Origin of the sequence: Cryobacterium sp. TMT1-3, from assembly GCF_004402315.1 — a bacterium.
Lineage (GTDB): Bacteria > Actinomycetota > Actinomycetes > Actinomycetales > Microbacteriaceae > Cryobacterium > Cryobacterium luteum.
Genome location: NZ_SOFW01000030.1, coordinates 229472 through 286131, shown reverse-complemented (window position 1 = coordinate 286131; position 56660 = coordinate 229472). Strand labels below are relative to the sequence as shown.

The 56660-nt window shown below is 64.1% G+C and carries 64 protein-coding genes and 1 pseudogene (2 of these 65 running past the window's edge); 64 read left to right on the top strand and 1 reads right to left on the bottom strand.

What is annotated here, in order from left to right; genetic code table 11:
• From E3O25_RS10390 to map, 54 genes are all read left to right on the top strand, one after another.
• Positions 1–76: the 3' portion of a hypothetical protein gene (locus E3O25_RS10390; RefSeq protein WP_134361083.1), read on the top strand. Its footprint begins 665 nt before the window's first position; only the last 76 of its 741 coding nucleotides appear in the window; its start codon lies off the left edge, out of view; its stop codon occupies positions 74–76.
• A 69-nt stretch (positions 77–145) separates the two neighbouring features.
• The gene (locus tag E3O25_RS10385) at positions 146–1804 is read left to right on the top strand and encodes a hypothetical protein (protein ID WP_134361082.1); all 1659 of its coding nucleotides are present in this window, start codon (positions 146–148) and stop codon (positions 1802–1804) included.
• A gap of 83 nt (positions 1805–1887) precedes the next feature.
• On the top strand, positions 1888–3777 hold the full coding sequence (locus tag E3O25_RS17145; RefSeq protein ID WP_194085947.1) for a hypothetical protein: 1890 nt from the start codon (positions 1888–1890) through the stop codon (positions 3775–3777).
• 206 nt (positions 3778–3983) lie between these two features.
• Entirely contained in the window at positions 3984–5654 is a 1671-nt protein-coding gene (locus E3O25_RS10375) for a GspE/PulE family protein (protein ID WP_092107181.1), read from the top strand.
• The gene (locus tag E3O25_RS10370) at positions 5641–6816 is read left to right on the top strand and encodes a type IV pilus twitching motility protein PilT (RefSeq protein ID WP_174721731.1); all 1176 of its coding nucleotides are present in this window, start codon (positions 5641–5643) and stop codon (positions 6814–6816) included. Before E3O25_RS10375 ends, E3O25_RS10370 begins: the two co-directional genes overlap by 14 nt.
• Positions 6816–8045 (top strand): type II secretion system F family protein, encoded by a 1230-nt coding sequence (locus E3O25_RS10365; protein ID WP_092107183.1) that lies wholly within the window; start codon positions 6816–6818, stop codon positions 8043–8045. Before E3O25_RS10370 ends, E3O25_RS10365 begins: the two co-directional genes overlap by 1 nt.
• A 161-nt stretch (positions 8046–8206) precedes the next feature.
• Positions 8207–8626: a prepilin-type N-terminal cleavage/methylation domain-containing protein gene (locus tag E3O25_RS10360; RefSeq protein ID WP_134361081.1), complete on the top strand. Its 420-nt coding sequence runs from the start codon at positions 8207–8209 to the stop codon at positions 8624–8626.
• Positions 8627–8671: 45 nt separating this feature from the next.
• Positions 8672–9067, top strand: coding sequence for a type II secretion system protein (locus tag E3O25_RS10355; RefSeq protein ID WP_166806011.1), 396 nt, complete (start codon positions 8672–8674; stop codon positions 9065–9067).
• A gap of 7 nt (positions 9068–9074) precedes the next feature.
• Entirely contained in the window at positions 9075–9668 is a 594-nt protein-coding gene (locus E3O25_RS10350) for a hypothetical protein (protein WP_134361079.1), read from the top strand.
• On the top strand, positions 9656–11176 hold the full coding sequence (locus tag E3O25_RS10345; RefSeq protein WP_134361078.1) for a hypothetical protein: 1521 nt from the start codon (positions 9656–9658) through the stop codon (positions 11174–11176). The genes E3O25_RS10350 and E3O25_RS10345 overlap by 13 nt, the downstream gene beginning before the upstream one ends.
• Positions 11169–11996: an A24 family peptidase gene (locus E3O25_RS10340; RefSeq protein WP_092107193.1), complete on the top strand. Its 828-nt coding sequence runs from the start codon at positions 11169–11171 to the stop codon at positions 11994–11996. The genes E3O25_RS10345 and E3O25_RS10340 overlap by 8 nt, the downstream gene beginning before the upstream one ends.
• Positions 11997–12078: 82 nt before the next feature.
• On the top strand, positions 12079–13773 hold the full coding sequence (gene pilM / locus E3O25_RS10335; RefSeq protein WP_134361077.1) for a type IV pilus assembly protein PilM: 1695 nt from the start codon (positions 12079–12081) through the stop codon (positions 13771–13773).
• 3 nt (positions 13774–13776) lie between these two features.
• On the top strand, positions 13777–14385 hold the full coding sequence (locus E3O25_RS10330) for a hypothetical protein (protein ID WP_134361076.1): 609 nt from the start codon (positions 13777–13779) through the stop codon (positions 14383–14385).
• A 153-nt stretch (positions 14386–14538) separates the two neighbouring features.
• Positions 14539–16206 carry a GspE/PulE family protein gene (locus E3O25_RS10325; protein ID WP_092107199.1) on the top strand — a complete coding sequence of 556 codons (1668 nt, stop codon included), beginning with the start codon at positions 14539–14541 and terminating at the stop codon, positions 16204–16206.
• 231 nt (positions 16207–16437) lie between these two features.
• Positions 16438–17895, top strand: a complete 1458-nt coding sequence (locus E3O25_RS10320; RefSeq protein WP_304988809.1) for a type IV pilus twitching motility protein PilT — start codon at positions 16438–16440, stop codon at positions 17893–17895.
• Positions 17895–19124 (top strand): type II secretion system F family protein, encoded by a 1230-nt coding sequence (locus E3O25_RS10315; RefSeq protein ID WP_092107201.1) that lies wholly within the window; start codon positions 17895–17897, stop codon positions 19122–19124. Before E3O25_RS10320 ends, E3O25_RS10315 begins: the two co-directional genes overlap by 1 nt.
• Positions 19125–19403: 279 nt before the next feature.
• Positions 19404–19853, top strand: a complete 450-nt coding sequence (locus E3O25_RS17765; RefSeq protein WP_092107203.1) for a type II secretion system protein — start codon at positions 19404–19406, stop codon at positions 19851–19853.
• Between the two features lie 164 nt (positions 19854–20017).
• Positions 20018–21418 carry a type II secretion system protein gene (locus E3O25_RS10305; protein WP_134361075.1) on the top strand — a complete coding sequence of 467 codons (1401 nt, stop codon included), beginning with the start codon at positions 20018–20020 and terminating at the stop codon, positions 21416–21418.
• Positions 21415–22089, top strand: a complete 675-nt coding sequence (locus tag E3O25_RS10300; protein WP_166806010.1) for a PilW family protein — start codon at positions 21415–21417, stop codon at positions 22087–22089. Before E3O25_RS10305 ends, E3O25_RS10300 begins: the two co-directional genes overlap by 4 nt.
• Positions 22086–23891: a hypothetical protein gene (locus tag E3O25_RS10295; protein ID WP_241988562.1), complete on the top strand. Its 1806-nt coding sequence runs from the start codon at positions 22086–22088 to the stop codon at positions 23889–23891. Before E3O25_RS10300 ends, E3O25_RS10295 begins: the two co-directional genes overlap by 4 nt.
• A 64-nt stretch (positions 23892–23955) precedes the next feature.
• A complete protein-coding gene (pilM, locus tag E3O25_RS10290) occupies positions 23956–25056 on the top strand; it encodes a type IV pilus assembly protein PilM (protein ID WP_134361073.1) in 1101 nt (366 codons plus the stop codon).
• Positions 25053–25739 (top strand): hypothetical protein, encoded by a 687-nt coding sequence (locus E3O25_RS10285; protein WP_174721730.1) that lies wholly within the window; start codon positions 25053–25055, stop codon positions 25737–25739. The genes pilM (E3O25_RS10290) and E3O25_RS10285 overlap by 4 nt, the downstream gene beginning before the upstream one ends.
• Positions 25736–26410 carry a hypothetical protein gene (locus E3O25_RS10280; protein ID WP_134361072.1) on the top strand — a complete coding sequence of 225 codons (675 nt, stop codon included), beginning with the start codon at positions 25736–25738 and terminating at the stop codon, positions 26408–26410. Before E3O25_RS10285 ends, E3O25_RS10280 begins: the two co-directional genes overlap by 4 nt.
• An 87-nt stretch (positions 26411–26497) precedes the next feature.
• Positions 26498–27553 carry a hypothetical protein gene (locus tag E3O25_RS10275; RefSeq protein ID WP_092107213.1) on the top strand — a complete coding sequence of 352 codons (1056 nt, stop codon included), beginning with the start codon at positions 26498–26500 and terminating at the stop codon, positions 27551–27553.
• A gap of 289 nt (positions 27554–27842) precedes the next feature.
• Entirely contained in the window at positions 27843–28334 is a 492-nt protein-coding gene (locus tag E3O25_RS10270; protein WP_092107215.1) for a DUF6121 family protein, read from the top strand.
• A 209-nt stretch (positions 28335–28543) separates the two neighbouring features.
• Positions 28544–29272 carry a hypothetical protein gene (locus E3O25_RS10265; protein WP_092107217.1) on the top strand — a complete coding sequence of 243 codons (729 nt, stop codon included), beginning with the start codon at positions 28544–28546 and terminating at the stop codon, positions 29270–29272.
• Positions 29273–29781: 509 nt separating this feature from the next.
• The gene (gene rpsL, locus E3O25_RS10260; RefSeq protein ID WP_035834602.1) at positions 29782–30156 is read left to right on the top strand and encodes a 30S ribosomal protein S12; all 375 of its coding nucleotides are present in this window, start codon (positions 29782–29784) and stop codon (positions 30154–30156) included.
• Positions 30156–30626, top strand: a complete 471-nt coding sequence (gene rpsG / locus E3O25_RS10255; RefSeq protein WP_092107221.1) for a 30S ribosomal protein S7 — start codon at positions 30156–30158, stop codon at positions 30624–30626. The genes rpsL and rpsG overlap by 1 nt, the downstream gene beginning before the upstream one ends.
• Positions 30627–30755: 129 nt before the next feature.
• Positions 30756–32870, top strand: a complete 2115-nt coding sequence (gene fusA / locus E3O25_RS10250) for an elongation factor G (RefSeq protein WP_092107223.1) — start codon at positions 30756–30758, stop codon at positions 32868–32870.
• A gap of 134 nt (positions 32871–33004) precedes the next feature.
• The gene (tuf, locus tag E3O25_RS10245; RefSeq protein WP_092107225.1) at positions 33005–34198 is read left to right on the top strand and encodes an elongation factor Tu; all 1194 of its coding nucleotides are present in this window, start codon (positions 33005–33007) and stop codon (positions 34196–34198) included.
• Between the two features lie 189 nt (positions 34199–34387).
• Entirely contained in the window at positions 34388–34831 is a 444-nt protein-coding gene (locus E3O25_RS10240) for a hypothetical protein (protein WP_092107227.1), read from the top strand.
• A 484-nt stretch (positions 34832–35315) separates the two neighbouring features.
• Positions 35316–35624 carry a 30S ribosomal protein S10 gene (rpsJ, locus tag E3O25_RS10235; RefSeq protein ID WP_035834607.1) on the top strand — a complete coding sequence of 103 codons (309 nt, stop codon included), beginning with the start codon at positions 35316–35318 and terminating at the stop codon, positions 35622–35624.
• Between the two features lie 8 nt (positions 35625–35632).
• Positions 35633–36292: a 50S ribosomal protein L3 gene (rplC, locus tag E3O25_RS10230; protein ID WP_092107229.1), complete on the top strand. Its 660-nt coding sequence runs from the start codon at positions 35633–35635 to the stop codon at positions 36290–36292.
• Between the two features lie 5 nt (positions 36293–36297).
• Entirely contained in the window at positions 36298–36948 is a 651-nt protein-coding gene (gene rplD, locus E3O25_RS10225; RefSeq protein ID WP_092107231.1) for a 50S ribosomal protein L4, read from the top strand.
• On the top strand, positions 36948–37250 hold the full coding sequence (rplW, locus tag E3O25_RS10220) for a 50S ribosomal protein L23 (protein ID WP_092107233.1): 303 nt from the start codon (positions 36948–36950) through the stop codon (positions 37248–37250). Before rplD ends, rplW begins: the two co-directional genes overlap by 1 nt.
• Before the next feature lie 22 nt (positions 37251–37272).
• A complete protein-coding gene (gene rplB / locus E3O25_RS10215) occupies positions 37273–38112 on the top strand; it encodes a 50S ribosomal protein L2 (RefSeq protein WP_092107235.1) in 840 nt (279 codons plus the stop codon).
• Positions 38113–38121: 9 nt separating this feature from the next.
• Positions 38122–38403 (top strand): 30S ribosomal protein S19, encoded by a 282-nt coding sequence (rpsS, locus tag E3O25_RS10210; RefSeq protein WP_092107237.1) that lies wholly within the window; start codon positions 38122–38124, stop codon positions 38401–38403.
• Positions 38404–38429: 26 nt separating this feature from the next.
• Entirely contained in the window at positions 38430–38795 is a 366-nt protein-coding gene (gene rplV, locus E3O25_RS10205; RefSeq protein WP_035880249.1) for a 50S ribosomal protein L22, read from the top strand.
• Positions 38795–39565, top strand: coding sequence for a 30S ribosomal protein S3 (gene rpsC / locus E3O25_RS10200; RefSeq protein WP_092107240.1), 771 nt, complete (start codon positions 38795–38797; stop codon positions 39563–39565). Before rplV ends, rpsC begins: the two co-directional genes overlap by 1 nt.
• Entirely contained in the window at positions 39565–39984 is a 420-nt protein-coding gene (rplP, locus tag E3O25_RS10195; protein WP_035880247.1) for a 50S ribosomal protein L16, read from the top strand. Before rpsC ends, rplP begins: the two co-directional genes overlap by 1 nt.
• Positions 39984–40328, top strand: coding sequence for a 50S ribosomal protein L29 (gene rpmC, locus E3O25_RS17760; protein ID WP_092107242.1), 345 nt, complete (start codon positions 39984–39986; stop codon positions 40326–40328). Before rplP ends, rpmC begins: the two co-directional genes overlap by 1 nt.
• A gap of 2 nt (positions 40329–40330) precedes the next feature.
• On the top strand, positions 40331–40630 hold the full coding sequence (rpsQ, locus tag E3O25_RS10185) for a 30S ribosomal protein S17 (RefSeq protein ID WP_035834619.1): 300 nt from the start codon (positions 40331–40333) through the stop codon (positions 40628–40630).
• Positions 40631–40664: 34 nt separating this feature from the next.
• A complete protein-coding gene (gene rplN, locus E3O25_RS10180) occupies positions 40665–41033 on the top strand; it encodes a 50S ribosomal protein L14 (RefSeq protein ID WP_035834620.1) in 369 nt (122 codons plus the stop codon).
• 2 nt (positions 41034–41035) lie between these two features.
• The gene (gene rplX, locus E3O25_RS10175) at positions 41036–41395 is read left to right on the top strand and encodes a 50S ribosomal protein L24 (protein WP_134361071.1); all 360 of its coding nucleotides are present in this window, start codon (positions 41036–41038) and stop codon (positions 41393–41395) included.
• Positions 41395–42003: a 50S ribosomal protein L5 gene (gene rplE, locus E3O25_RS10170; protein WP_092107246.1), complete on the top strand. Its 609-nt coding sequence runs from the start codon at positions 41395–41397 to the stop codon at positions 42001–42003. Before rplX ends, rplE begins: the two co-directional genes overlap by 1 nt.
• Before the next feature lie 205 nt (positions 42004–42208).
• A complete protein-coding gene (gene rpsH / locus E3O25_RS10165) occupies positions 42209–42607 on the top strand; it encodes a 30S ribosomal protein S8 (protein WP_092107248.1) in 399 nt (132 codons plus the stop codon).
• 6 nt (positions 42608–42613) lie between these two features.
• Positions 42614–43150 carry a 50S ribosomal protein L6 gene (gene rplF / locus E3O25_RS10160; protein WP_092107250.1) on the top strand — a complete coding sequence of 179 codons (537 nt, stop codon included), beginning with the start codon at positions 42614–42616 and terminating at the stop codon, positions 43148–43150.
• Between the two features lie 2 nt (positions 43151–43152).
• Complete coding sequence (rplR, locus tag E3O25_RS10155; RefSeq protein ID WP_092107252.1) at positions 43153–43524, top strand: 50S ribosomal protein L18; 372 nt, start codon at positions 43153–43155, stop codon at positions 43522–43524.
• Positions 43521–44228, top strand: coding sequence for a ribosomal protein S5 (gene rpsE / locus E3O25_RS10150; RefSeq protein WP_369827303.1), 708 nt, complete (start codon positions 43521–43523; stop codon positions 44226–44228). The genes rplR and rpsE overlap by 4 nt, the downstream gene beginning before the upstream one ends.
• Positions 44228–44410 carry a 50S ribosomal protein L30 gene (gene rpmD / locus E3O25_RS10145; RefSeq protein WP_066597599.1) on the top strand — a complete coding sequence of 61 codons (183 nt, stop codon included), beginning with the start codon at positions 44228–44230 and terminating at the stop codon, positions 44408–44410. Before rpsE ends, rpmD begins: the two co-directional genes overlap by 1 nt.
• Positions 44410–44988: a 50S ribosomal protein L15 gene (gene rplO / locus E3O25_RS10140; RefSeq protein WP_092107254.1), complete on the top strand. Its 579-nt coding sequence runs from the start codon at positions 44410–44412 to the stop codon at positions 44986–44988. The genes rpmD and rplO overlap by 1 nt, the downstream gene beginning before the upstream one ends.
• 126 nt (positions 44989–45114) lie before the next feature.
• Positions 45115–46437 (top strand): preprotein translocase subunit SecY, encoded by a 1323-nt coding sequence (secY, locus tag E3O25_RS10135; RefSeq protein ID WP_092107607.1) that lies wholly within the window; start codon positions 45115–45117, stop codon positions 46435–46437.
• Positions 46434–47030 (top strand): adenylate kinase, encoded by a 597-nt coding sequence (locus E3O25_RS10130; RefSeq protein ID WP_092107256.1) that lies wholly within the window; start codon positions 46434–46436, stop codon positions 47028–47030. The genes secY and E3O25_RS10130 overlap by 4 nt, the downstream gene beginning before the upstream one ends.
• 150 nt (positions 47031–47180) lie before the next feature.
• A complete protein-coding gene (map, locus tag E3O25_RS10125; protein WP_092107609.1) occupies positions 47181–47963 on the top strand; it encodes a type I methionyl aminopeptidase in 783 nt (260 codons plus the stop codon).
• 66 nt (positions 47964–48029) lie between these two features.
• On the opposite strand, the pseudogene E3O25_RS10120 reads toward map, so the two are convergent.
• Positions 48030–49880, bottom strand: a pseudogene (locus E3O25_RS10120) (transcription antiterminator); the annotation flags it as partial.
• A 163-nt stretch (positions 49881–50043) separates the two neighbouring features.
• Between E3O25_RS10120 and E3O25_RS10115 the strand changes: the two are divergent.
• From E3O25_RS10115 to rplQ, 10 genes are all read left to right on the top strand, one after another.
• The gene (locus E3O25_RS10115) at positions 50044–50412 is read left to right on the top strand and encodes a PTS sugar transporter subunit IIB (RefSeq protein ID WP_092107260.1); all 369 of its coding nucleotides are present in this window, start codon (positions 50044–50046) and stop codon (positions 50410–50412) included.
• Complete coding sequence (locus tag E3O25_RS10110) at positions 50409–51980, top strand: PTS mannitol transporter subunit IICB (protein ID WP_092107262.1); 1572 nt, start codon at positions 50409–50411, stop codon at positions 51978–51980. Before E3O25_RS10115 ends, E3O25_RS10110 begins: the two co-directional genes overlap by 4 nt.
• Positions 51977–52417, top strand: coding sequence for a PTS sugar transporter subunit IIA (locus tag E3O25_RS10105; protein WP_092107264.1), 441 nt, complete (start codon positions 51977–51979; stop codon positions 52415–52417). Before E3O25_RS10110 ends, E3O25_RS10105 begins: the two co-directional genes overlap by 4 nt.
• Positions 52414–53568, top strand: coding sequence for a mannitol-1-phosphate 5-dehydrogenase (locus tag E3O25_RS10100; RefSeq protein ID WP_134361070.1), 1155 nt, complete (start codon positions 52414–52416; stop codon positions 53566–53568). Before E3O25_RS10105 ends, E3O25_RS10100 begins: the two co-directional genes overlap by 4 nt.
• A gap of 215 nt (positions 53569–53783) precedes the next feature.
• Positions 53784–54005, top strand: coding sequence for a translation initiation factor IF-1 (infA, locus tag E3O25_RS10095; protein ID WP_035834638.1), 222 nt, complete (start codon positions 53784–53786; stop codon positions 54003–54005).
• Between the two features lie 66 nt (positions 54006–54071).
• The gene (gene rpmJ / locus E3O25_RS10090; RefSeq protein WP_035834639.1) at positions 54072–54185 is read left to right on the top strand and encodes a 50S ribosomal protein L36; all 114 of its coding nucleotides are present in this window, start codon (positions 54072–54074) and stop codon (positions 54183–54185) included.
• Positions 54186–54366: 181 nt separating this feature from the next.
• Complete coding sequence (rpsM, locus tag E3O25_RS10085; RefSeq protein ID WP_092107268.1) at positions 54367–54741, top strand: 30S ribosomal protein S13; 375 nt, start codon at positions 54367–54369, stop codon at positions 54739–54741.
• Between the two features lie 46 nt (positions 54742–54787).
• Positions 54788–55186: a 30S ribosomal protein S11 gene (gene rpsK / locus E3O25_RS10080; protein WP_092107270.1), complete on the top strand. Its 399-nt coding sequence runs from the start codon at positions 54788–54790 to the stop codon at positions 55184–55186.
• Between the two features lie 127 nt (positions 55187–55313).
• Complete coding sequence (locus E3O25_RS10075) at positions 55314–56303, top strand: DNA-directed RNA polymerase subunit alpha (protein WP_092107272.1); 990 nt, start codon at positions 55314–55316, stop codon at positions 56301–56303.
• Positions 56304–56353: 50 nt separating this feature from the next.
• Positions 56354–56660: the 5' portion of a 50S ribosomal protein L17 gene (rplQ, locus tag E3O25_RS10070; RefSeq protein WP_092107274.1), read on the top strand. The gene runs 221 nt beyond the window's last position; 307 of the gene's 528 nt are visible here — the first part of the coding sequence; it begins with the start codon at positions 56354–56356; its stop codon lies beyond the right edge, outside the window.

The window sequence follows — 56660 nt, the reverse complement described above, 5'->3', positions numbered from 1 at the left end:
CGCGATCATCTCGACCACAGGTGTGGTGGTACTCGCCGCCGCCGCGTATACCGTCTTCACCGTTCTCACCTGGTGACGCCGAACCGCGCCGCCCCAGACTTCTGCACCCTTCCGCCAGCACCGAGAACCTAGGAGCTCCCCTCTCGTGACAGATTCCACCTCCCCCCTCTTTCGGGAAGCCGCCGACCCGGCCACCCCGCAGGCCCGGCTCGCCGAGATCGCCGCAGCCCATCACGATCTGCACCTTGTCATTGCGGCGAACCCGTCCTGCTATCCGGCCCTGATCGAGTGGATGCTCCAGCTCGGCACCATCGCGCCCGTCGCGCCCGCAACGCCCGTCATCCCGGAGCCGGTGCTCACCGAAGAGGCCGCCGCTGTGCCCGCCGCTGCCGTACCCGCCGCCGTTGGTCAGGCCGCCGCGTCGCCGACCGGTCTGCCGACTGAGCCGGCGGCATCCGCTGTGCCGAATCCCTTCGCACCGTCGGCCTCCGCCGCGGCGCCGAGGTCGACGCCAGCCCCGGGCCAGGATGCACGCGGCCAGTCCGCGCGGCGTCCGCGCAAGAAACTGCTGATCTGGAGCTCGATCGGTGTCGTCGTGCTGCTGATCGCCGGTGGAGGCGTGTGGGCGTACGGAGCCATCTTCTCCAAACTCGGCGGCGCATCCTCGCCGACGGCAGCGGTGCAGAAACTGCTCGAGGGCACCGCCGATATGGACCTGGTCAGCCTGTACGGTTCGTTGTCTCCCGCCGAGATCGAGTCGTTCAAGGCGCCGATCGACCAGCTCGGCACCATGGCCATGGACGACGAAAACGGCGACCCGGTCGACATGCCCGCGCTCATCAACACGGTCGTCGACAGTCTGAACATCACCCTGACCGGGCTGGAACTCGAGTCCGAAGACATCGAAGACGGCGTTGCGGTGGTCACCATCACCGCGGGCGAAATGACCATGAACGGCGATGCCGAAACGATCACCGACGCCTACCTCGAGGTCGTGGCTCCGCAGCTGCGGCTGCAGCAGCAATCCTTCGGCTATGACGACAGCGACACCGATGCGATGATCGCAGACCTGCGCGAATCCTCGATCGACGAGCTGAACGACATGCTGCCGTTCACGCAGTCGGCCGCCGACCTGGCCGAGGAGCTTGGCCACGACGCCGCCGTCGTCACCGTGCGTGAGGGCGGCTCCTGGTACGTCAGCCCGCTGCTCACCGCCGGCGAGAACCTACTGCAGGGCGGATCGCAAACCCGCGGCAGCCTGGTCGCCGCCGACGACGTGGCCGCCTTCGACACCGGTGACGCTGCCGCCGAGGGCTTCGCAGAGGCCGTCATCGCGTTCGGCGAGAACGGCGACTACGGCGACCTCGCCGCCGTACTGCCCGAATCCGAACGCCGCTTTCTCAGCCTCTACGGTGACGCGCTCATGCCCACCGATGGCGGCGGCGACTACGACAACCTGACGATCACCGATTTCGCCGTGACCCCGCAGGTCGAGGGCACGACGGCACGCCTCGACATCGACAGCATCGTGATCGAGGGCGACGGCTATGACTGGCCGTACCGCACCGAATTCTCCGGGGTGTGCGTCACCACCGATTCGGGGTACTCCTCGTTCGACGGATGCCTCGACGACGTTCCCGCGATGAAGGAACTCGGCGCGGGCAGCTGGCGGGTTCTCGCCGTGCAGGAGCAGGGCGGATGGTTCGTCAGCCCCCTGCGCACCATCGCCGACGTGACCGGAATCGCCGTGGAAAAGCTCGTGAAGCTCAGCCAGGACGGCGAGCTCGACCGGCTCTATCAGTAACACCGTCGCAGCACAGCATCCACTCGACACGCAGCCACTCGACACGCAGCCACACGACGCCAGACCGAAGACAGAGGACCCAGATGACCTTCGACCCCACCCAGCAGCCGCCGGCTGCTGCGCACTACGTCGCGCCGGCTGCGCCCGCTGCGCCCCAGTACGCAGCGCCCGTCGCCCCGCAATACGCCGCCCCGCAGTTCGCCGCACCCCAGTACGCTGCCCCCCAGTACACGCAGCCGCCCGCCCGCCCGAACCCGTTCGCCGGCATCCCGGCGTCTGACTGGGCGCGCGACGGCGGTGCGCTGCTGTTGCTGCTGATCTCCCTGGCCCTGCCATGGATGTTCAGTACCGAGACTTACAGCATGAGCGAATCGATCGGCGCGACCGGCCGCATCGAGGTTATTTTGATCACGCTGCTGTCACTGTTCTCGCTCAGCTTCACCTACCTGCTGCGGGCCGGCGTGTTCGGTGCCGGGGTCGGGCTCGCCCAGATCTGGTTGATTCGACTGCTCGTCAACGTGCCCTATGCGCTCCTCGTGCTGGGCTTCATGCTCGTCGACATCTTCACGACCGATCAAACGACCGGCGTCGGGTACGCAGCCGCCTTCGGACTGGCCGGCGCCTTCCTCGCCGCCCAACCGCGTGCAGCAGAACTCGTCGGAATCGTCGGCGCGCACCCGATCGTTCGACTCTGGTACCGCATCGTGATCGGCTACGGCGTGGTCGTGGCGCTGACCGTGCTGGGCGGGATCGGTTTCGGAATCGTGGCGACGACATCCGCTGAGGTCACCGGCCTGGTGCTGCTCACCGCCATCGTCGCCGTGCTCGCCGGTGCGGCCGCCGCGCTGCTGCCGATCTACGGCATCGTGCGCGGCAGTGCGACCTGGCTCACCATCGCCCGCGCGCTGGGCGCGACCGCCATCGGCGTCATCACCATCGACGCCTTCACCGACCATCTGCTGTCGGTCAGCGGCATCGAATCGCTCAGCTACGGCGGCTACCCGCTCCTTCTGCTCGCCGGCCTGTTCGGCCTGGCCTGCTCGCCGGCCCTCCGCCTCGCGATGGCTCCGACCGCACCGATCAGCACATGGTTCGGGGTTGCCTCGCTCACACTCGTGCTCATCGTCGGCACCGCCGGCCTGAGCCTGCTGCTGGTCATCGCAACCCTCATCGGAAGCGGCGCCGATTCCGGCTCGACCGGTCTGAACATCGGCGCCACCATCGTGCTGTCGATCATCATCGTCGTGGCCATCATCGCCCGCACAACGCTGCGCTCAAACCCGGCCGCCTGCCAGTGGCTCGTGCTCGGCCTCACCGGTCTGATCACCGTTCTCGGCATCGTCTTCGTCGTGCTGCGCGGGCAGAGCATCGCCGACGAGAACCTCGGGCAGCTCTATTCCTGGCTCTTCGAGGGCACGACGTACACTTCGTTCTCGCTGATCATCCTCACCACCGCGGCCACACTGAGCCTGGCCCTGGCCTTCGCGCTGCCCGCACTGGTCTTCTACGCGCTGACCGCTCCGGCCGCCGTGCGCGGCTACTTCGCCCAGTACGGCCCCGTGCGGGCGCAGGCTCCCGCCGCCTTCACCGGCTATGCGGCTGCTGGTCTGCCCGCCCCGGCAGCTGCTGCACCGACCGTGCAAACGGATGCCGCGGCGCCGGCCACACCCGCTGCGGCAGCGCCTGCGTCAGGCGCCCCGGCAGCGGCCACGGCCACGGCCGCGGCGCCGGCTGTTCCGCCGGCATCGCTTGAACCGACGTCCGAACTGCCGATCGAAGCACCGAGCGCTGCCAGCCTGACCGCGTCCGACCCGGCCTCCTCGGCCGCTGAGCTCTACGAGCTCGCTCAGAAGTACCCCGAGGTGTGGCCGCAACTCGCGGGCAACCCGAGCACCTATCCCGACCTGCTCACCTGGTTGGCGCAGTCGCCCGACCCGCTCGTGCAGCAGGCCCTGCGCGCCCGCGCACTTTAGCCGGTTGCGTGCGACGCCCGTCGCGCGCAACCGCAGCAGAACTGCTGCCAATTTTGCTGATCACCCCCCGATTGTGGGTCTGGCCGAGCATTGTCCTCGTCGGATACGTTGAAGTGTCACCCACACACCTCGGGCATCATCACTTGGCGCAGCTGCCTGAGCCAGAGCGATAACCGCAGCAGCGTCACACCTTGGGGGCACGTTTCGTGTCGAGCCTGACAGAGATTTTGATTTCGCACGGCCTGTTGCCGGCCGAACAATCCGACACGCTCTCGGCCGGTGATACCGCCGACGAGACCGCAGTGCGGGCCTTGCTCGCCAGCGGGGTGATTTCCGAGCTGCAGTTCGCTCGGGCCCGCGCCGAGCAGACCAACCTGCCGTTCGTTGAGCTGCTCGACTATCCCGTTGATGAGCTGGCACTGACCAAGGTTCCGGTAGCCATCTGCCACCGCGACGAGGTGCTGCCGATCGGGTTCGACGGCAAACGGCTGATTCTGGCCATGGTCGACCCGGGCAACGTGTTCGCCCTCGACGATGTGCGTGAAACCGCCCGCATGCGCGTGACTCCGGTCGTCGTGGAGCGTTCCGACCTCATGGCCGCGATCTCGCGCTATCACCGCGCCGACGACGAGCTCAACGACCTCACCAACACCTTCGAAGAAGAGCAGGCGGCGCCCGACGACGACTCGCTCAGCGACGCCGAGGCCGCCGAAGACGCCGCGCCCATCGTGCGTTTCGTCAACCTGCTGGTCTCCCAGGCCATCCAGGACAAAGCCTCCGACATTCACATTGAACCGGCCGAACTCAGCCTGCGCATCCGCTATCGCATCGACGGTGTGCTGCACGAAATGCCGTCAGCACCGAAGAACATTCAAAGCGGCGTCATCTCCCGCATCAAGATCATGAGCGAGATCGACATTGCCGAGCGGCGCAAACCGCAGGACGGCCGCATGTCGGTCTCCCACAATGGGCGCAAAATCGACCTGCGTGTTGCCATTCTGCCCACGGTCTGGGGTGAAAAGGTGGTCCTGCGCATTCTCGACAACGCCACCTCGCGCATGAGCATGAACGACCTGAACATGCTCGTGGAGAACCGCGATGAATACAAGATGGCGTACACCAAGCCCAACGGAATGATTCTGGTGACCGGGCCGACCGGGTCGGGCAAGTCCACCACGCTGTACACGACCCTGAGCGCCATCTCCAAACCCGAGATCAACGTGATCACCGTGGAAGACCCGGTGGAATACCGCATGCCGGGAATCAACCAGGTGCAGGTGAACCGCAAGGCGGGCCTCACCTTTGCCGTGGCGCTGCGTTCCATTCTGCGCTCCGACCCCGACGTGGTGCTGCTCGGTGAGATTCGCGACCAGGAGACCGCGAAGATCGCCATCGAGGCTTCGCTCACCGGCCACCTCGTGCTCTCCACCCTGCACACCAACGATGCGCCGAGCGCCATGACTCGCCTGGTCGAGATGGGGATCGAGCCGTTTCTGGTGGGCTCGGCGATCACCTGTGTGGTGGCCCAGCGCCTGGCCCGGCGGCTCTGTGAACGCTGCAAGGTCGTCGATCGTCGCGACCAGCACGAACTCGCCGGCCTCGGTTTCGGCCACAACCACACCGACACCCCGCCGACCATCTACGTGCCGAGCGGATGCACCGCCTGCTCGCACACGGGATACCGCGGCCGGGTCGCGGTGCACGAAGTGATGACGGTCTCCCCCGAAGTGGAACGCCTCACCATCGCGCGTGCCTCCAGCGGGGAGATCGCCGCCGCCGCCCGCAAACAGGGCATGATCACCCTGCTCGACGACGGCTGGGCCAAGGTACGCCTCGGCCTGACCTCGATTGACGAGGTGTTGCGTGTCGTCGCCTGACCCCGACCTGCTGGCCGCGCTGCACGAGGTTCTCGAACGCGGGGCCTCGGATCTGCACGTCACCGTCGGAGCCGCTCCGCGCATCCGGATCGACGGCACCCTGTGTGCCATCGAGGGAGACCAGGAATGGCCGGTTGAAAAGGTCTCCTCGGCCCTGTACAGCCTGCTGACCCCGCAGGAACGCGCCACCTTCGACCGTGACCTCGAACTCGACTTCGCCTACACGGCCGGCGGGGCCCGCTTTCGGGTCAACTACTACCTGCAGCGTAATTCGGTGGGCGGGGCCTTTCGACTGATTCCGCGTGAGATCAAATCGCTGGCCCAGCTCGGGGTGCCCGAGACGGTCGCCCGGTTCGCTCACCTTCCGCGCGGCCTCGTTCTGGTGACCGGTCCCACCGGTTCGGGTAAGTCCACGACCCTGGCCGCGCTCATCGACGTGGTCAACCGCACCAGGGCCGACCATATCGTCACCGTCGAAGACCCGATCGAGTTCATGCACAAGCACCGTATGTCGCTCGTGAACCAACGCGAGGTGGGCCATGACACGCACAGCTTTGCTGACGCGCTCAAACACGTGCTGCGGCAAGACCCGGATGTCATTCTGATCGGCGAATTGCGCGACCTCGAAACCATTTCGGTGGCCCTGACCGCCGCCGAAACCGGGCACCTCGTGTTCGCCACCCTGCACACGCAGGATGCCGCCCAGACCATCGACCGCCTGATCGATGTGTTTCCGCCGCACCAGCAGGCGCAGGTGCGCACGCAGCTCGCCATCACCCTGATGGGCGTGGTCTGCCAGACGCTCGTGAAGAAGATCGGCGGCGGCCGGGTGGTGGCCACCGAGGTGCTCGTCACCACGCCGGCGGTCTCCAACCTCATTCGGGAAGGCAAGATCCACCAGCTGAGCACGGCGATGCAGTCCGGGCGCGCGCTCGGCATGCACACCATGGATCAGCACCTGGCCGACCTCGTCAATAACGGCGTCATCACCCGCGAGGTGGCCGAGGAACAGGCGCAAGACACCATCGGCCTCGACCAGCTCATCCACCGGGTCGGTGCACCCGCCGGCGCCGATCACCGCAGCGCCAACATCGATTTCGGCACCGGCGCCCGCGCCGCGAACATCGACTTTCACGATGCCTACTCCGACGGAGGCTTGTAATGGACAGCACGCTGTCCTGGGCCTACCGCGGGCGGGACTCGACCGACAAGGTCGTCAAGGGGCGGCTCACGGCCAAGACCGAAGGCGCCGCGATTCTGCGCCTGCGCTCGCTCGGCCTGTCGCCCATCTCCATCGTGGAGGTGGCGGCCAAGACCGGGCTGAACCGCGACATTCGTATTCCCGGCATCAGCCGTGGTGTGAGCCTGAAAGACCTCGCCGTGATGAGCCGCCAGATGGCCACCATGACCTCGGCGGGGCTCACCCTGCTGCGCACCCTGTACATCCTGGCCGAGCAGACCACGCAGACGCAGCTGGCCGCGGTGCTCACGACCATTCGCACCGACGTCGAGACCGGGCTGTCACTCTCCGACGCCATGGTGCGACACAAAACGGTGTTTCCGCCCATCATGATCAACCTCGTGAAGGCCGGCGAAACCGGCGGGTTTCTCGAAGACTCCCTCAACTCCATCGCCGAGAACTTCGAGGCCGAGGTGAAACTGCGCGACACGATCAAATCGGCTCTCGCCTACCCGGTTATCGTGCTGATCATGGCCGTCGTGGCGGTGATCGGCATGCTCATCTTCATCGTGCCGGTGTTCGAGGGCATGTTCGCCGACCTCGGTGGTGCGCTGCCGCTGCCCACCCAAATTCTGGTGGTGCTGTCGGGCCTCATGGTCTGGCTGACTCCGGTGCTGATCGTGCTCGGCGTGGTGTTCGCGTTCTGGTGGCGCAAGAACAAACACACCGACCGCGTGCGCCGCATCATCGACCCGGTCAAGCTCAAGCTTCCCGTGTTCGGCGACCTGCTCACCAAGCTCGCCGTGGCACGGTTCAGTCGCAACTTCGCCACCATGATCGGGGCCGGCGTGCCCATTCTGCAGTCGCTCGCCATTGTGGGGGAGACCTCGGGCAACTGGGTGGTGGAGAACGCACTGCGCAAGGTGCAGAGCTCGGTGAGCCTCGGTCGCTCCATCGCCGGGCCGCTGTCGCTCGAGCCGGTGTTTCCCGCCATGGTCACGCAGATGATCGCCGTGGGAGAAGACGCGGGAGCCCTGGAACAGATGCTCACCAAGATCGCGGACTTCTACGACCAGGAGGTGCAGGCCACCACCGAGCAGCTCACCGCGCTCATTGAACCGCTCATGATCGCCTTTATCGGCATCGTCATTGGCGGCATGGTCGTAGCGCTGTACCTGCCCATGTTCACCATCTTCGACTACGTGAAATAACGTCAATCACCCGCGTTGAAGACTGGCCGATTTGTAGCCCTTTTTGGGGTATCGAGGGGCAGGTTTTTCGCTGATGGGGGTGCATTTAAGACGTAGCCTTTTGGGTATAGGGGCTTATGGGCTTCCTGCTAAAAACGTTCATCAACGCAAAGGATTCACGCATGATTCGCACACTGACTTCGGGTCTCGCGCGTAGGCGCGCCACCCTCGGCACCAAGGACAAAGGCTTCACCCTCATCGAGCTGCTCGTCGTGGTGCTCATCCTCGGCGTGCTCTCCGCCGTCGCCATCCCGATCTTCATCGGCCAGCAGGACAAGGCAAAAGATAGCGCCGTAGCGGCACAGATCACCGGTGCCAAGGTCGCCGTCGTTGCCTTCTACACCGAAAAGGGCGTTCTTCCGACCGCAGCTCAGTTCACCACCGGACTAGACGGCTACTCGACCTCGCCGGATATCGCTGTTACGTATTCCCCTATAGCTACTTCCACATTTTCAATCGTTGGCACTTACGGCAAGGGTGGGACGGGAACCTCCAATTCGCACACGATAACCGCGACAACTTCGGCTACGAAGACGCCGTAATCGTTAGGGGAGTCACTTCCGGGTGCGTTTAGAAAGATCATTAGTGTGTCGAAATCAGTCATCTGCGATGAATATCGGACCTGTGAGCGCGGGTTCGGCATTATCGAGATTGTCGTCTCGATGCTTCTGCTCGGGCTGCTGGCCATCGGCTTTCTCCCGCTGTTGATGCAGTCGATGCGGGTGTCGGCAACAAATGCCACACTCGCAACGGCCACGCAGCTGGTCGAGATGCAGATGGAACAGATTCGGGACCTTGACCCGACCTGCCAGACGTTGAAAACCTTCAAGCCGACGCCACCCACTGACATTCGGCTGACCGCCACGGTTGACGTCGTCTGTCCGGCTGTGGGTGAAGTGCAAACGGCGAGGGTTGTGGTTTCGGTCTCTGATGCCACCGGGGTCGTATCGCAGGCCGTGACATTGATCTATGTACTGAGCTAGGCAGGCAATGTTCAAACCGCGCACGGCACCGATCACCGAGCAGGGCTTCACCCTCGTGGAGCTGCTGGTCTACTCGGCCTTTTCCGTGATCATACTTTCCCTGGTCGGCGGCATGCTCATTTCCTCCCTCGCCGCACAGAAAACAATTGTGTCCCGGGCAGAAGCGTCAACCACCGGCCAGCTCCTCTCCCAGTCCATCCATGGCGGCGTGCGCAACGCCTCCGCGATGCAGGTCATCGAGGATGGCCAAATGCTCGTTGTCGCCACGGCAAAAGACGGCAAGGAGGAGGCCGGGGAATTCTGCCAGGCGTGGGTCTACATTGAGGCCGACAACGCCGTGTACTACCAGCGAGCCGCGGCTGGTAAGGCCAACTACATCACCACTCCGATCGCGGGAGACCTCGAAGGGTGGCTGATGCTCGGCGACGGCATCACCCCGAACGATTCTGCCAAGCCGTTCTTCGTCAGCCTCGGTACTCCCCCCAACGAAGTTGCCGTTTCTTTTCTGGTCGATACTGGCAGTGACAATTCACCCGTCCTATTCGAATCGACCACCATCGCCCGCCAACCTGAAACGGGGTCATCCGCGTGCTTCGACTGAAAAGGCTCAACTCACCTGAACCAGAGCGGGGGAGCAGCCTGCTCGCGGTCATCGGAGTGATGGCCGTCTTCGCCATCATCTCCGTCACCATTGTCGGCTCGACCATGTCGGCGATCCGCGTCAGCAGCTCAACGCAGGCCGGCGTACAGGCGCAGGCCGCTGCCGAGGCTGGCATCGACGCCACTGCGGCTCTATTGTCTACGGCCCCCTGCACGAGTGCACTCATTCAGTCAATCGGCGTTCCGAAATACTCGGTGACTTTGTCTTATCAGGTCGGCTCGGACGAGTGGAAGGAGGGCTGCGCACCGGCGAACGCTTCGCTGATTCGAGTCGTCTCGACGGGCACAGCCGAAGCCACAGGAAGCGTAGTCGATCCGTCAGACACGCGTATGGTTGAAGCCATTTACTCCGTGAAGACGTCGGGATCCGCCAAGACCGGCGGCATCGCCATTTACGCCGATCTGGGCTTCTCCGTCATCGAGTCTGTGACGATTCACGCCAAAGATTCCACAATTTACGTTCATGAGGGAAACGCAAGTTGCATCAGCTCGGGCGCGAACAATGTGGACATCATCGTCAAGGCGGGCGACGTAACTCTCGGAGAATCCTGCGGCATATTCGGCGACGTGTGGGCTTCCGGCGCAGTCAAAGTCGAAGGTTCGTCAATCATTCACGAGAGCTTGATTGCTGCGAAACTAAACACACTGTCCACGGCGCAGGTGATCGGCAATGTTTGGGTTTCAGGAAAAGCAACCATTGGACTTGGCACGAAGATCGGGGGCACTCTCACGGCTGGTTCTGTAGCAGGCCTTCTTGGTTCGATTCTCAGCGTCCTAACGGCGTCGGGAAGCCAGCCTCCTCCTGTATCCAACGTCGCGGATCCTGGGTGGTTCGAACTCAACTACAAGTACAGCAACAACCCGAACAAGATCAGGGTACAAAGTCCGAAAGATCAGGCGCACTGGAAATCCTTTGAGAGCGTGTATCGAATTGAAGGTGTGTGCGGCTTGCCGGAATTGCAGGCGGCCGCCGACAGCCTCGCCGGCCGTCCGGGTATCATCGAATGCGCGGCCGGAGTTGACGTGGCAAGCGCTGGCGTACTCACGCTAGGCAGCGACATCGCGGTTATCGCCGAGAGTTTCAAATTTCGTGAGAGCGCGCAGATCAATTCCGCTGCGAAACATAAACTCTGGTTGGTCACTCCGGACGGATCACCCAACAACAAGCCGACCTGCAACGCGAAGGACGGTCCTTTCGTAGTCAGCCAGTCCTTCAAGGTGAACCCCAATGTTGATGTGATGGTCTATTCGCCCTGCGCCGTAGACATCTCCACGTCAACTCAGTGGCGTGGCCAGATCTGGGGCGGCACCGTGCACCTGGGCACATCCGGCGTCTACACCTACGCTGAAGTAGGGTTTCCGGGTGCGCCTTCGACCGGTGGTGCGGGAACCCCCTCGGGAACGGTTACCCTGGGCCCGCGAGACTCGATTCGGGATGTGAATGGCTAGCGTATTCGTCGTCATCGTGGGGTTCTTCGGCGCGCTCATCGGGTCGTTCCTCAACGTCGTGATCTACCGGGTGCCGGCCAAGAAGTCCATCGTGTCGCCGCCGAGCGCCTGCGGCAGCTGCGGAGCGCGCATCCGGCCGTGGGACAACATTCCGGTCGTGTCGTGGTTCATTCTGCGCGGCCGCTGCCGCGACTGCGGCGCGCACATCTCGGCGCGCTACCCGGCGGTCGAGCTCGGCACGGCGCTGTTCTTCGCGGCGGTGGCCTGGTGGGTCGCCGCAACCGTCACTCTGCCGCTCCAGACGCCCGACCTGCTCGCGCTGATCCTCCTGGCCGTCGCCTTCCTCTACCTCGCGAGCATCAGCGTGGCCCTCGCGCTGATCGACCTCGACACCCATACCCTGCCCAATGCCATCGTGCTGCCGGCCTATCTCGTGGGGGGAGCGTTGCTCGCCGCATCCGCTCTGCTGGCGGGCGAGCCGGGCCGCCTGCTTAGCGCGGCTATCGGCGGCGGCGGCCTGTTCGCGCTGTACCTCGCGCTGGCGCTCGTGCGGCCCGGCGGCATGGGCCTCGGCGATGTGAAACTGGCCGGTGTGCTCGGCCTCTACCTCGGCTGGCTCGGCTGGGGCGCACTCTTCGTCGGAGCATTCGGTGCGTTTCTGCTCGGCGGGGTGTTCGGCCTGCTGCTGATGGCCTCACGCAAGGCCGGCCGCAAGAGCAGCATTCCCTTCGGCCCGTGGATGCTGCTCGGCGCCTGGCTCGGCATCTTCGCCGGCGACCAGCTCGCCACCGGCTATCTCGCACTCTTCGGGTTGGCCTGAGCGGATGCCCGGCGCCACCCAGCACGCAGCACCCGTTTTCCAGACACCACGAACCCCTGAAACCCTGTAGGAGGCAGACGCAATGAGATCTCGCGTCGTCGGAATCGACATCGGCACCTCAACCGTTCGCGCTGTTGAACTGAGCGGGGCCGACACAGACACCCCCACCCTGCTGCACTATTTCGAAGAACCGTTGCCGGTGGGCGCCGTGTTCCGCGGCGAGGTCATCGACGTTGAGATCGTCGCGGCGGCGCTCAAACGCATGTGGGGTGCCGACAAATTCTCCAGCCGCGATGTGGTGGTCGGCATGGGAAACAGCCGGGTGGTCGCGCGCAATCTCAGCGTTCCCAGCATGTCGATGCGGCGTATTCGGGAATCTCTGCCGTTTCAGGTGCAGGACCTGCTGTCGTTTCCGGTGAAAGACGCCCTGCTCGACTTCTACCCCATTTCGGAGACTGCCGGCGAGGGTGATAGCGGGCCGCAGATCAAGGGCCTGTTGATTGCCGCAGCCAAAGACGTGGTCGCGGCCAACCTCAAGGTGGCCAAGGTGGCCAAGCTGTCGGCGATCGCGGTGGATCTCATGCCGTTCGCCCTGAGCCGTGCCATCACCCACGGCACAAACACCGACCGCGTGATCGCGCAGATCGACGTGGGCTCGGGCAAGACCAGCGTCGTCATCACCGACGGTGGTATTCCGCAGTTCGTGCGGTTGCTGCCGGCCGGTGGCAACGACCTCACCAAGGCCCTCAAGACCCAGCTGGGCATCGATGAAGAGGCCGCCGAAAGCCTCAAACGCACCGTCGGCCTGACCCGGTCGCCCGAGCCACACCAGGAGGAGGCCGCGTCGATCATTCGGGAGGTCACCTATGACCTGCTCGAGGGCCTGCGCAACACCCTGAGCTATTTCAGCAACAGCCGCCTCGATCTCACCGTGACGCAGATCGTGCTCACCGGCGGCGGTACCCACCTGCTCGGTTTCGATGCGGCGCTGAGTGAGCTGGCCAAGCTGCCCATTGTCTTCGCTGACCCCACCGGAATCGGCGTGGGGAGCGAACTCGACCCGGTGGCGCTGCGGGCCACCCAGAGCACCTTCCTGGTGGCCGTCGGTCTGGCGCTCGGCAGTCGGGTGGGTGTCAGCCTCGAGACGAAGATCGGTGGTGAACCCCGCGCCGACCTGATGCCGCCCGAGGTTGCGGCAGGTCGGCACGCCAAGGGTCTGCGGCGCCGCCTGGCCGTCGCAGTGGGCGTTGTGCTTGCAGCGGTGCTCGTGGGGATGTTGTTCGTCGCGAGTCTGGCCGGTACCGGTACCGCCGACCTAAAAATCGCCCAACATCGCACGGCCCTTCTGCACGGTGAAGAGAACCAATTCTACGAACTGAACAAAGTAGAAAATGACCTTGCCAAGTCGAATGCCGCCCACGAAATTGCGGTAGCCGAGCAGATCGATTGGCAAGAACAGCTCGGTGCGGTGACTGATGCCCTGCCGGCCGGGGTCACGATCGACTCGGTCACGGTGAGCACGGCCACAGCGGACGCCGGTATTGAAACGGACGTGGTGGTTCCAACGGATGCGGTGGCGACGGTCGAAATGAACTTGACCAGTCCAACCCTTCCGAGTATTCCCGCGTGGCTGGATGCGATGAACGGGCTGGTCGGCTTCGTCGACGCCAGTCCGGGCGCCATGTCACGGTCGGAGACCGGTACCTACAGTGCCACCCTCACGCTGCACCTGAATGACGCCATCTATGTGAGCAATGCTGAAGAAAGCGAGAAATAGCCGATGACGCTCAACAAGGCCATCTCCTATGCTGCTGCCTTCGTGATCGCACTCGTCGTTCTTCTGGGTGGGGTGCTCGTCGTCGTGCCGCAGCTTGAAGCGCTACATGTCGCGCGCACTGCGGTAGACACCATTCAAACTTCCAACCTTGACACGCAGGCGCGCATCGACGACCTCGTGCTGAGGTCGAGCACTATCGGTGGTATCCGAGACGATCTGGCTGCGTTGCAGGCATCGATCCCCGCAAACGTGAACGCATCTGCATTCATCATGCAGCTCGCCACGAGCGCCACGCCGCTCGGTGTCACACTCGAAGAAATCTCGTTGGGGGATCCGCAACCCCCCGCCGTCCCAGTCGCTGCGACCACCACTTCCGATACCGCGCCGGCCACCGTGACCGCACCTTCGGCCCCTTTCCTCGTCATTCCCGTTTCCCTGTCGGTCGGCGGCAGCTATGACGGCGTTCTCGACTTCATCGACGCGCTGCGGCACGGCGAACGCCTCGTCTCGGTCACCGCGTTCGACACCGCTTTCACCGGCGAAGCGGATGCCGTTACGGGAACGATCACCGCCCAAATCTACGTGCTGCCCACGGACGCCGCCACCGACTAGGGTCGAAGACCCCCAGATCGCGGGACTACCCCGCGCTGACGAGCGCCGCTAGCGTAGCGCCACACGCACAACTGGACGGCACCGAACCACCCATTCGGAGCGCCCCGTCTCACTGTTGTGCACCCACAATCCCTACCCGAGGGAGCCTTCAGCGTGACCACCCTGACCGAAATTCTTATTCTGCACGGCGAATTGCCCATTGAAGAACTCGATTCACTGCGCGCCGGCAACCCCGCCGACGACCGAGCCGTGCGCGCCCTGGTGGATCAGGGCATCATCTCGGAGGTGCAGTTTGCGCGCGCGCGGGCCGAGCAGCTCGGTCTGCCCTTCGTTCAGCTGATCGACTTTGCGGTGGAACGGGCAGCGGTGACCCTCGTCACCGCTGCCCTGTGCTCCCGCCACGACGTGCTGCCGCTGAGTGTCAGCGACGGCCACCTCACCCTCGCCATGGTCGATCCCGGCAATGTGTTCGCCCTCGACGACGTGCGCGAGGCGGCGCACTTGCCGGTGCGGCCGGTTGTGGTCGAGCGGGCTGACCTGCGCGCCGCCATCATCCGCTATTACCGGGTCGACGACGAACTGACCGACCTGTCGACGTCGCTCGAGCAGGAACAAGCGCCGGTGACGCCCGTCGAGTTCGGTGCCGCCGATTCGCTTGATGAGGCGCCCATTGTGCGCTTCGTCAATGTGATCGTGAGCCAGGCCATTGCCGATCGGGCCTCCGATATTCACATTGAGCCTGGCGAGCACCACGTGGATGTGCGCTATCGCATCGACGGGGTGCTGCACGAAATGCACAGCGCCCCCAAGAGCACCCAGAACGGTGTGATCTCTCGGCTGAAGATCATGGCCGACATCGATATCGCCGAGCGGCGCAAACCGCAGGATGGCCGCATGTCCGTCACCCATGACGGGCGCAAAATCGACCTGCGGGTGGCGACGCTGCCCACGGTGTGGGGCGAGAAGATCGTCATGCGCATTCTCGACAACTCAACGACCAGTCTGAGCCTGGGCGACCTCAACCTGCTGGAAACCAATCAGGCGGCCTACGAGAAGTCCTATAGCAAGCCCTACGGAATGATTCTTGTGACCGGACCGACCGGATCGGGAAAATCTACCACCCTGTACACGACCGTGAACACTATTGCGCGGCCGCAGATCAACGTGATCACGGTCGAAGACCCGGTGGAATACCGCATGCCGGGCATCAACCAGATTCAGGTGAATATCAAGGCCGGCCTCACTTTTGCCAGCGCCCTGCGCGCCATTCTGCGCTGCGATCCCGACGTGGTTCTGGTCGGTGAGATTCGCGACCGCGAGACCGCCCAGATCGCCATTGAAGCGTCACTGACCGGCCACCTCGTGCTGTCGACCCTGCACACCAACGATGCCCCGAGCGCGATCACCCGGCTGACCGAGATGGGAATCGAACCCTTTCTGGTGGGCAGTGCCCTCGACTGTGTCGTGGCCCAGCGGCTGGCCAGAAGGCTCTGCGATCGGTGCAAGAAGCCGGCCGAACACGACGCCGCTTATCTGGCGAGTGTCAACTTCGTTCTCGAACGCACGCTGCCGGTTGCGACACTGTTTCAGGCAAACGGATGCCAGCACTGTTCGAACACGGGCTACCGCGGTCGCATCGCCATTCATGAGGTCATGATCGTCTCGGAAGAGATTGAGCGGCTCGCCGTGGCGCGCGCGTCGAGCGCTGAAATCGGCCGGGTCGCCCGCACCGAGGGCATGATCTCCCTGCGCCAGGACGGCTGGCAGAAAGTGCAGCTCGGCCTGACCACGATCGAAGAAATTCTGCGCGTCGTGGCCTGACAACACCCGCACGCACCCCCAGATTGCGGGACTACCGCCGAGGGAGCCGCGTCCCTAGCGTTACGCCTTACGCAGACCTTCGCGAGCAAGACTTACCCTCTGGCTTTACTCTCGCAACGGTCTGCACCGGCCGGTCGTCGTCCCTCGACGACCGGCCGCGCACCACCCGCACGGCCGTACCTGTTTTGCGGCAATACGTACCCGACGCTTGCTTTCGAAAAGGATTCGCTCATGGACGACCCGAAAACGTCAGCCCTGTTCACCAGCACCCCCTGGCCTGCGGGCCTGACCGACTTCACTCCGGTCTCTGCCAGTGCCACCGTCAACGCCACGCACGAGGGCGAAGTGCACGTGCTCCCGTCGAAGCGCCGGCGCACTCGAATGGCGCTCCGCAGCATTCCCGAGGATCGCAGACCGTTCGGCGGCCCGACGATGCCCGGCCTGCCCGCGCTGCCCGACGTGCTCGGTGAACCCGACGCCGACCTGATCGAGGCGCTCAACGAGGTCGTGCTGGGACAGGCTTCCGACCTGCACGTTGCCGTCGGCGCCCCGCCGACCATTCGTCGTGACGGTGAGCTGGGTGCCGTGGGCATTTCGCCGGCCTGGTCGAGCGAGAAGATGAGCCTGGCCATCCGCAGCATCCTCACCCGCGCTCAACAGCAGATCTTCGATCGTGACCACGAACTCGACTTCGCGTACACGCTGCGCGCTGCCAACCCGAACGACACTGCCACCAGCCGGTTTCGAGTGAATGTACACCAGCAGCGCGGCGCGCTCGGCGCGGTTTTTCGGCTCATCCCGAGTGAGCTCAAAGACCTCAAAGCGCTCGGCATTCCCGAGTCCGTGGCGGCGTTCTCCGCCCTGCCCCGCGGCCTCGTGCTCGTGGCCGGCCCCACCGGCTCTGGAAAGTCCACCACCCTGGCCGCCCTCGTCGACCTCGTGAACAGCACCCGCTCCGATCACATCGTCACCGTGGAAGACCCGATCGAATTTCTGCACGCGCACAAGAAGTCGCTGGTAACCCAACGCGAGGTGGGGCACGATACGGCGAGTTTCGCATCCGCTCTGAAACACGTACTGCGGCAGGACCCCGATGTGATTCTCATCGGAGAGCTGCGTGACCTCGAGACCATTCAGGTGGCGCTGACCGCCGCCGAGACGGGGCACCTCGTGTTCGCGACGCTGCACACGCAGAGCGCGGCGCAGACCATCGACCGCATCATCGACGTGTTTCCGCCACACCAGCAGAACCAGGTGCGGGCGCAGCTCGCCCAGACTCTGCAGGGCGTGGTCTGCCAGACCCTGGTGAAGTGGGCCAACGGCTCCGGCCGGGTGGCTGCAACGGAGGTACTCGTGACCACGCCGGCCATTGCGAACCTTATTCGCGAGGGCAATACGCACCAGATCGAGTCGATGATGCAGACCGGGCGCGAACGCGGCATGCACACCATGGACCAGCATCTCGCCGAACTCGTGAACACCGGGCAGATCACTCGCAAGGCCGCGCTCGCGAAAGCGCACGATGCCGACGGGCTCGATCTGCTCGTGCATCGCACCGACCCGGTCGCCGGCGGCGGCGGATTCGTCTTCGCCGGCGCGAGTGCCGGGTACAGCGCCCCCGCCAGCGCCGGTTATGCCACCGGCCGCGAGGCCGACTACAACGCCGGGTTCGCCCGGGCAGTGATCTGATGCCGGCGCCCGTCGCCTTCAGCTACACCGGCCGCGACACCACCGGCAAGAACGTGAAGGGCCGCATCGACGGGGTCACCCCGGGGCAGGTGGCGACGCGACTGAACGCGCAGGGCATCGCGCCCGTCTCGATCGCGCCGGCCGCGCCGGCCACCGGCCTGGCGCGGTCCGTCTCGCTGCCGGGCTTCTCCCGCGGCGTTCGCCTGAAAGACCTCGCCATTCTGAGCCGACAGTTCGCCACCATGATCTCGGCCGGACTGTCGCTGCTGCGGGCGCTCCGCATTCTCACGGAGCAGACCGAGAGCAAACCGCTCGCGGCGGTGCTCGCTCTGGTGCGGGACGACGTCGAAGCCGGGCAGTCGATCTCGGAGGCGCTCGCGAAGCATCCGCTCGCCTTCCCGCCGATCATGGTGAACATGGTGCGGGCCGGCGAGACCGGTGGTTTTCTCGACCGGGCGCTCAACTCGATCGCCGAGAACTTCGAGAAGGAGGTCAAGCTGCGCGGCACCATCAAGTCGGCCATGACCTACCCGGTGATCGTGCTCGCCATGTCACTCGCGGCCGTGATGATCATGCTGATCTTCATCGTGCCCATCTTTCAGGACATGTTCGCCGGTCTGGGCGGGGCCCTGCCGCTGCCCACGCAACTGCTCGTGACGATGTCGCAGAGCATGATCTATGTGGTGCCGATCGGTCTCGTGGTGGGCGTCGCGTTTGCCCTGTGGTGGCGCAAGAACAAGCACACGGACCGGGTGCGGCAAACGCTCGACCCCCTGCGGCTGAAACTGCCGGTGTTCGGACCGCTGCAGAAAAAAATCTCTGTGGCCAGGTTCAGCCGCAACTTCGCCAACATGCTCGGCGCCGGCGTGCCCATTCTGCAGGCGCTCAAGATCGTGGGGGAGACCAGCGGCAACTGGGCCATCGAACACGCCCTCACCGAGGTGGCCGAGGGCGTGCGTCGCGGTCAGTCGGTCTCCGAGCCGCTGCAGGAGCATTCGATCTTTCCCGCCATGGTCACCCAGATGATCGCGGTCGGCGAAGACGCGGGCACGCTGCAGCTGATGCTCGACAAGATCGCCGACTTCTACGACCAGGAGGTGCACGCGGCTACCGAACAGCTCACCGCCATGATCGAGCCCCTGTTGATCGCGTTTCTCGGTGTCGTCATCGGCGGCATGGTTATTGCCCTGTACCTGCCCATCTTCAGCATTGCGAGCATGATCAAGTAGGCGGTGATTGCCTTCTGACCCCCGCTCCGGCGGGGGCGTTTGGCGTGCCCGCAGCCGGTTTGATCTGCCCCGTTCGGGTGGCGTTCGTTATGGGGGTGGGTAATACCCAAATCACCCGCAAATGTGGGTCGTGCTCGAGAAATTCTCGCCCCTAATCTGAAGCTCCGATCGCACCCTCGATCGGAAGAATCACCCAGCACCACTTCACAGCTCACAGCATCACGAGTCCTTACCCGGCTCGCTTTCGCACCACCCACTCCAACCCGAATGGATACCCCCATGCTCACTCGCCTGCTCGCTTCCCTCAACCTGCGCCGCGCACGCTTCACCGAGAACCAGAGAGGGTTCACGTTGATCGAGCTGCTCGTCGTCGTGATCATCATCGGAATCCTCGCGGCCATCGCCATCCCGGTCTACCTGGGAGTGCAGAACAACGCCAAGGACGCGAGCGTCAAGAGCGACCTCGCCAACGCCAAGACCGCCATCATCGCGCTGCAGACCGAGACCGGTGCTATGCCGGCCACCGCCCTGTTCACGGCGATGCCGACCATCGCGAGCTACGGCTATACCAAGGGCCCGAACACGACCACGATCACCTACAAGAACCTCTCTACGTCGACCTTCTGCATCGGCGCCACGAGCTCGACTTCGGTCAAGTACTACGTGACCCAGTCCCTCGGCATCACCAACAACACCACCACCCCTGCGCCCACCGGCTGCACCTTCTAAGCCACGCGAGCGGATGCGCCGGCCCGGCCGCCGCATCCGCTGGCCGCAGCGCTCATTGCTCTGCACAGCTTCACTTCTCATATCGGCGTGAGCCGGGGTGGGCCTTCGGGTCGCCCCGGCCGCGCGGTCTCACCCTCATCCCAAACCTCGCGAAGGAGGCTCACGTGAAAGCTCTGCTCCGTCACCTGGGCCGCCGCCTCGCCCGAAAAGCCAGCGGCAACAACAGCAACGACGCCGGCATCAGTCTCATTGAAGTCCTTGTGGCCATGATGATTTTCGCGATCATCGCCGTCGGCGTTGGCTACGGCATCGTCACCTCGCTCTACCTCAGCAACGACGCCCGGTCGCGCGAAGCCGCCACCAACCTCGCAGCGCAGGAGATCGATCTGGCCCGATCGGCGGGCGACGTGTTCAGCGTGCTCGACCGCACCACCACCGTCGTGCAGAACGGCACGACCTTCAGCGTGCACCGCTCCACCGACTGGGAAACCACCACCGGTGCCGACGGCAACTGCGGATCCGGCGGCGGCCAGCTGCGCTACCGCCGCGTCAACGTCTCCGTCACCTGGGACAGCATGCGCGCAACGACCCCGGTCGTGCGCGCCGACAGCGCCCTCGCCCCTGGCAGCCGCATCAACGATCCCGGCCTCGGCACCATCCTCGTCTCGGTGCTGACCGCTTCCGGCAGCGGCGCCGCCGGTGTGGCCATCTCCGCCGTGCCTGGCGTCGTGCCCAATGCTGCTGCAACCTTGACCGAGACCCCAACGGCAACGGATGCGCAGGGTTGCAGCTATCTGCTCAAGGTCAAACCCGGCACGTACGACGTGAGCGCGTCCCGACCGAACTTCGTCGACAAGAACCAGGCGAGCTCGTCGACGATGACCGTCGGCGTTGCGGCCGGGGGAGCAGCATCCGTTGCCTTCGCCTATGACCTGGCCGGCACGATTACGGCCAGCTACGGCACGAACGTGACCTCGGGAACCACCCTGCTCCCGAACGACCTGCACACAACCTGGCGCAGCACCTATGCCGCCTATACGCCCCTGAATGCTAATACCGCCACCACTCAAGCGGTTCGGCTGCATCCATTCGCGTCAGGCTATCAGGTGTTCGCGGGCAGCTACGTGGCACCCACGCCCACCACGAACGGCTGCGTCGCGGTCGATCCGGCGGCCTGGACGACGCCGGCCCCCGACGGCGCGATCGGCACGGCGGCGGCCCAGGTCGCCACGCTGCCCGGTGGCGGCGCGAGCGTGGACGTACCGCTCGGCGTGCTGACCGTGTCCGGCCTGGCCGGGCAGTACCTGCTGGCCGTCTCACAGCCGGCCGGAGTTGCGGCCGGAGACCCCGGCTGCGCTCTCGAGACCACCTTCAGCTTCGGGCCGCTGCCCGCCGGCCCCTCGGCCCAACTCGGCCTCCCGTTCGGTTCATTCGCACTGTTCTCTGGTGCCTCCAGCGCCACGACAATCGCACCGGTCCCGGCGGCGAACCTGGTCCTACTCACTCGCGGCAGCATTGCCGGGTCCGTCGTCACGCTGGACCCGCGCCTGGTCGTGGCCCCGTGACGCGCTGGCAGCTGCTGCGGGCAGGCAACCGGGAGAGCGGGCTCTCCCTCGTTGAACTGCTCGTCTCGATGGTGCTGCTCGGCGTGCTTCTGACCATGATCTCCGGACTGTACATCTCTGCGACCCGGTCGCTCGATCAGGCCAAGTCGCTCGGCAGTAATACCCGACAGGTGTCCAACGGTATGAACGAGGTGGCTCGGGTCATCCGCGCGGCCACGGCGAACCCCGTGGCGGGGCATCCGCTCTCCGACCCGGCCGTCGAGGAGGCGACCGCGGAAGCGCTCACCCTGTACGCCTACGTCAACCTCGGCATGTCGGCGCAGCGGCCGGTGAAAATTCAGCTGGCGGTCGACGCCGACCGGCGCCTAATCGAGACCCGCTGGGCGTCGATCGCGCTCGCCGGCGGATTCTTCTCCTTCGAAACGTCGCCCCAGTCGTCGCGCATCGTCGCCGAGAGCGTCGCGCCGGGCGGCACCGCACTGTTTCGCTACCTGGACAGCGCGGGGGTGCCCGTGGCCAGCGCCGGTGCCTTCACGGCCACCGAGCTGCGCAGCATCGCCGCCATTTCGGTGAATCTCACCGTGCAGGCCAGCCCGACAGATGCGCGCAGCGCGGTCACCCTGCAGAATACGGTCGGTATGCCCAACGTGGCTCTGGCGGCCCGGTCATGAGCGCCCGGTCGAACGCGCGCGGCTCCGCCTTCGTGCGCGCAGCTCGCGCGCGCCTCGGGCGCGGGCCGAATGAACCGGACGCCGTTTCCGAACGCGGCGCGGCGCTCGTCGTCGTGATCGGCCTCGGGCTGCTGCTGCTCACGCTCGTCGCCACCGCTATGACGTTCTCGGTCAGCGGCAGCCTCAAGGCCACGAGTGATCAAAACTGGAACGGCGCAATGGCCGCCGCCTATGCCGGGGTCGCCGACTACGAAAGCCGCCTCGCCAACGACAACACCTACTTTCATTATGGCAACTCGGCCGCCGCCTTCAGCGTCGGAAGCGCTCTGACGCCTCCCTCTGTGCCCAATCCCGCGTTCGACGTGGGAGCCGCGGGCGGCTGGGGCAGCGTCGCCGGCAGCGGCGGCACGGCCAGCTACCGATACGAGGTCGACAACTCCGTCTATTCCGCCTCGGGCGTTCTGCGCATCCGCTCCACCGGCCGGGTGGGCACCTCCACCCGTAGCATCGTTGCCAACCTGCGCCAGGACGGGTTCATTGACTACCTCTATTTCACGATCTATGAGATCCAGGATCCGGAACAGAGCGGCCTGACCGCCTGCGCCGACACCTATGCCTGGGCGGGCCGCTCAGTACCGTGTAGCGATATCGCCTTCGGCGGCGGCGACGTCATCAACGGTCCGGCGCACTCCAACGACACCATCCGCATCTGTGATGCCACGTTCAACGGGCTGATCACCACCGGAAGCCCGGGGCCGACCGGGTCGAATTACCTCAAACAGAATTCGAACGGCGGCGCCTGCTCCGGTCAAGTATTCAACGGCGGCCAGCCGACGACCAGCCCGGTCATCGCGATGCCGGCTACCAACATGCAGCTCAAGCAGGAAACCCGGACCGACGCCGGTATCGACGCTCCGGGTTGCCTCTACACCGGCCCGACCAGCATCGTACTGAATAGCTCGGGCACCATGACCATCCGTTCGCCCTGGACCAAGAAGACCCGCATCGTCGGGGACCCGGCGACGTCGGGCAGCACGCCGGCGGCCTGCGGCCTACCGGGAAATGCCAATGGTCAGCTCGGCTCTACGGCCGGCGCCACCGTCCCGGTGTTGAACGCGAACCTGCTCTTCGTCCAGAGCGTTCCGGGCGTCGTGACTGATCCGAACTATACGAGCAGCACCGACTGGCCGAGCGGCCAAAGCGCGGCCACCTGCTCCGTCGGCAACGGCATCGGCTTTCCCGTGACGCATGAAACCGCGCCAAGCGCCCGGTCCTATGACTGCCGCAGGGGTGATGCCTTCGTCAAGGGAACCCTGGACGGCACGATGACCATCGCCACCGACAACTTTCTCTACGTCACCGGCGACATCATTTATTCGGATGCATCCACCGACGTGCTCGGGCTGGTCGCGCAGAATGCCATCTGGGTTTGGAACCCGTACTGCGACAGTACGCATGGGGTGATTTGCCCGGGGGTTGGCCGCGGTGCAGGCGGCGCCATCCTGCCTGACAATCGGCGCATCGACGCGGCCATGCTCTCGCTCGACCACACCATTCAGGTGCAGAACTACGACCGCGGCGGCGCGCAGGGAACGCTCACCATCAACGGTTCCCTCGCACAGAAGTACCGCGGGATCGTGCGCTCCGGCAGCAACGGTTACACCAAGAACTACACTTACGATCCGCGCTTTCGCTACATTGCGCCGCCCAAATTCCTCTCGCCGGTGTCGGCCCGCTACAGCGTGAACCTGCTGGTTGAAGTGAGTTCGGCGTTCACCGCGCGGGGTGCGACGGTTCCGTAATGACCGGCCGCGCCCAGCATCCACTCGTCAGTTCACCCGTCCCTATATATAAGGAGCACTCCTCGTGGCCCAGAACGTCGTAGGAATAGACATCGGCACCGCGCATCTGCGCGCCGTAGAGGTTCGAAACCCCGGCAAGACCCGGCCCACCGTGCTGCGCTACCACGAGGTGCCACTGCCGACCGGCGCCGTCAGCGGCGGTGAGGTGCTCGAACCGCATACCGTCGCGGCCGCTCTCAAGGCGCTCTGGTCGGGTGGCGGGTTTCGTTCCCGCCAGGTCGTGCTCGGCATGGGTAGCCAGCGGGTGCTCGCCCGTGACCTGAGCGTGCCCAAAATGTCGCTGGCCCGCATTCGCCAGTCGCTGCCGTTCGAGGTGCAGGACCTGCTCCCGGTTCCCGTCGCCGACGCCCTGCTCGACTTCTATCCCATCTCCGAATCCACCACCGAGCACGGGCCAACGGTGAACGGCCTGCTCATCGCGGCGGTCAAAGCTGCCGTGGTCGCCAACGTGTCGGCGGCCCGGCTGGCCGGCCTCACCACGATCGACGTCGACCTCATTCCGTTCGCGGTCAGTCGCCTGCTGGTCACCCGCCCCGGCATGGACGGCGTCGTCGCCGTGATCGACCTCGGTGCCACCACCACGAGCGTGGTTATCACCCGGCAGGGCGTGCCGCAGTTCGTGCGCATCATCCCCACCGGAGGCGACGACGTTACCCGGGCGCTCGCCGCCGGTCTGAAAACGGATGCCGCCACCGCCGACCTGCTCAAGCGTCGCGTCGGCCTGCTGGCCGCGACCAACGCCGCGCCCCACCAGGAAGTCCCCTTCGACGGGGTCATCGCCGGCGGATCCGGCCCGATCGACGCGGCCGGCGCCCACATCATCGCCGAGGTCATGAACGACCAGCTGGGCAGTGTGGTCAACACCCTCAGTTACTATGCGAGCACCCGGCCGAGCGATCCGGTGACCGCGATCGTGCTCAGCGGCGGGGGAGCCCGCCTGCCGGGACTGCCGGAAGCCGTGTCGAAACTCACCCGGCTGGGGGTGTCCACGGGAGATCCGTTATCGACGGTGGGGCTGGCATCCGCTCTCGACGCGGAGGGGCTGCGCCTCAGCAGCGCCGCTTACACGGTGGCCCTCGGACTTGCGCTCGGGCGTGCCGCATGAATCGCCGCGCGAAAGACGACGAGCTCGTCATCGGCGGCGACCAGCGGCTCGACCTGCTGCCGCCCGAAGTGCGCGCGGAGCGGCGGGCCCAGCGGCAACGGCGACGCCTGAGCCTCGGCGTCGTCGGGGTGGCCGTGGTCATGGGTCTGCTCGTGGGCTCGGCCACGGCGCTCTCGCTGACAGCCCAGGCCGACCTGGCCAGCGAGCAGGCGCGCACCGAAACGCTGCTGACCGACCAGGCCGGGTACTTTGCCGTGCGGGCCCTGCAAAACCAGGTCACGCTCACCGAGGCGGCGCAGCGGGTGGGGGCCTCCACCGAGATCGACTGGAAGGAATACCTGGGGGCCGTGCAGGGCACCCTGCCGCGCAGCGTGGCGATCAGCTCCGTGCAGGTTGACTCGGCGACGCCGCTCGCGGCCTACGGCCAGGCGACCGCGCCGTTGCAGGGCCTGCGGGTGGCGACGGTGTCGTTCACCGCAACGAGTACCCTGCTGCCGGATATTCCGGCCTGGCTCAGCGCGCTCGGCCGACTCGACGGGTTCGCCGACGCCCTGCCCGGCTCGGTCTCGCTCGACCAGACCACCGGTATCTACACGGTCACCATCACCATGCACGTCAACGACCTGGCCTTCGCGCATCGTTTTGACCCGACGAAAGATTCAACGGAAGAGAAGCAGCCATGAATCACAACAAACTCTGGCTCATCGGCTCGGCGCTGGTGACGAGCGTCATTGTCGTTCTCGGCGTTCTGCTGGGCATTCAGCCCCAGCTCGAGACCATGAACGCGGCCAACGCGAGTCGCACCGCCGTGCAGGCGACGAATACGGGGCACGTCGCCCTGCTCGCCCGCCTCAAGCATGACTTCGCCAACCTCGACGCCCTCACCACGACAGCGGATGCGCTCGCCGAGTCGGTGCCGAGCGGTTCAATGATGCCGGCCCTGGTCGACCAGCTCGACGCCGAGGCCCTGGCCGCCGGTCTCACCCTGACCGGAATGACCGTGACCGAGGCGGTGGCCTACGCGCCGATCCTGCCCGCCGCGGCGGCAGTGCCGGCGGACGGTGCGGCCGTTCCGGCGGATCCGGCAGTTGTTCCGGCAGTCGTGCCGGCCGCGGTTGTCACGACCACGGCGGTCAACGCAACCAACTTCGCGGCCTTCCCGCTGCAGGTCACCGTCACGGGCAGCTACGACGAGGTGCTCGACTTCGTCGCCCGTCTGCAATCCGGAAGCCGATTGTTCCTGGTCAGCGGCCTCGACACGGTCGCGGCGCCCGCGCTGCCCGGCCTGGTGAACGCGACCGTCTCCGGGCTGGTCTATTCTCTCGTGGCGCCGGCGGCGGCATCCGCTGGATAATGCGGCGGCACGCCGAGTCTTCATGGCATTCGCTGCGCCCTTGGTACAGTAGAAGTCAGTCACGGCGAAGGCCACGAGGAGTTCAGCATGAGCGACAACACGCCCACCGACGGCAAGAAGAACCCTGAAACGGATGCTGCCGCAGCGCCCGATCTGAGCCCGGCCGAGCACGGTTCCAGCGACCAGAGCGGTGCGCCCGAGCATGCCGTGCCGGTTGTGCCGGAGCAGGAGCCCATCGTCATCGACTATGACGCCATCAACGCCAACCTGAGCGCGGCTGAGCGCGCCGACGCCCAGTCCGCCTCGGCGGCAACCCGCAACCTGGCACCCATGTCGACGGCCGCCCCGGTCTCGCCGGCTGAGGCCGACGCGCCGAGCCTCGCCGATGACTACGCCGATTCCTATACTCCCGCCGCGACCGTTCCGGCCACGAGCACGGCGTTCGACTCCGAGCCGGTCGTGCAGATCGTGCCGGAGGAGCGCATTGTGGCAACGGCTGCCGCCGTGGAACAGCCGGTCGAAGACGTTCCCGTTGCCGCCGCTCCGACGTACACCCCGCCGACTCAGTCACCGATCTACGTGCAGGCACCGACCAAGCCGAAGGACCGCAGCAACCGGGGCGGCGGCATTCTCATCGCCTTGCTCGCCACCGTCGTCTTCGCGGTGCTCTACGCCGTCGCGGCGTTCATTATCATCGGTGTGACGAGCACATCGATCGCGGCGACCGTCGACGGATTTAGCAGCGTCGCTCTGCTCCCGCTCTTCTACATCCCCATCATTTTCTTCTTCCTCGCCTTTGCCGCTCTCATCTCGCTGGTCAATCGGGGCGGCTGGTGGGCCTACGTGCTGTTCGGATTCCTCGTCGCTGTTGTGGTTTATTTCGCCTACATCGGCGGTGCGCTGCTCGGCCTCGTGTTCGACGGACGGGCCGACGGCCTCAGCCCGGCTGAAATTGGCCGCATCGTGGGCACCCTGTGGCTCAATCCCGGTGCGATCGCCGCCGCGCTCATCGCCCGCGAGGTACCGATCTGGGCGGGAGCCTGGATCGCCCGCCGCGGTCGCCGCGTCACCGCCAAGAACCTCGAGTCGCGCACCGAATACGAGCGCCTGCTCGCCGACGGTCCACACCTCACCCGCCCGTAACGCCGGGTTTCGCTCCCAAGCCCCGGCTTCGCGCCCGTAACCCCCGGCTTCGCTCCCACGCCCCGGCTACCCTGATGGCAGCCGGGGCTTCGTGGTTGTCGGCCCCGGCCCTCCTGCTTGCGGACGGGGCCCGGGCCCGGACCGTGGGCCCAGCCTATAAACCGGGCCCGGGGACGGGGCCCAGGCCCCGTCCGACGTTGGGCTCGCGCCGGGCCGGGCGGGCTCGCGCCGGCCGGGCCTCGGCATCCGCTGGGTGTCGCGCTACGCCCCGCGGGCCTACGCTGGAGCCATGCGGGAATACCGAAAGTACGCGATCACCATGGCGGCCTTCTCGGTGGCCCTGTACGTGGCCCTCATCGTGGCGGCGTTCGGGGTGCTCAGCCTGCTGCTCAATCGCGACGTCATCAACGAGACGGATGCCGGCGCTCTTCTCGGCCCCATCATGGTCACCACCGCGGTCCTCGCGCTGGTCTGGGTCGTTCTCGGCGCGGTGCTGCGCTCACCCGAACGCCTTACGCACGTTCCGCCGCTGCCGATCTTCATGGCCGGCGTTGCCGCGTACCTCGGCTATTGCCTGTCCGGGGGAGTGTTCTACAGCCTCGGCGCCGGCGAACTCTTTCGTTCCGTCGTCTTCATCGGCGGAGAGATGATGGGCCCGTTCGCGATCGCCGTGGCGGTGAGCGGTTGGCTGATCGCGTTCCTGTTCTTCGTCGTGTTGCTCGCCAAGCCGTCGGGATCCGGCGCTCCCGAGTGGCCGTGGCAGAAGAACGACGACCACTAGAGCTGCCTGGGCGGCCCGGCATGCCCGTTATCGGCATCCGCTGCGCGAGGTGTCACGCTGCGCGAGGTATGACGCTGCGCGAGGTGCCACAAATGGCCCCTTGAAGTTGATTCATGGGGCCATTGTTGGCATCTCGCGGGGTGTACGACCAGTCATGGGGCCATTGTTGGCATCTCGCGAAGAACGCGTTACGAGTACCCTTAGGCACTATGGAAAGGTCCATCGAGTCGCGCGTCAACCACGAGGTTGAGAATTGGCTGCGTTGGATCACCCGGTGGCGCCCCGCAACGCACCGCGGACGCGCCAGACTCTGCCGCCAATGCTTCGGCTCACCGATCGTCGCCTCCGCCGGGCTCGCCGTCGACGTTCCCCACGTCGTGCAACACGCCCTGTCAATGCGCATGAAGATCGTGATCGACGCCTCGGTCGACGAGTACACCGAACTCAACCTGCCCCTGCTCGCGCACGAGCTCAATCTGAGTGAGCGCCGCGAATCTGCTCAGGCTTACCGGCCCGCCGAGGGCCTCGACCCGGAGTTTCTCGGCCTCGACCTCGACCCCCAACCGGCAGCGGATGCCCCCTACCTCTTCACCTTCAGCGAGCTCGCCGACCAGCAGCCCCCCGAACCCCAGCCGAAGCCTCCTCCGGTCCTGGCGCCCGATGACGCCGACCACACCCACGGCCCCGAGCACAGCGCCGCAGTGACCCCCGACCCCCTTCCTCCGCTCACTGCCGAGGAGAAGGCCGCGCTGAAGGCCGAGATGCGGCTCGCCGATGAATTTGCGACCCAGGTCGGGCTTCGCGTGTGCGCCCAGCTCGCGCACGAGCGGCCGCGCCTGCTCGCGGCGATCGCGCAGTATGTCGAGCCGCAGGTGCAGGCCCTGCTCGCCGATCTCGAGAGCACCCTCGACTCCCCGCTCTGGCCGCGCAATCCCTAGCCGAGCCGCAGCATCCGTTCTGTTGCCGACCGGGCCCACTTTATGCACTCGGGCCCAGCTTATAAACTGGGCCCAGGGACGGGGCCCGGGCCCCGTCCGAAAAAGGGGGCGGAGCCTCCCTCGGAGCGACCGGGCGCAGGTTGTGCAGGCGGGACCACGATAGATCATGGGCCCAGTTTCCGGGCCCGGGCCCGGAAAGAAAAGACAGGGCGAACAGGCCGCCGGGCGACACCACGACCCGGGGCGCAACCCATTTGACCATCACGGTACCGCCGGGCTAGACTCATCGGGTGTGCGCTTTGTCGTGCGCCTGAGTTATGCCCTCTTGAGAGCACAGGCCGAGATTCCACACATGTAGGGCTGGTCGAAGGCCATGCCCCCACGGCATACCCACCAAAAAACGCGCGAGTAATCGTGTGGGTTCAAGCGGGTCCAGATGAACTCGACTTACACGTCGAATGCTAACCATCACAAAGCTGTCACCGTGCAGCAATAACAAGGAGTAATTAGTGCCCACCATTCAGCAGTTGGTCAGGAAGGGCCGTAGCCCCAAGGTCACCAAGACCAAGGCTCCCGCCCTGAAGTCCAACCCGCAGCAGCGCGGCGTTTGCACCCGCGTTTACACGACCACCCCGAAGAAGCCGAACTCGGCTCTGCGCAAGGTCGCCCGCGTCAAGCTCTCCAACGGCACCGAGGTCACCGCCTACATTCCCGGCGAGGGCCACAACCTGCAGGAGCACTCCATGGTGCTCGTGCGCGGAGGCCGTGTTAAGGACCTCCCCGGTGTGCGTTACAAAATCATTCGCGGCGCACTGGACACCCAGGCCGTCAAGAACCGCAAGCAGGCACGCAGCCGCTACGGTGCAAAGATGGAGAAGAAGTAATGCCCCGTAAAGGACCCGCTCCCAAGCGCCCTGTCATTGCCGACCCGGTTTACGGTGCACCCATCGTCAGCCAGCTCGTCAACAAGATTCTTCTCGATGGCAAAAAGGGCCTCGCCGAGCGCATCGTTTACGACGCCCTCGCCGGAGTCTCCGCCAAAAACGAGCTGGATGCCGTCGTCACGCTGAAGAAGGCACTCGACAACGTTCGTCCGACCCTCGAGGTGCGTTCGCGCCGCGTCGGTGGTTCCACGTACCAGGTTCCGGTTGAAGTCAAGCCGCACCGCGCCAACACCCTGGCGCTGCGCTGGTTGACCAGCTACGCCAAGGCGCGTCGCGAGAAGACCATGACCGAGCGTCTCACCAACGAGATCCTCGACGCGAGCAACGGCCTCGGTGCCGCTGTCAAGCGTCGTGAAGACACTCACAAGATGGCAGAAGCGAACAAGGCCTTCGCTCACTACCGCTGGTAGTCAGATCCATCGAGCATTCCTGATCACCAGGCAGGCGCGTGCTGAGTCTTGCACGCGCCTGCCCACTGACAAGCGGATGTTTACGGCCCTGTTCCGCATTCCCCACCCCTATCCTTCCGGAGGACCCCTGTGGCACTTGACGTGCTCACCGACCTGAGTAAGGTCCGCAATATCGGCATCATGGCTCACATTGATGCTGGCAAGACCACCACGACTGAGCGCATCCTGTTCTACACGGGTGTCAACCACAAGATCGGCGAGACCCACGACGGCGCCTCGACGATGGACTGGATGGCGCAGGAGCAGGAACGTGGCATCACGATCACCTCTGCTGCGACGACGTGTTTCTGGGACAACAACCAGATCAACATCATCGACACCCCCGGACACGTGGACTTCACCGTGGAGGTGGAGCGTTCGCTCCGCGTCCTCGACGGTGCCGTTGCCGTGTTCGACGGCAAGGAGGGCGTTGAGCCCCAGTCCGAAACCGTGTGGCGTCAGGCCGACAAGTACGACGTGCCCCGCATTTGCTTCGTCAACAAGATGGACAAGCTCGGCGCCGACTTCTACTTCACGGTCGACACCATCATCAAGCGCCTCGGCGCGAAGCCGCTGGTCATTCAGCTGCCGATCGGTGCAGAGTCGGAATTTGAGGGTGTCGTTGACCTCGTTCAGATGCGTGCGCTGACCTGGCGCGGCGACTCCAAGGGTGACGTGGAGATGGGCTCGAAGTACGCCATCGAAGAGATCCCCGCTGACCTCGTCGAAAAGGCTGCTGAGTACCGCAAGCTCCTGCTCGAGACCGTCGCCGAAACCGACGACGACCTCATGGAGCGTTACTTCGCCGGCGAAGAGCTGACGGTCGCCGAGATCAAGGGCGCCATCCGCAAACTCACCATCAACAGTGAGATCTACCCGGTTCTCTGTGGTTCTGCGTTCAAGAACCGCGGCGTTCAGCCCATGCTCGACGCTGTCATTGATTACCTGCCGACGCCGCTCGACGTGCCTGCCATTGAGGCACACGACCCGCGCGACGAAGAAAAGGTCATCATGCGTCACCCCGACGCCGAGGAGCCGTTCACGGCTCTCGCGTTCAAGGTTGCGGTGCACCCGTTCTTCGGTCGCCTCACCTACGTGCGCGTGTACTCGGGCCGTCTCGACTCCGGAGCCCAGGTCATCAACTCGACCAAGGGCAAGAAGGAGCGCATCGGCAAGATTTTCCAGATGCACGCCAACAAGGAGAACCCGGTCGGTTTCGTTACCGCCGGTCACATCTACGCGGTCATCGGCCTCAAGGACACCACCACGGGCGACACCCTGTGCGACCCGAACCAGCAGGTTGTCCTCGAGTCCATGACGTTCCCTGACCCGGTCATCGAGGTCGCTATCGAGCCCAAGACCAAGCAGGACCAGGAAAAGCTGGGCCTTGCCATTCAGAAGCTCGCCGAAGAAGACCCCACGTTCCGTACCGAGCAGAACCAGGAAACTGGCCAGACGGTAATCAAGGGAATGGGTGAACTTCACCTGGACATCCTGGTCGACCGCATGAAGCGTGAATTCAACGTTGAGGCGAACGTCGGCAAGCCCCAGGTCGCGTACCGCGAGACGATCCGCAAGGCCGTTGAGCGTCACGACTACACGCACAAGAAGCAGACCGGTGGATCCGGCCAGTTCGCGAAGATTCAGATCGCGATCGAGCCGATGGAAATCACTGCTGAGAAGTCGTACGAGTTCCTCAACAAGGTCACCGGTGGCCGTATCCCGCGTGAGTACATCCCCTCGGTAGATGCTGGAATTCAGGATGCGCTCCGCGTAGGCATCCTGGCCGGCTACCCGATGGTGGGCGTTCGAGCCAGCCTGCTTGACGGCGCTGCGCACGACGTCGACTCCTCGGAGATGGCCTTCAAGATTGCCGGCTCGATGGGCTTCAAGGAAGCCGTTCGTAAGGCGAACCCCGTTCTGCTCGAGCCGCTGATGGCCGTCGAAGTTCGTACCCCTGAGGAATACATGGGTGACGTAATCGGCGACCTCAACTCGCGTCGTGGGCAGATCCAGACCATGGAGGATGCGCAGGGCGTGAAGGTAATTCGCGCTCACGTTCCACTGTCGGAGATGTTCGGTTATATCGGTGACCTGCGGTCGAAGACCTCAGGCCGTGCGGTGTACTCGATGACGTTCGAGAGCTATGCGGAGGTCCCGAAGGCTGTTGCCGACGAGATCATCAACAAGAACAAGGGCGAATAGCCCCTAAGGTGGCCTTCGGGCCAAAATCGCTTCGGCCACCTGGCCCTAGTAACATAAGTAGACACATCCAGCGCATACCGGCCGCTCATAACGGCGGCCGTGAATTTGCACGCGAGTCCTGAGGAGGACCCACAGTGGCCAAGGCCAAGTTCGAGCGGACAAAGCCGCACGTAAACATCGGAACGATCGGTCACGTTGACCACGGAAAGACCACGCTGACTGCAGCGATCTCCAAGGTTCTTGCCGATAAGTTCCCGTCCAAGATCAACGTTCAGCGCGACTTCGCGTCGATTGACTCGGCTCCGGAAGAACGCCAGCGCGGCATCACGATCAACATTTCGCATGTTGAGTATGAGACCGACAAGCGTCACTACGCGCACGTCGATGCTCCGGGCCACGCTGACTACATCAAGAACATGATCACCGGTGCTGCTCAGATGGACGGCGCAATCCTCGTGGTTGCCGCTACTGACGGCCCGATGGCTCAGACCCGTGAGCACGTTCTTCTCGCCAAGCAGGTCGGCGTTCCGACCCTGCTCGTCGCGCTGAACAAGGCCGACATGGTTGATGACGAAGAGATCATGGAGCTCGTTGAGCTCGAAGTTCGTGAACTTCTCTCCAGCCAGGGTTTCGATGGCGACAACGCCCCCGTCATCCAGGTTTCCGCACTCAAGGCGCTTGAAGGCGACGAGAAGTGGACCGGCAACATCCTTGAGCTCATGAAGGCCGTTGACGATTTCATCCCCGACCCGATCCGCGACAAGGACAAGCCGTTCTTGATGCCGATCGAGGACGTCTTCACGATCACCGGCCGTGGCACCGTTGTTACGGGCCGCGCCGAGCGTGGAACCCTCAAGATCAACTCCGAGATCGAGATCGTCGGCATCCGCCCGACGCAGAAGACCACGGTTACCGGTATTGAGATGTTCCACAAGCAGCTCGACGAGGCGTGGGCCGGCGAGAACTGTGGACTTCTTCTTCGTGGCACCAAGCGCGAAGACGTTGAGCGCGGCCAGGTCGTCGTCAAGCCGGGTTCGGTTACGCCGCACACCGACTTCGAGGGCACCGCGTACATCCTCAGCAAGAACGAGGGTGGCCGTCACAACCCGTTCTACGCGAACTACCGCCCGCAGTTCTACTTCCGCACCACGGACGTCACCGGCGTCATCACGCTGCCCGAGGGCACCGAGATGGTCATGCCTGGCGACACCACCGACCTGACTGTCGCGCTGATTCAGCCGATCGCCATGGAAGAGGGCCTCGGCTTCGCTATCCGTGAAGGTGGCCGCACCGTCGGCGCCGGCACGGTCACCAAGATCATCAAGTAGTCTTCTTCTACTGATCTCCTGAAAGGGGGTCGGGCCTTCGGGCCCGGCCCCCTTTTTTGCACCCGGACGCATCCACCGTGGATACAGCCACCAAGCGGAGACTCACCTCGGCGCGGCCGCCTGTTTCGAGCCCATGTCGTTGCTCGGGGGAGTCCTGCAGAATCCTCAGTTTTCGGTTAGGGTCTGCCCATGCAGATATCGAAACTGGAAATGCGCATCCTGATGGTGATCGCGGTCGTTGTGGTCGGCATCCTGGCCGTGGTGATCGTGCCACGCCTGGCCGGGTCCGCTCCCGCTGCCCAAACCGCCGTCACCCGGGTGACTCCGACCCCGAGCCCAACCGTCGTTCCCGCCCCGACTCCGACGCCAACCGCGCAGACCGAGCAGCAGATTCTCGACAACATCGTGGTCAGCACCGTGAGCGTTTACAGCGTGCTGGTCTGCGACAGCCTCGAGGAATACGCCACCCTGAGCATTCCCGCGATCATCACCCAGGTGCTCGCCGAATATCCGACCACAGGTTTGACAGAGCAATCCCGTCAGATCATGGCCGAGCGTGTGCTCACCGAATCCACCGCGAAGAGCTGCCCCGACCAGAGCCCGCGCGTGGCCGCCGGCATCAGCCAGGGCTAGCCGCGAAAATCGTTCGAAAGCGGATGCCCGCGGCCGGCCGGCCGCCGTCATTCGCTTGAATACCGAACGACACGCCGAGCGCGACACGCCCGGGTTGCATGTAATGGCAACAGTGTGGCAGACTCTTCTAGTTCAACACTTTCGGCATGCGCGTGCGCAGTCGGAATCACTGCCAGGCAGTGCATAGTCGCGTCACAGTCTTTCGAAAAACACATCGTCGAAAGAGCGTTGATTGCAGGCTAGGCCGCAGGGAGCAGAGCGCAGCATAAATCAACGAACTGGTTGGCGTGGGTAAAACCGTGCCGTCCCCCAGGGTCTGCTTCTGGGAGTCGACGTTGACGATGAGCGTCGGTCATTCGGCGTGAAATCGAAATTGACATATGAACAGTGGTGCTAATAGCAGCAGTGCTACTACGGCGTCCAATGCAACCTCGGCAAATCGTGCCGTTGTCTGTAAGACGCCTCGACAGAGAGAGAGTTCGACATGGCGGGACAGAAGATCCGCATTCGACTTAAGTCGTATGACCACGAGGTCATCGACATTTCGGCGCGCAAGATCGTCGACACAGTGACCCGTGCGGGCGCTACAGTCGTCGGCCCGGTGCCGCTTCCGACCGAGAAGAACGTGGTGTGTGTCATCCGTTCCCCTCACAAGTACAAGGACAGCCGGGAGCACTTTGAAATGCGCACCCACAAGCGTCTGATCGACATCATTGACCCGACCCCGAAGGCTGTTGACTCGCTCATGCGCCTCGACCTCCCGGCCGACGTCAACATCGAGATCAAGCTCTAGGGCCCGCGATGTCTTACTCCGATACCAAGACCACCAAGGGTCTCCTCGGCAAGAAGCTCGGCATGACCCAGGTGTGGGACGAGAACAACAAGCTTGTTCCCGTTACCGTCATCGAGATCGCGCCGAACGTTGTCACGCAGATTCGTACTAAGGCCGTCGACGGCTACAACGGCGTTCAGATCGCCGCTGGCCCCATCGACCCGCGCAAGGTCAACAAGCCCCTTGCCGGTCACTTCGACAAGGCCGGCGTCACGCCGCGTCGCCACATCACTGAGCTCCGCACCGCGGACGCCGCTGACTACAACCTGGGCCAGGAGCTCACCGTTGACGGTGTCTTCGCTGCCGGCACCAAGGTTGATGTCATGGGCACCAGCAAGGGTAAGGGTTTCGCCGGTGTTATGAAGCGTCACAACTTCAAGGGTGTTTCCTCCTCTCACGGTTCGCACCGCAACCACCGCAAGCCCGGTTCCATCGGTGCTTCCTCGACTCCGAGCCGTGTCTTCAAGGGCATGCGCATGGCCGGTCGTATGGGTGGCGAGCGCGTAACCGTGCTGAACCTCAAGGTGCACGCTATTGACGCCGACAAGGGCCTCATGCTCGTCAAGGGTGCCGTTCCCGGTGCTCGTGGCCGTCTCGTATTCGTTCGCAACGCAGTGAAGGGAGCCTAGTCACTATGGCTACAGCACTCGACATCATTGACGCCAAGGGCAAGAAGGCAGGCTCTGCCGAGCTTCCCGACGAGCTCTTCGACGTTCCCGCCAACATCCCCCTCATCCACCAGGTCGTTGTCGCGCAGCTGGCTGCCGCACGCCAGGGAACGAGCAAGGTCAAGCGCCGTGGAGAAGTTTCCGGTGCCGGCCGCAAGCCGTTCAAGCAGAAAGGAACCGGTCGCGCTCGTCAGGGCTCGATCCGTGCTCCCCAGATGACCGGTGGTGGAATCGTCCACGGACCGACCCCGCGCAGCTACGACCAGCGCACCCCGAAAAAGATGATCGCCGCAGCCCTCAAGGGTGCATTGAGCGACCGCGCCCGCGGTGGCCGCCTGCACATCGTCGAGGCACTGTTCACGGCTGAGACCCCCAACACGAAGGTTGCCCTGGAGCTGCTCACGCAGATCGCCACGAGCAAGCACGTGCTGGTCGTTCTCGAGCGTACCGACGAGACCACGTTGCGCAGCATTCGCAACATCCCGACGGTGCACATCCTCTCGTGGGATCAGCTCAACGCCTATGACGTGCTCGTCAGCGACGACATCGTCTTCACCACCGGCGCGTTCAACGCGTTCGTGGAGAGCAAGACCAAGAAGGAAGAGGTGGCCGCATAATGACTATCGCGACCAACAAGGACCCCCGCGACATCATCATCTCTCCGGTTGTCTCTGAGAAGAGCTACGGCCTGATTGACGAGGGTAAGTACACCTTCATCGTTGACCCCCGCTCGAACAAGACGGAGATCAAGCTCGCGATCGAAAAGATCTTCAAGGTGCAGGTCGCTTCGATCAACACCCTGAACCGCGTGGGCAAGACTCGCCGCACCAAGTTCGGCATGGGCAAGCGCAAGGACACCAAGCGTGCCATTGTCACGCTCAAGTCTGGCTCCATCGACATCTTCACGGCCGTCGGCTAAGCGACAGGCAGAGGGATAACTAATGGCTATTCGTAAGTACAAGCCCACGACCCCGGGTCGACGCGGTTCATCCGTTGCCGACTTCGCGGAGATCACACGTTCCACCCCGGAAAAGTCGCTTCTGCGTCCGCTCCACAAGACCGGTGGACGTAACAACCAGGGCCGCATCACGACCCGTCACATCGGTGGTGGACACAAGCGCCAGTACCGCGTGATCGACTTCAAGCGCAACGACAAGGACGGCGTCAACGCCCGCGTCGCTGAAATTGAATACGACCCGAACCGCACGGCGCGCATCGCGCTCCTGCACTTCATCGACGGCACGAAGCGTTACATCATCGCGCCGAACAAGCTCGCACAGGGCGACATCATCGAGTCGGGAGCCGGGGCTGACATCAAGCCCGGCAACAACCTGCCGTTGAAGAACATCCCCACCGGTACCATCATTCACGCGATCGAGCTGCGTCCGGGTGGTGGCGCCAAGATGGCCCGCTCCGCCGGTTCGTCGGTTCGTCTCGTCGCGAAGGAGGGCGTCTACGCCCAGCTTCGTCTGCCGTCTGGTGAAATCCGCAACGTGGATGCTCGCTGCCGCGCGACGATCGGCGAGGTCGGCAACGCCGAGCAGTCGAACATCAACTGGGGCAAGGCCGGACGTATGCGCTGGAAAGGCGTTCGCCCGACCGTTCGTGGTGTTGCCATGAACCCGGTCGATCACCCGCACGGTGGTGGTGAGGGTAAGACGTCCGGTGGACGTCACCCCGTCAGCCCCTGGGGCCAGAAGGAAGGGCGCACCCGCCACCCGAATAAGGAAAGCGACAAGCTCATTGTTCGTCGCCGCACCGTCGGCAAGAAGCGTAAGTAGGAGTAGACGATGCCAAGAAGTCTTAAGAAAGGCCCTTTCGTTGACGACCACCTGCTTCGCAAGGTGTTCGCGGCGAACGAAGCCAAGAGCAAGAACGTAATCAAGACCTGGTCGCGCCGCTCGATGATCATCCCCGACATGCTCGGACACACCATCGCAGTGCACGACGGACGCAAGCACATCCCGGTGTTCGTCACCGAGAGCATGGTCGGCCACAAGCTCGGCGAGTTTGCGCCCACCCGCACCTTCCGTGGACACGTGAAGGACGACAAGAAGGGCCGTCGCCGCTAACGCGGGGACGTGAAGGAGGAGAAGAAATGGTGGAGTCGATCGCACGCGTGCGTCACATCCGCGTTACCCCCCAGAAGGCTCGTCGCGTTGTCAACATGATCCGCGGCAAGCAGGCGCATGAAGCGCTGGGAATTCTGAAGTTCGCGCCGCAGGGCGCGAGCGATCCGGTGTACAAGCTGGTGGCCTCGGCCATCGCCAACGCCCGGGTCAAGGCAGATGCAGCCAACACGTATCTGGACGAGCAGGACCTGTTCATCAGCCGGGCATTCGTTGACGAGGGTACGACCCTCAAGCGTTTCCAGGCTCGTGCCCAGGGTCGCGCATTCGAAATCAAGAAGCGCACCAGCCACATCACGGTTGTGCTCACCACTCCTGAGGAGGGTACGAAGTAATGGGTCAGAAAGTAAATCCCTATGGCTTCCGTCTGGGAATCACCACCGATCACGTATCGCGTTGGTTCTCCGACTCGACCAAGCCGGGTCAGCGCTACGCTGACTTTGTTGCAGAAGACGTCAAGATCCGTCGCCTGCTGAGCACCAGCCTTGACCGTGCCGGCGTCAGCCGCATCGAGATCGAGCGCACTCGTGACCGTGTTCGCGTTGACATTCACACCGCCCGTCCGGGCATTGTGATCGGTCGCCGCGGCGCGGAGGCCGAGCGCATCCGCTCTGACCTTGAGAAGCTCACCGCCAAGCAGATTCAGCTGAACATCCTCGAGGTCAAGAACCCCGAGCAGGATGCCCAGCTGGTCGCGCAGGGTATCGCCGAGCAGCTCTCCGCTCGTGTGGCGTTCCGCCGCGCGATGCGTAAGGGTCTGCAGGGTGCACAGCGCGCCGGCGCCAAGGGTGTTCGCATCCAGGTGTCCGGTCGTCTGGGTGGCGCCGAAATGAGCCGCAGCGAGTTCTACCGCGAAGGCCGTGTGCCCCTGCACACCCTGCGCGCGAACATCGACTACGGCTTCTACGAAGCCAAGACCACCTTCGGCCGTATCGGCGTGAAGGTCTGGATCTACAAGGGCGACATCACCAACAAGGAACTCGCTCGCGAGCAGGCCAACGCTAAGTCGTCCCGCCCCGAGCGTCGTGACGATCGACCGCGCCGTGCACCTCGTGCAGATGCTCCGGCAGCGGCACCGGTCGCAGCAGGAGTTGAGGCTAAATAATGTTGATTCCACGTAGAGTCAAGCACCGCAAGCAGCACCACCCGGGTCGCACCGGCCACGCTACCGGTGGCACCACGGTGTCCTTCGGTGAGTACGGCATCCAGGCGCTGACCCCCGCGTATGTGACCAACCGTCAGATCGAGTCCGCTCGTATCGCCATGACGCGTCACATCAAGCGTGGCGGAAAGGTGTGGATCAACATCTACCCCGACCGCCCGCTGACCAAGAAGCCTGCCGAAACCCGCATGGGTTCCGGTAAGGGTTCGGTCGAGTGGTGGGTTGCCAACGTCAAGCCGGGTCGCGTTCTGTTCGAGCTCAGCGGTGTCACCGACGCCGTTGCGAAAGAGGCGCTGACCCGCGCTATTCACAAGCTGCCCCTCAAGGCACGCATCATCAAGCGCGAGGAGGGCGACGCATAATGGCGATCGGAACCAAGGAGCTCGCCCCAGTCGAGCTCGATACTTTTGACAATGAAAAGCTGTTCGAAGAGCTGAAGAAGGCCAAGGAAGAGCTGTTCAACCTGCGCTTCCAGTCGGCCACCGGTCAGCTCGAGAGCCACGGCCGTCTCCGCGCGGTCAAGCGCGACATCGCTCGCATCTACACGGTCCTCCGTGAGCGCGAGCTGGGCATTCGTGCCACGCCGGTCGCAGCCCCGGCTCCGGCCAAGGCTGAGAAGGCCGACAAGAAGACCAAGAAGGCCAAGGCCGCAGTGGAGTCCACCGACGACGCTGCAGCTGAGACCGTCGAGACGAAGGAGGCCTAGTCATGGCGAAGACTGACGAAACGGTCGTCGCGGGCGAAGCCACCGAGCTCGTACGCGGTTACCGCAAGACGCTGCGTGGTTACGTGACCAGCGACAAGATGAACAAAACCATCATTGTCGTGGTCGAAGACCGCGTGAAGCACCCGTTGTACGGTAAGGTCATCCGCCGTACATCCAAGCTGAAGGCGCACGACGAGGCGAACTCCGCCGGCATCGGCGACCTTGTCCTGATCAGTGAGACCCGTCCGCTCAGCGCTTCCAAGCGCTGGCGCCTGGTCGAGATTCTTGAGAAGGCCAAGTAAGCCTCGCGCTTACTTGACGTAAAGGAGTTATAAAGTGCTTCAGCAAGAATCACGAGTCAAAGTTGCCGACAACACCGGTGCCAAGGAACTCTTGACCATCCGCGTTCTCGGTGGCTCCGGCCGTCGTTACGCCGGCCTGGGCGACGTCATCGTCGCCACGGTCAAGGATGCAATCCCGGGCGGCAACGTCAAGAAGGGTGACATCGTCAAAGCTGTCATCGTTCGCACCAAGAAGGAGACCCGTCGTCCAGACGGCTCCTACATCAAGTTCGATGAGAACGCTGCAGTGATCTTGAAGGCAGACGGTGACCCCCGCGGCACCCGAATCTTCGGACCGGTCGGTCGCGAGCTTCGCGACAAGAAGTTCATGAAGATCATCTCGCTGGCACCGGAGGTTATTTAATCATGGCCAGAATCAAAAAGGGTGACCTCGTTCAGGTCATCAGCGGCCGCAGCCAGGCTCGCGGCGGAGACCGTGGCAAGCAGGGCAAGATCATCTCCGTCGACGTCGAGAAGAACCGTGTCCTCGTTGAGGGCATCAACTTCGTGACCAAGCACGTTCGCGTCGGCCAGACCCAGCGCGGCACCAAGACGGGCGGCATCGAGACCTTCGAAGCCCCCATCCACGTGTCCAACGTTGCGATCGTCGACCCGGAGACCAAGAAGCCGACGCGCGTCGGCTTCCGCCAGGAAGAGGTAATGAAGGACGGCGTCACCAAGACGGTCCGCATTCGTTACGCCAAGAAGTCAGGGAAGGACCTCTAATGACTGACACCGCAGTTGTTGAAGGCACTGAGGGCGTCGCGCCCGTCAAGGCCCTGCCGCGTCTGAAGCAGAAGTACCGCGATGAGATCAGTGCCAAGCTCTCCGAGGAACTCGGCTTCACCAACGTGCACCGCATCCCCACCCTGACGAAGATCGTCGTCAACATGGGTGTCGGCGAAGCAGCACGCGACGGCAAGGTGATGGACGGTGCGGTTTCTGACCTCACCAAGATCACCGGCCAGAAGCCGCAGGTCACCAAGGCCCGCAAGTCCATCGCGCAGTTCAAACTGCGTGAGGGACAGCCCATTGGCGCCCACGTCACACTTCGTGGCGACCGCATGTGGGAGTTCCTGGACCGGCTGCTCAGCCTGGCCCTTCCGCGTATCCGTGACTTCCGCGGTCTGTCCGACAAGCAGTTCGATGGTGCGGGCAACTACACCTTCGGCCTGACCGAGCAGGTCATGTTCCACGAGATCGACCAGGACCGCATCGACCGCGTTCGCGGTATGGACATCACGGTCGTCACGACCGCGAAGACCAACGATGAGGGTCGCGCGCTGCTCAAGGCGCTCGGCTTCCCGTTCAAGTCGGACGACGCTAAGAAGTAGTTCCTCACTACGCAGGAACATTTTCAACTAGAGTTGGGAGCTTGCGCTTGCAGGCTCCCAGCCCCGGTTGGACTCGCTCGCCGAGAAATCGCGGGCGCACAGAGATTTTCACCCCGGAAGCCGATCAACCGATCGGTTTCCTCACCACCACAGGTCGTCATTCGTGTAACGGATGGGCGAAACCAGGCGAGAAAGGCACCACAAAATGACAATGACAGATCCGGTCGCAGACATGCTGACCAGACTGCGCAACGCGAACTCGGCGTACCACGACACCGTGTCGATGCCGCATAGCAAATTGAAAGCGCACATCGCTGACATCCTCAAGGCTCAGGGTTACATCTCCGCCTGGACCGTCAAAGATGCAACAGTAGGCAAGACCCTCACGCTGGACCTCAAGTTCGGTCCGAACCGTGAGCGTTCCATCGTAGGCATCAAGCGGGTCTCCAAGCCCGGCCTGCGCGTGTACGCAAAGTCGACCGAGATCCCCACGGTTCTCGGCGGCCTCGGCGTTGCCATCCTGTCCACCTCCAGCGGTCTGCTCACCGACCGCCAGGCTGAGAAGAAGGGCGTAGGCGGAGAAGTTCTCGCCTACGTGTGGTAACTGAGAATGTCACGTATTGGAAGACTCCCCATCCCGATCCCTGCTGGGGTAACGGTTGTGGCTGACGGCCAGGCCGTCTCCGTCAAGGGCCCGAAGGGCGAGCTCTCGCTCGTCGTTTCCAACCCCATCTCGGTGTCGATCGAGGACGGTCACGTTCTCGTCACCCGTCCGAACGACGAACGCCAGTCGCGTTCGCTGCACGGTCTGACCCGCACCCTGATCAACAACCAGATCATCGGCGTAACCGTTGGTTACTCCAAGGGTCTTGAAATCGTCGGTACCGGTTACCGCGCGGCGCAGAAGGGCACCTCCGTTGAGTTCGCCCTCGGCTTCTCGCACCCGGTCGTCGTCGAGCCGCCCGTCGGCATCGTTCTGACCGTGGAGAGCGTCAACAAGCTCACGGTCAGCGGAATCGACAAGCAGGCCGTCGGCGAGGTTGCCGCCAACATCCGTAAGATTCGCAAGCCAGAGCCCTACAAGGGCAAGGGTGTGCGTTACGCCGGCGAGATTGTTCGCCGCAAGGCCGGAAAGAGCGGTAAGTAACCATGGGACTCGGAACTAGAGGCAAGAGCAAGGCCGCAGCCCGCGGACGTCGACACACACGTCTTCGCAAGAAGATCGAGGGAACGGCGCTTCGCCCGCGCCTCGTTGTCACGCGCTCGGCTCGCCACGTATTCGTGCAGGTCGTCGACGACAGCAAGGGTTTCACCCTTGCGTCGGCATCCACGCTCGAAACGGACTTGCGCACCTTCGATGGTGACAAGACCGCCAAGGCCCGCAAGGTCGGTGAGCTTGTTGCTGAGCGTGCGAAAGCCGCCGGCATCGAAGCCGTTGTATTTGACCGTGGTGGCAGCAAGTACGCAGGACGCGTCGCAGCCATCGCCGAGGGAGCTCGAGAGGGTGGATTGAACCTGTGAGCACTGAAAAGATCGAAACCACAGCACCTGTTGCTGCCGTTGCCGAGGCACCGGTTGAAACCGCTGCTTCCACGACCCCGCCGCAGAACGAGCCCCGCGAGGCTCGTCGTGGTGGACGTGAGCGCAACCCGAACAAGGACCGCGGAAGCCGCGATGCCGACAAGAGCCAGTTCCTGGAGCGCGTCGTCACCATCAACCGCGTGTCGAAGGTCGTCAAGGGTGGTCGTCGCTTCAGCTTCACCGCTCTCGTCGTCGTCGGCGACGGTAACGGCCTGGTTGGCGTTGGATACGGTAAGGCCCGTGAGGTCCCGACCGCTATCTCCAAGGGCGTTGAAGAAGCGAAGAAGAACTTCTTCCGCGTTCCTCGCGTCGGACTGACCATCCCGCACCCCGTGCAGGGTGAAGCTGCAGCCGGTGTCGTTCTGCTTCGTCCGGCAGCAGCAGGTACCGGCGTTATCGCCGGTGGCCCGGTGCGCGCCGTACTCGAATGCGCTGGCATCCACGACGTGCTGAGCAAGTCGCTCGGTTCGTCGAACACCATCAACATCGTGCACGCCACGGTCGAGGCCCTGCACCAGCTCGAAGAGCCGCGTGCGGTTGCGGCTCGCCGTGGCCTCGCCTACGAAGACGTCGCTCCGGCCCGTTTTCTTCGTGCCGACGCTGCTGCAGCTGCAGCGGCCGCAACCGCGAAGGCAGGTGCCTGATGGCCCAGCTGAAGATCACACAGATCAAGTCCAAAATTAGTGAGAAGCAGAACCAGCGCGACACTCTTCGCAGCCTGGGTCTGCGACGCATTGGCGCCGTCACGATCCGCGAGGACAACTCGCAGAACCGTGGCTACGTCAACACCGTCGCTCACCTCGTAAAGGTCGAGGAGATTGACTAATGGCTGACGAGAAGGAAGCTACCCAGGTAGCGGACAAGCCCGCCACGAAGAAGGCTGCTGCCCCCAAAAAGGCCGCAGCACCGAAGAAGGCCGCTGCCCCTGAAAAGGCCGCTGTTGCAGCAGAGCCCACCGAGCCCCGCGAGCACGTGCTGAAGGTACACCACCTTCGCCCGGCTCCCGGAGCGAAGAAGGCCCGCCAGCGCGTTGGCCGTGGTGAAGGATCCAAGGGTAAGACCGCGGGTCGAGGCACCAAGGGAACGAAGGCACGCTACACCGTGCGCGTCGGCTTCGAGGGTGGGCAGATGCCTCTGCACATGCGCACCCCGAAACTGCGTGGATTCAAGAACCCGTTCCGCGTCGAGTACCAGGTTGTCAACCTGGAAAAGCTCGAACTGCTCTACCCGAACGGCGGCGATGTCACCATTGCCAGCCTGATCGCCAAGGGTGCAGTTCGTGACAACGAAAAAGTCAAGGTTCTCGGAACCGGTGAAATTACCGTTAAGCTGAACGTGACGGTCGACAAGGTCTCTGCTTCCGCTGAGCAGAAAATTGTCGCCGCGGGTGGATCTGTAAAGTAAGTCCGTAGACGCTCAATCGAGCTTGTCGAATCCGTCAACGAGTAAATCGTTTGGTGTGATTCGACAAGCTCGATCGCTTTAAGACGACCTGTGCGGGTCGATCTGCGTAAAAATCTGGAGGCCTTTTTGTTTAGCGCCATTGCGCGGATCTTCCGCACACCCGACCTTCGCAAGAAGATCGGCTTCACCCTGGGCATCATTGCTCTGTTCCGTCTGGGCTCGTTCATTCCGGCCCCGTTCGTGGACTTCGGCAACGTGCAACTGTGTCTGGCAGCCAATCAGGGCACGAGTGGCCTCTACGAGCTCGTCAACCTCTTCAGCGGTGGCGCCCTGCTCCAGCTCAGCGTTTTCGCGCTCGGCATCATGCCGTACATCACGGCCTCGATCATCGTGCAGCTGCTGCGCGTGGTCATCCCACACTTCGACACCCTCTATAAGGAGGGTGCCGCCGGTCAGAGCACCCTGACCCAGTACACCCGGTACCTCACCATTGCCCTCGGAATCCTGCAGTCGACCACGCTGATCACGGTGGCTCGCAGCGGCGCGCTGTTCGGCACATCCGCCAGCACCGAATGCACGCAGCTGATCACCAACGACGCCTGGTACGCGATCATGCTCATGGTGATCACCATGACCGCCGGCACCGGCGTCATCATGTGGATGGGTGAGCTCGTCACCGAACGCGGCGTCGGCAACGGCATGTCGCTCATGATCTTCGTCTCGATCGCCGCACTCTTCCCCGGCTCGTTGACCGCGATCGGCCAGCAGCAGGGCTTCGACACACTCATCATCGTGTTGATCGTGGGAGTTCTGGTGGTCGCCGGCGTGGTCTTCGTTGAGCAGTCGCAGCGGCGAATCCCGGTGCAGTACGCCAAACGCATGGTCGGGCGCCGTACCTACGGCGGCAACAACACCTACATACCGATCAAGGTCAACATGGCCGGCGTCATCCCGGTCATCTTCGCCTCCTCGCTGCTCTACCTGCCGGCCCTGCTCGCGCAGTTCAACCAGCCGGCCGCCGGCCAGGAAGCCCCGGCCTGGGTGGTCTGGATCTCACAGAACCTCACCGGTGGCGACCAGCCGCTCTACATGGCCATGTACTTCCTGCTCATCATCGGCTTCACCTACTTCTACGTGGCCATCACGTTCAACCCCGAAGAGGTCGCCGACAACATGAAGAAGTACGGCGGGTTCATTCCCGGCATCCGGGCCGGCCGCCCGACCGCCGAGTACCTCGACTTCGTGTTGACCCGCATCACCCTGCCAGGCTCGATCTACCTGGGCCTGATCGCGCTCATCCCGCTCATCGCTTTCTCGTTGATCGGCGCCGACCAGAACTTCCCGTTCGGCGGCGCGAGCATTCTCATCGTCGTCGGGGTGGGGCTCGAGACGGTCAAGCAGATCGACTCGCAACTGCAACAGCGACACTATGAGGGGCTTCTTAAATGACGCGCTTACTACTGATCGGCCCGCCCGGCGCGGGCAAGGGCACCCAAGCCGAGCGTCTCGCTCTCGCCTTCAACGTTCCGGCCATTTCCACCGGCGACATCTTTCGGTACAACGTGACCAACAACACCCCGCTGGGGCTGGAGGTCAAATCGTTCATGGATGCCGGCGCCTACGTTCCCGACAGCCTCACCAACGCGATCGTCGCCGACCGACTGAAAGAAGCGGATGCCGCCAGCGGCTTTCTGCTCGACGGCTACCCGCGCACGACCGACCAGGTTGCTGAGCTGGACCGTCTCCTTGTCGCCGAGGGCACCCAGCTCGACGTGGTCGTGCTGATCACCGCCGACACCGACGAGGTCGTCGCGCGTCTGCTCAAGCGGGCTGCCGAGCAGGGCCGTGCGGATGACACGGCCGAGGTCATCCGGCACCGTCTCGACGTCTACGCCGAGCAGACCGCCCCGCTCATCGATGTCTACAGCACCCGCGGCGTCGTCGTCACCATCGACGGCCTCGGCGCCGTTGAAGCGGTCACCGACCGCATTCTCGCCGCGCTGGCCGAACGTGGCCTTCGCGCCAGCACCACCACGCTTTAAACCGCTCCACCCTTCGGGCCGGGCCTCACGGCTCGGCCCATCACCATGTGAACAATCATAAAAATATCGCTCCCCTCTTCGGAGCTAGTCTGTGGGAAACCAGTGAGTCTTCGACGTTCCATCTACAAGAACCCGGCCCAGCTTCGCCTCATGGTGGCACCGGGCCTGGCGACCGCGGCATCACTCGTGGCTGCCCGCTCGGCCATGGTCATCGGCGCGACGACCCTCGACCTCGACGCCGCGGCTGAGGCCGCCATCGTCGCGCTCGGCGGCAAGCCCAACTTCAAACTCGAAGAGGGCTACCATCACACCGTGTGCGCGTCGGTCAACGACGACGTCGTGCACGGCATCCCCTCCGATCGCCGCCTCGGTGCCGGAGACATCGTCTCGATCGACAGTGGAGCGATCATCGAGGGCTGGAACGGTGATGCCGCGTTCAGCTACGTGATTCCCGACGCAAGCCGGCCTGAGCTCGTCGCCGAACGCCAGAAACTGTCCGATGTGACCGAACAGTCACTGTGGCACGGCATTGCCCGCCTGCACACCGCCCGTCACCTCAATGAGGTCGGCGAAGCCATCGAAGACTACGTCGAATCTCAGGGCACCTACGGAATCCTCACCGACTATGTCGGTCACGGTATCGGCCGCTCCATGCACGAGGCTCCGCCGGTGTTCAATTACCGTGTGCGTCAGAAGGGCCCCGACGTGAAGCCCGGCCTGGTCGTCGCCATCGAGCCAATGATTGTGCTCGGTTCCATCGACACGTACACCCGCGACGATGACTGGACCGTCGCCACAAGCGACGGTAAGGCCGCCGCGCACTGGGAACACAGCGTTGCGGTGCACAAGGACGGCATCTGGGTGCTCACCGCTGAGGACGGCGGAGCCGCGGGGCTGGCCCAGTTCGGCATCGTGCCCGTTCCCATCCCGTAACTGATCCATCAGATGCACGAGCTCGTCGATGAAGCTCGCGAAGTCGGGGGACCGGTGTACCAGCCGCTGCACGTCTTTGCGATCGGCGAACACCTCGACGAACTGGTCGAACACCACTTGGAATGACGAGCGTCCGGCGGCGCTGAACGCGATCATCGCGACGACCGTGACCCGGTTCTCACCCCAGTCCATCGGCACGTCGTTCAGCACGATCGCGATGGACGTGCGCAGAGCGGTCATCTCCATAGCGTGGGGCACCGCGAGATTGTCGGTGAACGCGGTCGACGACATCCGTTCACGGGCGAGGGCGCCGTCGACGTAGGCCTGGGTGATGATGCCGTGCTCGCGCATCCGCTCGCCGAGGGCGCGAATCATGGCCGCGGCGTCGCCGGGATAGAAGTTGCGCAGAAACAGACCCGCGTCGAAGAAGCGCAGCAATTCGTCTTTGATCAGGGTAAGGCGTCCGCTGCGGCGCATCCGGCTGACGAACTGGCGAATGTTGCTCACGTCGACCTCGGTTAGGAACGGATGGATCACGAGCGCCCCGTCGACTGGACGGGGCGGCTCGATCGTGGTCAGCACGAGCGGTGCATCGAGCCGTTCCCAGTCCACGTCAGCGCGCGTGATGACGCCGACGACGTCGAGGTCGGTGCCAAGCGTGCCCTCGATACGGCCCCGCAGTACCGCCTGCAGATCGTAGTAATTCGGGCAGACCAGCACCGTGCGCACCGGCTGCTCCTGCCGTTGCTGCTGCTCGAGGTGGGCGCCGACGTGCATCGCGATGTAGGCGATCTCGTCGTCGTTGATCAGGATCTGCTCGTGCCGCTGCAGTTCGCTCGCGATGTAGACAGCGAGTTCATAGGTCATCGGATACGACGTCTTCATCGAGCGCGCGAGCGGGTTGCGCGAGAACGAACTCTGTCCGGCCCGGTCGATGAGGTTGCGCACGTGCAGGGTGAGGCGGGCGATGAAATCCTCGTCGGTCAGATCGACGAGATACTCAGCGCTGGCCCTGGCCACGATGCGGCGCACGACCGCGAGATCCTCAGGGCGTGCGAAAGCGGATGCCGTCGCGCGCGCCGGCAGGTCGTGTCCCGGCGCGAGCACCCGGGTGCGCAGAAGTACGGCGAGGTAGTCGAGCTCGGCCGCCTCGAGCGCAACGTCGAAGTGCGTGGTGATGAGGCCGGCCAGGGTCCTCGCCAGTTCCTGCCGAGCGCCGGCCGGCGGGGGACCGGCCGGCGGGGTCGGGGACGCTGCAGGCCTCAGTTTGCGGGCCCGGTCGACGGCGATGGTGAGGTGCAGCAGCACACCGTCAGTGCCGAACTCGTTGATGAAATAGCCCGAGGTGGCGAGGTGGGCGAGCAGGTCGGTTTTGAAGGCGCCCAGTTGATGGGAGTCGAACTCGCGCGAGATCGCGGCAAGCTCGAGGACCCCCCGCTTGCTCTCCTCCCGGAACATGCGCCCGAGCAACCGCCGACGATCAGTCTCCGAGCCAGCCAGCCCCACGATGCTGCCGTGCCGGGTCACCTCCAATCCCGACCCGGGCAACAGCGCGCGCAGCCGCACCAGGTCGGCCTCAATGGTGGAGTCACTCACGAACAGGTCCGCAGCCAGGGCGTAGAGGTCGAGCCCGCCGGTGCCTTCGAAACCCATGCTGTCGGTGAGTCGCCGCACGAGCTGGTACACCCGGTTCTGCGGTGAATCCGTCGTCTCCGGGGGCGGAGTCTGCGCGAACGTGGCGTACGCGGTGCGGTTCAGACGGTATCCGAACGGTCCGGACTCGATCACGGCGAGCGGATGCGCCGCCGCCTTCACGTTGGTGACGTAACTGCGCACACTGCGCCGCGTGACCCCGAGCGCATCGGCGAGTTCACCGGCCGTGACCCAGGCAGGCGTGCGCACCAGGTAATCCAGCATTCTCGCCTGCTTGTCGGCCATGATCGCACCCCGTGTCCGTCTGTTCCGCGACCATTGTGCCCACCATTCGGGCCCCAGGGGCCCTTTCCGGGGGTGCGGAAATTCTGATCTTGGAGTAATTCTCAACAATTTGACAGGATCGCAAGCGTCGGAAGGCGAATCGATGAAGATTCTGGTGGTGTGCGGAGCTGGTGCGTCGAGCACGTTCGTGGCGCTTCGCCTGCGACGCAGCGCCACCCTGCGCGGCCTCACCGCCTCGGTGACCGCCATCACCGAAGCGGACCTGCTCGTGCGCCTCGCCGCCGCCGTCGCCCACACCCCGGTCGATGTCGTACTGGTCGGCCCGCACCTCGCGCCCGCCTTTCCGGCCATCGCTCAGCAATGCGCCGAACACGGAGCGCTGGCTCGACTCCTGCCCACCACGATCTTCACCGACCGAGACGGTGAGACCGCACTCGACCTGATCCTCGCGGCGATGGGCCAACCCGAACAACCCAGCCAGACAACAACGACAAGAGAGGTCTTGAAATGACGACGACATCAGCCGACCCGCAGCGCCCAGGTACACGCGTGCACGTGCAGCGCTTCGGCACCTTTTTGAGCGGCATGGTCATGCCGAACATCCCCGCGTTCATTGCCTGGGGACTCATCACCGCCCTGTTCATCTCGACCGGCTGGCTGCCCAACGGCATCCTCGGCGGTTTCGGTGATGCCGACGCCATCGGCTGGCAGGGCGCCGCCACCGCACTGGCCGCCAACGAAGACGGCTCGACCTTCCCGCAATATGTCGGCCTGGTCGGCCCGATGATCACCTACCTGCTGCCCCTGCTGATCGCCAACACCGGCGGTCGCATGGTCTACGACACCCGCGGCGGCGTCATCGCCACGATCGCCACTATGGGTGTCATCGTCGGTAGCCAGATCCCGATGTTCATCGGCGCCATGATCGTCGGCCCGCTCGCCGCCTGGCTGCTCAAAAAGGTCGACTCCATCTGGGACGGCAAGATCAAGCCCGGCTTCGAGATGCTCATCGACAACTTCTCGGCCGGCATTCTCGGCGCGCTGCTCGCGATCGGGGCCTTCTTCGGAATCGCGCCGGTGGTGACCTGGCTGAGCAGCATGCTCGAGGCCGGGGTGGACTGGCTGATCAACGCCGGCCTGCTGCCGCTCGCGAGCATCCTGATCGAACCGGGCAAGGTGCTGTTCCTCAACAACGCCATCAATCACGGCGTGCTCACCCCGCTCGGGGTGCAGCAGGTCGAAGAGAGCGGCAAGTCGCTGCTGTTTCTGCTCGAGGCCAACCCCGGCCCCGGCCTCGGCATTCTGCTGGCGTACACGTTCTTCGGACTCGGCATCGCCAAGGCGAGCGCCCCCGGCGCCATCATCATCCAGTTCCTCGGCGGCATTCACGAGATCTATTTCCCCTACGTGCTGATGAAGCCCCTCCTCATCCTCGCTGCGATCGGCGGCGGCATGACCGGCGTCGCCGTCAACGTGGCGTTCCAGACCGGGCTGCGTGCTCCAGCCTCACCCGGCAGTATCTTCGCGGTGCTGTTCCAGACCGCCCCCGACAGCTATTTCGGGGTGATTCTCTCGGTGGCCGCCGCCGCCGGGGTGTCGTTCCTGATCGCGGCCGTCATTCTGCGGGCCAGCCGCAAGCGTGACCTCGCGGCCGGCAGCACCGGCGACCTCGGTGCCGCCGTCGCGCAAACCGAGGCCTACAAGGGCAAGTCCAGTTCGGTGCTCGGCGGTCTCGCCGGCCAAGCGGATGCCGCCCCCGCGCCGGTCGGTGCCGGTCGCCCGCTGCACAACATCGTGTTCGCCTGCGATGCCGGTATGGGGTCGAGCGCCATGGGCGCCTCCGTGCTGCGCAACAAGATGAAGAAGGCCGGCATCGAGGGCGTCACCGTCGTGAACAAGTCCATCGCCAACCTCGACGGGTCCGCCGACCTGGTCATCACCCACCAGGACCTCACCGACCGGGCACGGAGCAAGTCACCCAACTCGGTGCACGTCTCGGTCGAGAACTTCATGAACAGCCCCCGGTATGACGAGGTGGTCGAGCTGATCAAGTCGAACGACAACGAGGTGACCCGGTGACGCAGAACATCCTCGCGCGCAGCAACGTGGTGGCCGAAGGCACGGCCACCACCAGGGACGAGGCCATTCGCGAAGCCGGAGCCCTGCTGGTGGACTCCGGCGCGGTGCGGCCCGACTACATCGACTCCATGTTCGAGCGGGAAGCCTCGGTCAGCACCTACATGGGCAATCTCCTCGCTATTCCGCACGGCACGAACGAGGCCAAGGAGTCGATCCTGCGCTCCTCGCTCTCGCTCGTGCGTTACCCGCAGCCGATCGACTGGAACGGCAAACCGGTGCGGTTCGCCGTCGGCATCGCCGGACTGAACAACGAACACCTCGAGATTCTCTCCAAGGTTGCCATCGTGTTCTCCGACACCGACGAGGTGCAGAAGCTCCTCGACGCCGGGTCGGCCGACGAGATCTTTCAGCTGCTCGAGGAGGTCAACGAAGCATGAAAGCCATCCACTTCGGCGCGGGCAATATCGGGCGGGGATTCGTGGGACTGCTGCTGCACGAGGCCGGCTACGAGGTTGTCTTCGCCGACGTGAACGCGGCGTTGATCGACGCGCTGCAGTCGGCCCCGCGCTACCGGGTGTTCGAGGTCGGCGGCGAGTCGAGCGTGCACGTCGTCGACAGCTTTCGGGCGATCAACAGCGACACGCAATCCGACCAACTCGCCACTGAGATCGCCACGGCCGATATCGTCACCACTGCGGTCGGACCGAATATTCTCAAATTCATCGCTCCGGCCATCGCAGCCGGGTTGGTACGACGGCGGGCGACACTACCGCCGTTGCCGGTGATCGCCTGCGAGAACGCCATCAACGCCACCGACCGGCTGGCCGAACACGTGCTGTCCCACGTGCTTTCGGCCGACCGGGACGCCGTCACCGCCCGGGTGGTGTTCGCCAACACCGCCGTCGACCGCATCGTGCCGGGGCAATCCCCGGATGCCGGCATTGATGTGACCGTGGAGACCTTCGCCGAGTGGGTGATCGAGCGCGGCGGCTTTGCCGGCGCGGTGCCCGACATCGCCGGGGCGACCTTCGTCGACAACCTCGAGCCGTTCATCGAACGCAAGCTGTTCACCGTCAACACCGGGCATGCGACCATCGCGTACTTCGGTCACCTGGCCGGAGCGGCCACAATCAGCGAGGCGCTCGAGCTGTCGGTTGTGCGGGATGCCGCGCGCCGGGTACTCGAGGAGACCTCCGCGCTGCTCGTAGCCAAGCACGGCCTCGACTCGCACGCCCAACGGGCCTACCGGGAGAAGATCCTGACCCGGTTCGAGAACCCGGCCCTGCAGGACACCGTCGTACGGGTGGGTCGGGAGCCGATGCGTAAACTCAGCCGCTTTGAACGGTTCATCGGGCCCGCGGCGGAGCTCGCCGAGGGCGGGACCAATCCGGTCGCCCTGCTCGAAGCCATTCGCGCGGCCTTCCGGTTCGACGTCCCCGGTGATTCGCAGAGCGTCGAACTGCAGCGGATGCTGGCGGGGGAAGCCGCGCCGCGGATTACCGAGGTCGTCTGCGGGCTCGACGGGGGGCATCCGCTCTTCGAAGCGGTCACCCGCGAAATCGCCGCGGCGCAGCGGGTGCGCCACTGAACGAACCCACAGCCGCTCTCCCGGCGCCCCCGACTCCTGCGGCCAAGCCTGCTTGCGCCAAGTCGGGGGCGCTTGCGCCGGCAATTATAGGACTGAATTGCCAAAAGGCAATCTCATACCATAAGATTGATCCTTGGTGTCTGGTGTCGTCTTTCGTGGCGTGTCTGGCATCAATCCCGCATGACCAGCAATCAATACAGAGCGACAGTGAGGGTATGGCCAAAAAAGACGGTGTCATCGAAATCGAGGGCGCAGTAGTCGAAGCTCTGCCCAACGCGATGTTTCGCGTTGAGCTGTCAAACGGCCACCGAGTTCTTGCCCACATCTCGGGCAAGATGCGCCAGCACTACATCCGCATCCTCCCGGAGGACCGCGTGATCGTAGAGCTGAGCCCGTACGACCTGACCCGTGGCCGGATCGTCTACCGCTACAAGTAACGACTGCTGTAAGTAACGGCCCTCGGCATCCCGAGGGTACGAAGACAGCGAAAACAAGGAATCACCATGAAGGTCAAGCCCAGCGTCAAGAAGATCTGTGACAAGTGCAAGGTCATCCGCCGTAACGGCAACGTGATGGTCATCTGTGAGAACCCCCGTCACAAGCAGCGCCAGGGTTAAGTCTCTTTTTCTTCGAGACTGCGCTGCACAACACTGCGCTGCACAACACTGCGCTGCACAACACTGCGCTGCACAACTAAATATTGAATAGCAGTTCCGGGAGCCCGTCACGGGTGACACCATCGGTTGGAGGCCGGTGTACAGGAGCTGCTACAGACCTCCATCACTAACAGGAGACACAATGGCACGTCTAGCCGGCGTCGACATCCCGCGCGATAAGCGCGTGGAAGTTGCATTGACTTACATTTACGGTGTTGGCCGTACGAGGGCCCTCAAGACCCTCGCCGACACTGGAATCGACGGAAACATCCGCGTCAAGGATTTGAGCGACGACCAGCTCGTCCTTCTCCGCGACTACGTCGAGGGTTCCTTCAAGGTTGAGGGTGACCTCCGCCGTGAGGTTGCCGCTGACATCCGCCGCAAGGTTGAAATTGGCAGCTACGAGGGCATTCGCCACCGCAAGGGCCTGCCCGTTCGCGGTCAGCGCACCAAGACCAACGCTCGCACCCGCAAGGGCCCGAAGCGCACCGTAGCCGGCAAGAAGAAGGCGCGCTAGGCCCTCGGCCTAGCCCGCTAACGCCTTTAGGATTCAGGAGAAATTCATGGCACAACCCAAGTCGGCCGTACGGAAGCCGCGTAAGAAAGAAAAGAAGAACGTTGCTGTGGGCCAGGCCCACATCAAGAGCACCTTCAACAACACGATCGTGTCGATCACCGACACGACCGGTGCTGTCATCAGCTGGGCCTCGTCGGGCCAGGTTGGTTTCAAGGGTTCGCGCAAGTCGACTCCCTTCGCCGCACAGCTGGCCGCCGAGTCGGCCGCCCGCCAGGCGCAGGAACACGGAATGAAGAAGGTTGACGTCTTCGTCAAGGGACCCGGCTCAGGCCGCGAGACCGCGATCCGTTCACTGCAGGCCGCCGGCCTCGAGGTCGGTTCGATCAACGACGTAACCCCCCAGGCTCACAACGGATGCCGCCCGCCGAAGCGCCGCCGCGTCTAAAGCACTCGCTGTCATCTCGACGGGCTCTGTCTCGCACTGAGCCCGTCGGGACTCTTTTCTTTCACCTTTTCACTCTCTCGTCATTGCAAGTGTCATATAGCGGACACTTAGCCGAAAGGAATCAACAGTGCTTATTGCACAGCGTCCAACGCTCACCGAAGAGAACATCTCGGAGTTCCGTTCACGGTTCATCATTGAGCCCCTCGAACCCGGCTTCGGCTACACCCTCGGCAACTCGCTTCGCCGTACCCTGCTCTCCTCGATCCCGGGCGCTGCTGTAACCAGCATCCGTATCGATGGCGTGCTGCACGAGTTCAGCACCGTTCCCGGGGTGAAGGAAGATGTCACCGAGATCATCCTGAACATCAAGGGCCTCGTCGTCTCGAGCGAGCACGACGAGCCCATCACCGCGTACCTGCGCAAGCAGGGTGCCGGCCAGGTTACCGCCGCTGACATTTCGGCTCCGGCTGGCGTCGAGGTGCACAACCCGGAACTGGTCATCGCAACCCTCAACGACAAGGCGAAGTTCGAACTCGAACTGACCATTGAGCGTGGCCGTGGTTACGTGTCCAGCACCCAGAACCGCAACGAGTTCTCCGAGGCCGGCCAGATTCCGGTCGACTCGATCTACTCGCCCGTGCTCAAGGTGACCTACCGTGTCGAGGCAACTCGTGCCGGTGAGCGCACCGACTTCGACCGCCTCGTCGTTGACGTGGAGACCAAGTCGGCTATCTCGCCCCGCGACGCCATCGCATCCTCTGGTCGCACCCTGACCGAGCTGTTCGGCCTGGCCCGCGAGCTCAACACCGCCGCTGAGGGCATCGAGATCGGCCCCGCGCCGGTTGACGCCGTGCTCTCGACCGAGCTTTCGATTCCGATCGAAGACCTCGACCTGTCGGTGCGCTCGTACAACTGCCTCAAGCGCGAAGGCATCAACAACGTCAGCGAACTGGTCGCCCTCTCGGAGACCCAGCTGATGAACATCCGCAACTTCGGGCAGAAGTCGGTTGACGAAGTGAAGGACAAGCTCGTTGAGCTCGGCCTGTCCCTGAAGGATTCGGTTCCCGGATTCGACGGCGCGCACTTCTACAGCGGCTACGAAGAAGAGACCATCTAAGGCTCGCGCTTCAACGCTGCCTTTCGATTTTTTGATACTGGAGATTACCCATGCCTAAGCCCACAAAGGGCCCCCGTCTCGGTGGCGGCCCGGCGCACGAGCGCCTCATGCTTGCGAACCTGGCCGCGGCCCTGTTCACCCACAAGTCGATCAAGACGACCGAGACCCGTGCCAAGCGCCTGCGTCCGCTCGCCGAGCGCATGGTGCAGTTCGCCAAGCGCGGCGACCTGCACGCCCGTCGTCGCGTTCTCGCGACGATCACCGACAAGACCGTCGTGCACGAGTTGTTCACGGTCATCGCCCCGCAGGTCAACGAGCGTCAGGGCGGCTACACCCGCATCACGAAGCTCGGTTTCC

Bases quoted from the DNA above. Each gene is read 5' to 3' on its own strand.
- E3O25_RS17145 (WP_194085947.1), top strand. From the start codon at position 1,888: ATGACCTTCGACCCCACCCAGCAGCCGCCGGCTGCTGCGCACTACGTC.
- E3O25_RS10365 (WP_092107183.1), top strand. From the start codon at position 6,816: ATGGACAGCACGCTGTCCTGGGCCTACCGCGGGCGGGACTCGACCGAC.
- E3O25_RS10360 (WP_134361081.1), top strand. From the start codon at position 8,207: ATGATTCGCACACTGACTTCGGGTCTCGCGCGTAGGCGCGCCACCCTC.
- E3O25_RS10350 (WP_134361079.1), top strand. From the start codon at position 9,075: ATGTTCAAACCGCGCACGGCACCGATCACCGAGCAGGGCTTCACCCTC.
- E3O25_RS10340 (WP_092107193.1), top strand. From the start codon at position 11,169: ATGGCTAGCGTATTCGTCGTCATCGTGGGGTTCTTCGGCGCGCTCATC.
- pilM (WP_134361077.1), top strand. From the start codon at position 12,079: ATGAGATCTCGCGTCGTCGGAATCGACATCGGCACCTCAACCGTTCGC.
- E3O25_RS10330 (WP_134361076.1), top strand. From the start codon at position 13,777: ATGACGCTCAACAAGGCCATCTCCTATGCTGCTGCCTTCGTGATCGCA.
- E3O25_RS10320 (WP_304988809.1), top strand. From the start codon at position 16,438: ATGGACGACCCGAAAACGTCAGCCCTGTTCACCAGCACCCCCTGGCCT.
- E3O25_RS10315 (WP_092107201.1), top strand. From the start codon at position 17,895: ATGCCGGCGCCCGTCGCCTTCAGCTACACCGGCCGCGACACCACCGGC.
- E3O25_RS17765 (WP_092107203.1), top strand. From the start codon at position 19,404: ATGCTCACTCGCCTGCTCGCTTCCCTCAACCTGCGCCGCGCACGCTTC.
- E3O25_RS10295 (WP_241988562.1), top strand. From the start codon at position 22,086: ATGAGCGCCCGGTCGAACGCGCGCGGCTCCGCCTTCGTGCGCGCAGCT.
- E3O25_RS10285 (WP_174721730.1), top strand. From the start codon at position 25,053: ATGAATCGCCGCGCGAAAGACGACGAGCTCGTCATCGGCGGCGACCAG.
- E3O25_RS10280 (WP_134361072.1), top strand. From the start codon at position 25,736: ATGAATCACAACAAACTCTGGCTCATCGGCTCGGCGCTGGTGACGAGC.
- E3O25_RS10275 (WP_092107213.1), top strand. From the start codon at position 26,498: ATGAGCGACAACACGCCCACCGACGGCAAGAAGAACCCTGAAACGGAT.
- E3O25_RS10270 (WP_092107215.1), top strand. From the start codon at position 27,843: ATGCGGGAATACCGAAAGTACGCGATCACCATGGCGGCCTTCTCGGTG.
- E3O25_RS10265 (WP_092107217.1), top strand. From the start codon at position 28,544: ATGGAAAGGTCCATCGAGTCGCGCGTCAACCACGAGGTTGAGAATTGG.
- rpsG (WP_092107221.1), top strand. From the start codon at position 30,156: ATGCCCCGTAAAGGACCCGCTCCCAAGCGCCCTGTCATTGCCGACCCG.
- E3O25_RS10240 (WP_092107227.1), top strand. From the start codon at position 34,388: ATGCAGATATCGAAACTGGAAATGCGCATCCTGATGGTGATCGCGGTC.
- rpsJ (WP_035834607.1), top strand. From the start codon at position 35,316: ATGGCGGGACAGAAGATCCGCATTCGACTTAAGTCGTATGACCACGAG.
- rplC (WP_092107229.1), top strand. From the start codon at position 35,633: ATGTCTTACTCCGATACCAAGACCACCAAGGGTCTCCTCGGCAAGAAG.
- rplD (WP_092107231.1), top strand. From the start codon at position 36,298: ATGGCTACAGCACTCGACATCATTGACGCCAAGGGCAAGAAGGCAGGC.
- rplW (WP_092107233.1), top strand. From the start codon at position 36,948: ATGACTATCGCGACCAACAAGGACCCCCGCGACATCATCATCTCTCCG.
- rplB (WP_092107235.1), top strand. From the start codon at position 37,273: ATGGCTATTCGTAAGTACAAGCCCACGACCCCGGGTCGACGCGGTTCA.
- rpsS (WP_092107237.1), top strand. From the start codon at position 38,122: ATGCCAAGAAGTCTTAAGAAAGGCCCTTTCGTTGACGACCACCTGCTT.
- rplV (WP_035880249.1), top strand. From the start codon at position 38,430: ATGGTGGAGTCGATCGCACGCGTGCGTCACATCCGCGTTACCCCCCAG.
- rpsC (WP_092107240.1), top strand. From the start codon at position 38,795: ATGGGTCAGAAAGTAAATCCCTATGGCTTCCGTCTGGGAATCACCACC.
- rplP (WP_035880247.1), top strand. From the start codon at position 39,565: ATGTTGATTCCACGTAGAGTCAAGCACCGCAAGCAGCACCACCCGGGT.
- rpmC (WP_092107242.1), top strand. From the start codon at position 39,984: ATGGCGATCGGAACCAAGGAGCTCGCCCCAGTCGAGCTCGATACTTTT.
- rpsQ (WP_035834619.1), top strand. From the start codon at position 40,331: ATGGCGAAGACTGACGAAACGGTCGTCGCGGGCGAAGCCACCGAGCTC.
- rplX (WP_134361071.1), top strand. From the start codon at position 41,036: ATGGCCAGAATCAAAAAGGGTGACCTCGTTCAGGTCATCAGCGGCCGC.
- rplE (WP_092107246.1), top strand. From the start codon at position 41,395: ATGACTGACACCGCAGTTGTTGAAGGCACTGAGGGCGTCGCGCCCGTC.
- rpsH (WP_092107248.1), top strand. From the start codon at position 42,209: ATGACAATGACAGATCCGGTCGCAGACATGCTGACCAGACTGCGCAAC.
- rplF (WP_092107250.1), top strand. From the start codon at position 42,614: ATGTCACGTATTGGAAGACTCCCCATCCCGATCCCTGCTGGGGTAACG.
- rplR (WP_092107252.1), top strand. From the start codon at position 43,153: ATGGGACTCGGAACTAGAGGCAAGAGCAAGGCCGCAGCCCGCGGACGT.
- rpmD (WP_066597599.1), top strand. From the start codon at position 44,228: ATGGCCCAGCTGAAGATCACACAGATCAAGTCCAAAATTAGTGAGAAG.
- rplO (WP_092107254.1), top strand. From the start codon at position 44,410: ATGGCTGACGAGAAGGAAGCTACCCAGGTAGCGGACAAGCCCGCCACG.
- E3O25_RS10130 (WP_092107256.1), top strand. From the start codon at position 46,434: ATGACGCGCTTACTACTGATCGGCCCGCCCGGCGCGGGCAAGGGCACC.
- map (WP_092107609.1), top strand. From the start codon at position 47,181: ATGGTGGCACCGGGCCTGGCGACCGCGGCATCACTCGTGGCTGCCCGC.
- E3O25_RS10115 (WP_092107260.1), top strand. From the start codon at position 50,044: ATGAAGATTCTGGTGGTGTGCGGAGCTGGTGCGTCGAGCACGTTCGTG.
- E3O25_RS10110 (WP_092107262.1), top strand. From the start codon at position 50,409: ATGACGACGACATCAGCCGACCCGCAGCGCCCAGGTACACGCGTGCAC.
- E3O25_RS10100 (WP_134361070.1), top strand. From the start codon at position 52,414: ATGAAAGCCATCCACTTCGGCGCGGGCAATATCGGGCGGGGATTCGTG.
- infA (WP_035834638.1), top strand. From the start codon at position 53,784: ATGGCCAAAAAAGACGGTGTCATCGAAATCGAGGGCGCAGTAGTCGAA.
- rpmJ (WP_035834639.1), top strand. From the start codon at position 54,072: ATGAAGGTCAAGCCCAGCGTCAAGAAGATCTGTGACAAGTGCAAGGTC.
- rpsM (WP_092107268.1), top strand. From the start codon at position 54,367: ATGGCACGTCTAGCCGGCGTCGACATCCCGCGCGATAAGCGCGTGGAA.
- rpsK (WP_092107270.1), top strand. From the start codon at position 54,788: ATGGCACAACCCAAGTCGGCCGTACGGAAGCCGCGTAAGAAAGAAAAG.